The sequence below is a fragment of the Litoribacterium kuwaitense genome (assembly GCF_011058155.1).
Classification (GTDB): domain Bacteria; phylum Bacillota; class Bacilli; order Bacillales; family DSM-28697; genus Litoribacterium; species Litoribacterium kuwaitense.
The window spans coordinates 1-57,671 of the sequence record NZ_JAALFC010000014.1; the positions used below are offsets into that span (position 1 = coordinate 1).

Consider the following 57,671-nt stretch of genomic DNA (forward strand, 5'->3'; position numbering starts at 1 on the left):
AAATGGTGGGTAGATTCCATTTCGTATAATTCATGCATGTCAAAAAGGCTTAGTTGTCGTATAATGGTCATGGAAGTACATCTCCTTCTGTTCTATGGCTGTTTTCGTCGACTACCATTATACAGAATTTGGGGAGGTACTTCCTTTTTTATGTCTCGGAAGCCTTGCGTGGCAAGACCTTAGAATTATGAAATTCATTCATCTGCATGTTTTTATCTCCTACAAGAGAACGAGGAAAGCCTTCTGATCCTCTGATTCCGATCTGGTCATCACTCGTCGTTGACACCAAGTCCTTTAAGCAAAGGTTCACGAAGGCTTGTCTACACATACAAGTTAAAGTACCGGCGGGCATTGCCGTATGAAATGTCTTTTACATACGTGGCGAGCCAGTCGACATCGGCTGGAACCTTTCCTTTTTCAGCCCAATTGCCAAACAGATTACATAATATTCGCCGGAAATATTCGTGTCGTGAAAACGATAAAAACGAACGTGAATCTGTCAACATCCCGATGAAATGCTTAATTAGTCCAACATTGGCAAGAATTTTCATTTGTTCTTCCATGCCATCAATGTGATCGTTAAACCACCAAGCCGTCCCAAATTGGACCTTTCCAGGAATTCCTCCACCTTGGAAATTCCCTGCCATCGTCGCCAAGATGTAGTTATCACGTGGGTTTAAGCAATACAGAATTGTTTTCGGCAAACTGTCTTTGTATTCGATGGCGTCTAACAATCGTGAAAGCGGCTCAGCGAGCAAAGCATCACCAAGTGAGTCATAACCAGCATCTCTACCGATCCGCTCAAACATTTTCGTATTATTATTCCGCAACGCACCGATATGAAGCTGCATCACCCAGCCTTTTTCGTGATAGCAGGCGGCTAAATATCGCATCGTATACGTCTTAAATTGCTCTACTTCCATGGCCGTGAGTGGTTGATGATTCATTCGCTTCGCATAAATGGCCTTCGCTTGTTCTTCCGTTGCATCAGCGAAAAACATTTTCCCGATTCCATGATCCGCAGCTTTACAACCATGGACATCAAAGTGCTCAATTCGATCAGACAATGCTTCAAGAAACTGCATATAACTCGACAGGTCCCGACTTGTCGTCTCACTTAACGTTTGTACCCAATCACTAAACTCTGGCTGGTCAATATTTAACCCTTTGTCCGGTCGAAACGATGGCGCAACCTTTATAGGGACACCTTGGTCACTCATTGCTTTGTGGTGTTCCAACGTATCTGTCGGATCATCGGTCGTCCCGACAAATTCAACCCGGCTATTCAAAAGAAGCTGCTGTGTCGTCATCTGCTCGCTTTGTAGTGCGTCATTCGTCTCGTTCCATATGTTCTCAGCTGTTTCTGGACTTAAGACGTCATCAATCCCAAAGTAGTTTTTCAGCTCCATTTGTGTCCAATGAAACAAAGGGTTTCCTAACGTATGAGGCACTGTCTCTGCCCAAGCCTGGAATTTTTCTCGTTTTGAAGCTTCCCCCGTAATATAATGTTCATCGATGCCGTTTGCTCTCATCAGACGCCACTTATAGTGGTCGCCTTCCAGCCAGATGTCTGTGATGGTTTTAAAGGAGTGATTTTTGGCAATGTCATCTGGGGGTAAGTGATTGTGAAAATCAATAATTGGTAAATCTTTTGCATAATCATGGTACAATTGCCGCGCAATATCGTTTGTTAGTAAGAAATCCTCTGTGAGCAGACGGGACATGAACCTTCACCTTCCTTCATTCGTTTAGTAGCATCTCAAACACCGCTTGGTCACTACGTAGTGTTTCGCCGTTTACAATGATTGTCCGTTTTTCTGTGTCTGGAAAGTAAACGCGGATCTGTTCGTAAGGAAGAATATAATTTCCTCGTACAACTACCGTGACATCAACCTCTTGATCCGTTGTTGTCATCTTCACCTGAAGCCAGCTAGTGTCGCCTTTTTTGTACGCGACCGTTTCTCCATCATCCTCATAAAACACTTTCTCTATGTCATCATTCGTTTGCGATGGGAAAACGAGAAGTCCACGCTTATCGTGCTCCTTATTTGCAAATGTAATGGCGCCATCACGAATCGGGAATATTGCTCCCCCCTGTGCAAAGAGTGGCACCGTGTTCAAAGGGGCTGGCACACAAATCGTCTGACCTCCTTCATGCCACTGATTTGTGTTTACGTCATACCATCCTCTTTCATTTGCCGGTAAATAGACCGTTCGCTCTGTTTGCCCTTTTTCCATGACATTCGCTACGAGCAAATCTTCACCGACGAGGAAATCATCATTCTCTTTAAATGTATGCTCATCGTGTTCAAAATAATAGAAAGTCGGCGTGAGGATCGGTTTATATTCTGCATGGGCTAAATAAAGCAGGTGGTAAAAATACGGCATCCATTTCACCCGCTCCTTCATCCAGAAGCGAATAGCATCAATATATTCCTCATACATCCATGGCACATTGACGGTTTGGTCTTCATTCCACGAATGAATGGTAAAACGAGGGTGAAAAATTCCGTTTTGAATCCAGCGGACAAACAACTCAGGCTCTGGTGCCTTGCCTGCAAATCCGCCCACATCATGCCCGAAATTATAAATACCCGATAGACTTAAGCTGAGACCCATTTTTAAGTTGTAGCGAATGGTTTTCCATTCAGTAAAATTATCTCCTGACCACGTCTGCACGTACCGCTGCATTCCTGGTCCACCAGAGCGTGAGATTAAGTATGGCCGTTTGCAAGATTCATATTCCGTTTGCGCCGCAAAGGAAGCTTTCATCATTAAAAGGGTTTGGATCGGTTTAATCATCGCGACTGGGATCGGCTTGCCAAATCCATGTGCCAACGCTTTTTCGTCCCATATTTCATATTCATTGTTATCATTCCAGGTGGAATCGATCCCATATGCCAAGAGCGTATCTTTCACTTTGTGCTTCCACCAATCAATGGTCGACTCATTCGTGAAATCTAAATAAGACCCTAACGCATCCCAAAACTGTGATATCTCCGGCTTTGTTCCCGTTCGATCTTTGACAAAGAGCTCTTTTCCATAGCCTCTTGATAATGAGGGTGATCATCTAATAAAGCTGGTTTGATATTGGCACAAACGCGTATGCCATGCTCATGAAAATGATCGTTCATTCCTTCAGGATCAGGCACTTTCGACCGATTCCAGTTAAATACGTACCGCTTCTCACCGATCGACGTGTAGCCGGAGGATAGCTGAAACGAGTCACATGGGATATCGTATTTCTCGCACAATTCAACAAACCTTTTGAGTTGCTCTTGCGCATCCGGCGCATCTGTATACGTCATCGTTGAGCCTGAATATCCTAAGCTCCACTTCGGCGGCAGCAATGTCTTTCCTGTCAACCAAGAATACCGCTCCACGACACCTTTTACAGACGGTCCGAGCATAAAGTAGTAATCGAGATCACCATATTTTGCTTGATAATAACGATACAGCCCGTGGTAGTTATCCAGCTCTGCGCCCATATCAAATATGCTGTCAGATGGATTATCATAAAACAGCCCATATGAGGTACCTGTCTTTGGCGAACGCACAATGTAGAACGGGATATGCTTATACAATGGATCGGTGTGCTGTGCATCATAACCCATCGCATCAATGGTTCTCATTTGATAGCGTTTATGGTGCCGATCCATGTCGCCGCCCTTCTCACCAAGGCCATAATATTGCTCTTCCACATCACGCTCCATATAGTGAAAAACACCATCTCCAAGCTGTTCACGGAAGTTATAGCTTTGCGTTTTCCGGTCACCGGCGATCTTTACCCATCCACCTTCACCTTTCCGGTACCAATCGATAAAAAACCATTGAGGTGTACAGTGGCTTTCAGTTTCTTTGTAAATACGTGCACGATCCCCTCTTCCTCTTCAACGTCGTAATCTGGCAGAGAAAAAGGGGTGACATCAAATCGGTCTCGCCCTGCAAAAGGAATGTCCTCCATCCCTGGGGCGACGGCCCACGTTTGACGATGATCATACGTTTGCTCAAAGGAGCTATAGACCCGAAAGATGTCTTCTTCCAAAACATAAAGCATGACCTCTAGATCTCCGGATTGGAACGTTAATGGATGACCATATTTATTTGTTAATGTAAAAGGGATAACAGAAATCATTCGATCGTCTCCTTTCCGGTTACATCAGTCCAAAAAGTCGTGGCAAAGCAAGACTAATCCATGGAATATAAGTAACAAGCATTAAAGCTACAATGAGCGCTAAAAACATTTTCACTAATGGTCGCAGCACGGATTCAATTCGTACATTAGCGACACTACACCCGACAAACAAAGCACTGCCTACAGGCGGCGTCATAATTCCAATACAAAGGTTAAAGACGAGAACAATCCCGAAATGGACAGGGTCCATTCCGATCTCCATGGCAATGGGTAAAAAGATTGGTGTGAAAATTAACACCGCAGGCGTCAAGTCCATAAAAGTACCAACGATTAACAAAATGATATTCATGATTAAGAGAATGATAATTGGATTGTCGGACGCTTGTAAAAGAAGGTCACTAATGGCATTAGGAATACCAGTGTATGCCATTACCCATGACATAATCGACGATGCCCCAACGAGAAATAAAACAATGCCTGTCATCACAACGGTTTCTCGAAGAATGTCAGGAATATCTTTTAGCTTAATCTCCCGGTAGATTGCCGCTAAGATGATTGAATACAAAACAGCGACCGCCGCACCTTCTGTCGCCGTAAAAATACCTGCAACAATACCACCAATCACGATAACAATGAGCAACAAGCTCGGGATTGCATCCAGGACAACCTTCAAGCCTTGCGAGAAAGTCGGGCGCTCAGCCACAGGATAGGATGCTTTTTTTGCTAAGAAGTAAGCGACGACCATGACAGCGATCCCCATCAAAATACCGGGGAGATAACCAGCCATAAATAGTGCTGAAATGGATGTTCCTCCACTCACTAAAGAGAACAAAATCAATACCCCACTCGGAGGGATTAATAGACCAGCTGGAGATGAAGCGATGTTGACGGCTGCTGAGAAAGATTTGTCGTAGCCTTCTTTTTCCTGCAACGGTGTCATCACTCGACCCATGGCGGCCGCTGACGCAACAGCAGACCCCGATATCGAACCAAACAACATATTTCCGACAACATTCGTGTGTGCCAAGGAGCCCGGCAGCCTTCCCCCGATCAATTTAGCTAAATTAATTAATCGAAGGGCGATTCCCCCATTGTTCATAATGCTCCCAGAGAGGATAAAGAAGATTACGGCCAACAAAGCAAAGCTATTGATTCCCTGTACCATTTTTTGTGCAGCTGTAAAAACAGCCACATCGATTGGTACAACTGTCAAAGCAGTAATAAACGAAGCTACACCGATTCCGACAGAAATCGGCACACCAATAGCGAGCAAGACAAAAAACACACCAAATAAAATGATCGACGCTTGCAATGCCATGTCCATATCCTCTACACCTCCTCACGCTGTTGCATCTCTTGCTGGTATTCCTTGAGTAGCAGTAATTTGTAAATGACAATCAAAATACCGCTAATCGGCAAAATCGAATAAACATAGCCCATCGGTATATTTAAAATAGGTGTCGTTTGGGACATCGTAATGCTCACTACTTCGATGCCACCCTTGAACATAATGAGAATCGCAAACGCTAAAATAATCAAATCGTTGATGATTCTTATACTTAGACGACTCTTTCCTTTAAACTTCTCTTTTAAAAAGGTAATCGCCAAATGCTGATTAGTGCCAAATGCATACGTTGCACCCAAAATCGCCGTCCAGACAAGCAAGAAGCGCAGCAATTCACCAGTCACTGTGCTCGGAGCACCTAAAACGTAGCGGCTCGTCACTTGCCAGAGCGCACCCGCGACAAGAACAAAAGTAAATAAGGACGTGACTCCTAAAATGGTGCGATCCAAAATTAATTTAATCTTATCGACCATGCCTATCCCTCTCCTTATGTGAAAGCCACCTTGCCTTCAGCGTGGCCTGCGCCATCTTAGGCTGACGATCACGGGTAAAGATGCCTTTTTTATTGCCGTCCACCCGAACCGTATCTTGCTTCGTCATAAAGTCAGCAAAATTCCATACCTGTTCACCGATCACACTTGGCATTTCATCAAATACTTGATGATACGTTTCTAAAAATTCAACCTGAAACTCTTCTGTAAACATCACAGAAGGCATCTTATGCAACCCAGCGACCGTATCGACACCATATTCAGTAATAACGACCGGCTGTTCATGCGTGTTTTCCCATCGCTCCAAGTAATCGGTAAGGTCTCTCTTCCCAGCTTCTAAATTGCCCGGTGTCGAATACCACCCAAAGTAAACGTTGAGACCAATCACATCGACGAGCTTCGATACGTAGCATCGCTCAGGCTCAATCAACATGAGATTCACATTCATGATTGGACGACGATCCCGCTTCCTGACCTCATCAATCAAACGTTGATAATAGACTTCTGCCTCAGGCTCCATCGTCGAGGCCTCATTGGAAAGAGACCACATAATGACACTCGGATGGTTTCGGTCGCGCTCAATCAAACGAATCACAGTGTCCATATGATAATCAGCTAAACGATCAGAAATTCTCCCATTACTAAATACTGGTGCAAGATCGCCCGTCGCAGGGACGCCTTGGCTTAATAACCCGACCGCAGACGTTTCATCAATGACTAAAAATCCTATTTCATCAGCCATTTGTAACACTTCTTCCGCATAAGGATAATGCGCTGTGCGGAAAGAATTGGCACCTGTTTCCTTCATCAAATACATATCTCTCATCATCATGACCGGATCATGACCTTTACCGCGTACATCCGCATCCTCGTGCTTACCAAACCCTTTTAAGTAGACTGGCTCATGGTTGAGCAATAGCTGTCTATTTTTAACTTCAACTTTACGCACACCAATATTCAAAGGGTAGTGATCGACGATGTTTCCATCTTCACCAGTGACTGTGACGTCAAGCTTGTACAAGTAAGGATGATCTGGTGACCATAACTGAACATGCGGAATGCTCATAGAAGCCGTCGTTCCAGTTCCAGTTGCAACGCTTTGGCCCTCTTTTGTGAGCACCTCATAATGGATTTCTCCACGACCTGAAAAATGTCCCTCAACCGAAACAATTCCTGTTTCCCCATTAAAATCAGTATCAACCTGCACTGATGTAATATGTTCTTTTGGCACAGTATAAAGCGTCACCGGCCGGTGGATGCCTGCATAATTAAAGAAGTCATGCTGCTGATGGAGCGTTTTTTTCACTTCACCTTCTGGCGTTTTTTCTTCGGTCACTTCCCCTGGCGGCAGCATGTCCCAAGTTAATTCGTTGTTGACCTTGACCGTAATTCGGTTTAGACCATTTTTAATTAACAACGGTGTAATCTTGGCTTCAAATGGCAGGAAACCGTTATGATTAGTCACTGCTAACGCCCCATTGACCCACACAGTTGCCGTATGTGAAACAGCACCAAACCGTAGCATGACCGTTTCAGTGAACCATTCGTTCGGTAGATACGTCGTTGTTTCATACCAAACATCACCAACATAATCTCTCATTTCCTGTGACGTCGTTATATCGTTAAAACTTGATGGAACAGGCATATGTATGGACGACGGAAGCCCTTGGGCTGGCCACCCATGCTCTTCTCCAAGGGAATTGGCATCCAATTGAAAGTTCCATATTCCGTCTAAGGTTTTTGTTTGTCTTGTTGTCGTTGTTTTTGGATAAAGCAAAGCTTCCGCCTCCTTCAATAGATAGGGAAAAGGTGCCCTATACAAGCACCTTTAAAATTTATTATTTTAACGCTTTCATATCTTCAATGATTTGTGCAATATCTTCGTCTTTCATAAACTCATCGTGTAGTGGTTGAACAGCATCAATAAATGGCTCTTTCTCCACTTCGTAAAATTCTACACCCATCTCTTCTGCATCTGTAACAGCTTCATCCATCGCCTTGTTCCAAATTTCTGTATGATATTTAGTTGCTTCTTGAGCTGCTTCTTCTAATGCCACTTTGTGTTCGTCAGATAAGCTGTCCCACGTTTTTTGACTAATAATCGCCACATCAGGAATCATCGTATGCTCATTGAATGAGAACGCCTTTGCTACCTCGCCGTGCTTTCCAGTCGTCAGAGCCGTCGGGTTACTCTCAGCACCATCAACGACGCCTTGCTGTAGAGCTGTGTAAATCTCACCGTAAGGCATCGGTGTTGGGGTGCCACCCAACAGCTCAACCATTTGAATCGCTGTCGGACTATCCATGACACGGATTTTTAACCCCGCTAAATCTGCCGGTGTCTGAATTGGGGTGTCTTTTGTGTAAAAGCTACGAGCACCAGAATCAAAATAAGTCAACCCGAGAAACCCTTGATCTGCAGTGGATTGGTAAATCCCCTGAACGACATCTGACTCCATAACCGTTCTATAATGCTCTTTGCTTTCAAAAATATAAGGTAATGAGAACACTGAATACTCGCTTGCGAAGCTTTCCAATGCACCTGCGCTTACTTTTGTCATATCAACAGCACCACTTTGCAGCTGCTCTAAGACCTCTTTCTCACTTCCAAGAACGCCGTTTGCAAAAAGCTTCACGGTGACTTCACCGTTCGTTTTTTCTTCCACACCTTCAGAAAAATTCTCCAATGCTTTATGAACAGGGTGCTCTTCACTCAAATTATGGGCAAGTCTGAGCTGTTTGGCATCACCACTGGCTCCATTGGAACCTCCACACCCAGCAAGTAACAATAGACTACATAAAAAAACCGTCGACAAAAGATAGATTTTTTTCATTTTACAGCTCTCCCCCTTAATCATGATGTCGCTTTCATCACTTTGTTTGTTTACACAACAAACTGTCAGTCATATAATAAAGTGAAATAGAATAGATTTCAAGTGTTTTTTGAAAGGGGTTTCAGATGAGTACCGGGGATGCTACGTATATCAAGACTTTAAACAAAAGAATCTTAGTAGAGAAAATAATAGAACACCGTTCGATTTCCCGAATCGAGCTCTCGCGATTAACCGGATTAAACCGCTCCACTGTCTCGGCACAGATCAATGATTTAATGGAGGATCAGCTCGTTTTAGAACGTCCGTCAGAGATATCTAGCGGTGGCAGAAAGCCTATCCTTCTGCAAATGAATGAAAATGCTGGCTACACGATCGGTATCGATATTGACTTTCCATACACACGCGTTCAAATGACTAATTTATTAGGAAAACCATTAAAAACCGATCATATACACACAAAAATTGAAGAATACGACTTGAATATTCCTAAAATTATCTCTTCCATAAAAGCGACTGTAAGTGAATATGATCTGAAGTATTCTCCAAAAGGGCTCATCGGCATTGGGATTGGGATTCACGGAATTGTTAACAACAATCACCATGTCGTCTTCACACCAAAGCTAAATTGGATCGATATTGACTTAAAAGAAAAGATGAAACAGCATTTTAACGTACCTATTTTCATTGATAACAACGCCAATTTAAGCGTTTATGCGGAGCAAGTGTATCATTGTCCAACGCCAGATTTATTCAGTATTACGATGTCTTCTGGTATCGGTCTTGGCGTACTGAAAGGCAATCAGATTGATCGAGGCTACCAAGGTTTTTCTGGGGAGATCGGTCATATGATTGTTGAACCTAAGGGACTTCCTTGCACGTGCGGAAATCGAGGGTGCTGGGAGCTCTACTCCTCTGAACGAGCATTGTTGAACGAGCTCGTAGCGCGAGGATTGGATGCAGACAATTTCGAGGCCATTGATTTTGCTGACGTACTGGAAAAATATCCAGCTACAATTGAGCGATTTCTCGATTATTTAGCGATTGGCTTGAATAACATCATTAATATTTTCAATCCGCAAACAATCATTATTAACAGTGAGTTTCTTCACAGACAGAAGTTTCTCTTAGACCGTCTTAGAGGGCGCTTACATTCTAAAATGAATCATTATGAGTCCATTGTAACGTCCATATTAGGAAAAGACGCCGTTTCTTTAGGGGGCGCCATGCTGGCTTTAAAACATTATTATAAAATAAATACATTGAATTTGAGTGCTTATGAATATTACAAGTAGGTCACTTCTTCACCTAAACAAAATAAAGAGTCCGGTGGATTGTTTTCCCGGACTCTCACTTTTTCTCCATCTACTATCGAAAAGGGGATCTTTGTAGCTGATACTCTTGCTTGAACCTCACTTAACAAACTCCGCCTGCACGATTTCTGTCAATAACCGCGCGCCAAAGCCTGCTGCGCCATCAACATGATACCCTTGCACTTTCCACGGACGCGCAGTATTTGCCATATCAATGTGCACCCATTTCCGGTCTTCTTCAACAAAATGATGTAAGAAAACCGCCGCCGTAATGGCACCACCGAAAGAAGAAGTACCTAAATTGTTGACATCAGCACAATCGCTTTTCAAATGTGTCTTATAGTCAAGAATCAAAGGCATCGGCCACACAGGGTCACCCGTAAGCTCGCCCATCGCTTTATACTTCCATAAATCCGCTTCACAATTACTAAAGATACCGGCTGTTTTCAACCCGAGCGCATGACCGATCGATCCTGTCAACGTAGCAATATCGATGATCGTCGTTGCGCCTAGCTCTTGGGCATGCAAAATGCCATCGGCTAAGATCAGGCGTCCTTCCGCATCTGTATTTCCAACCTCGACAGTAATTCCATTGCTATATTTGATCACATCTGAAGGGAGAAAGGCGTCCTTTCCAGCCACATTTGTCACCATCGGTATAACAGCAGTGACGTGAACAGGCGCATTCATATCCGCCAACAGCTTCATGGCACCGACCACCGCTGCAGAGCCGCCCATATCCATTTTCATTTCAGCAATGTCACGGCCGGTCTTAACGTTGACACCACCAGAATCAAACGTTACACCCTTCCCGACGAGCGCGACGTGATGACCTTCGCTATTGTTAAAGGTTAAGACAGCACATTTCGGTGGATAACCGCTCCCCTTGCCAACGGTCGCTGTCCCTTTAAAGCCTCTTTGCTCTAACTCATCCGCTTCAATGATATCTACTTGGACTTTCGAATCCCGAAAGATTGTTTTTAAACGATCTGCATATAGGCTCGGTGTTAATTGGTTGGCAGGCTCGTTACATAAATCGCGGGTCAGGTTCACCGCATTTGCGCGCGTTTGGGCAGTTTTCACACATACTCCATATTGCTCTGTATCCATTGCTAAGGCTGGAATGTTGGTCTCCTGCTCTTTTTTATAATGCAAAAATTGATACCCGCCTAAATACCAACCTTCGAGAAAAGCTGTTACGACATCTTCAACAGAAAAACCGTCAAAGCCGGAGGCGAGTTTTTCAAAGTCGACGCTTACGCCTGTAAACGTATAACCCTTCACGGCTTTCACCGTCTCGCCACCTAGAAAACGAATATCTTCGACGGACTTCTCTGCTTTCTTCATTCCAAGCAAAAGATAAAATTGTTGGTCAGCTTGCGCAACACTTGTTTTTCCAAATTCAATCATGGTCGGATCAATGATCAAACCCTCTGTTTCTTCAACCTTTTCGATTGGTCTTACTACGATTTTCACGATGTCAACTCCTCCATCCATACAGCCTAAAATCATATGTTACTCTTTTATCAGTATAAATGACAAGCCGTCACATGTCCCTCGTCTATTTCTTTCATTTCCGGAACTTTCGTTCGACAAACGTCCATAGCAAACGGACACCTCGTATGGAATTTACATCCGCTCGGAGGATTAGAAGCGCTAGGAATCTCTCCACGTAAGACAATTTCTTCACGCTTTCTCTTCGGATCCGGTTGAGGAATAGAAGACAAAAGTGCTTGTGTATATGGATGCTTTGGACTTTCAAATAACTGTTGTTTTGAAGCGACCTCGACAAGATTACCTAAATACATGACACCGACGCGATCACTAATATGCTCAACAACACTGAGGTCGTGAGAAATAAATAAATACGTTAGATCATACTCTTCTTGCAAATCCTTCATAAGGTTCAATATTTGTGATTGAATTGAAACGTCTAGTGCTGAGACGGGCTCATCCGCAATAATGATTTCAGGTCGCAAAATAAGAGAACGTGCAATCCCAATTCTTTGCCGTTGTCCACCACTAAACTCATGCGGGTATTTTTCTAAGTGAAATTCGCTAATCCCACATTTCCCCATCAATTCTGTCACGAGCTGATCCTTCTCAGCAGACGGCATTTTAGGATAATGAATCGTCAATGGCTCCAACAAAATGTCCTTAACCTTCATCCGGGGGCTAAGCGACGCATATGGGTCTTGAAAAACCATTTGCATAGGCTTACGGTATTTTTTCCATTCCTTTTCCGAAAGGTTGGTTAAGCGTTCGCCTTTATAAATAACCTCGCCCGAATCTGTCTTGATTAATCCGTTGATTAAACGTCCTGTTGTTGATTTGCCACAACCAGATTCTCCAACCAATGAAAAAGTCTCACCTTTTTTAATCGAAAACGAAACGCCGTCCACAGCCTTAACGACCTTTTTTTCAGCAAACCACTTCTTCGTCAGCGGAAAGTGTTTTTTTACATCTTTGACTTCAACTAAGATTTCGTCTTTCATTCGGTCATCGCCCCTGCCTTTGGTTTATAAAGCCAACACCGGCATGAATGTCCGCCTTCCTTGACCAACTCTGGCTCTTCAGTCTGACAAACATCCATCACATCTGGACACCTTGGTGCGAATTTGCAGCCCACTGGCATATTTGCTGGACTCGGGACTGTACCTGGTATGGAATGAAGCCGTTTGACACCTGATCCGATTTTCGGCACAGAAGCAATTAACCCTTTTGTATACGGATGTTTCGGATTCTCAAAGAGCTCCTCAACCGTCGTTTCCTCAACAACTCTCCCTGCGTACATGACGATCACCCGGTCACACACTTCAGCAACAACGCCTAAATCGTGTGTGATCATTAAGATGCCCATGTCATTTTCCTGTTGAACTTCTTTCATCAACTTTAAAATTTGCGCCTGAATCGTCACGTCCAAAGCTGTTGTCGGTTCATCGGCAATTAATAGGGAAGGCTTACATGAGATTGCCATGGCAATCATGACACGCTGCCTCATCCCTCCTGACAATTGGTGCGGATATTCATCCATCATTTCTTTCGCCCGAGGGATACCGACAGATTCTAGTATTTTCACAGCATGAGCAGTTGCATCCGCCTTTGACATCTTCATATGGAGCTGGATGGGCTCGCGCAACTGTTTGCCGATTTTCAACACTGGATTTAAGGAGGTCATTGGCTCTTGAAAGATCATCGCTAATTCCTTCCCGCGATAACGTTTCATATTTGCCTCGGACAATTGGACTAAATCTTGATCGTTATAAAGCACTTGCCCTCCGGTAATTTTTCCAGGTGTATCGTGCAGAAGCCTCATAATTGATAAAGAGGTGACACTTTTACCACAGCCGGATTCTCCGACAATGCCGACGATCTCACCTTTATCTACATGAAAACTAATACCATGTACGACGGTTTGCATCCCTTTATCGGTTTTAAAGGCTGTTTGCAGCTCGTTTACTTGGAGTAAGTGATCCATTCTATCCCTCCTCTTAATCTTTTGTTTTAGGGTCTAATACATCTCTCAACCCATCACCTAATAGATTGAAAGCTAAAACGGTCAGGAAGATAATTAAGCCGGGAAAGAAGACGAGGTGAAATGCTGAATCGATGTAATCCCTTGATTTACTAAGCATCGCGCCCCAGTCTGGTGATGATGGCTCTGCACCTAAGCCTAAAAAGCTCAAACTCGCCGCAGCTAAGATGGCTGTTCCTACTTTCATCGTAAAATAGACAATGATGGTGGAAACAGTTTCTGGAAAAATGTGCTTCCAAATGATGCGTTTGTTACTCGCTCCAATAGATCTCGTCGCTTCAACAAACAGCATTTCTTTGGCTTCTAACGTTGCACTGCGCACAATTCTGGCAAACGAAGGAATGCTGAAGAAAGACACGGCGATGACGACATTTCTCATACCAGGCCCTAAAATGGCTACAATACCGATCGCCAAAATCAAGTCTGGAAACGCAAATAAGACATCACAAACCCTCATGATGAGCCGATCAATCCATTTTCCAAAGAAACCACTAATGAGTCCTAAAATCGTGCCCAATATGGCCCCTAGGATAACCGCTGAAATACTGACTGATAATGTTAGTCTAGCACCTACAGCCAGCCGGCTTAAAATATCTCTGCCAAAGGCATCTGTACCAAAAAGGTGTTCTGCGGTTGGTGGCTCAAGAACCCGATTATAATTTGGTTCTGCAGAATCATAGGGAACGACATATGGACCGATGATCATAATGAGAACCAAGAAAAGAATGAAGAAAAGAGAAATGAGTGCCGGCTTTTTCTTACGAAACTCTCTCCAAAACTGAAAGAAACGAGTCTCTTTTCGTTCCGCGACAATAGGTTCCGAATTCACAACGTTAGGTTGTTGAATATCACTCATACGAAGCCTCCTTACAAACATTTTTTAGCGCCCTTATACCTAGTAAGTTTTTGATAAAGTAGGCTTTTAAGCTTTATACATTACTGATAGCGTATTTTTGGATTTAAGAAGCTGTATACGATATCAACGAGTAGATTCACTAAAATAAACTGCAATGAAAATAGCAAAATTTCAGCTTGGACAACCGGATAATCTCGCATTTGAATCGAATCAATTAATAATCTTCCAAGTCCGGGAAAACTAAAAACCGTTTCAACGACGACAGAACCGCCTAAAAGAAAGCCAAACTGGAGTCCTGCTACTGTCACTACTGGAATTAAGGAATTTTTTAACGCATGTCCGAAAACAATGGCACGACTACCAAGCCCTTTTGCCCGTCCCGTTCTGATGTAATCTTGCTTCATCGTATTGACAAGTGAAGAACGTGTAAACCGCGCAATCATCGCCATAATACCTGCTCCTAAAGCAAAAGAAGGTAAAATGTAGCTTTGCCACCCTTCATTACCGCCCGTCGGCAACCATCCCAGTTGGACTGAGAAAATTTGAATCAGTACAAGACCTACCCAGAAGTTCGGGAGAGAGATACCTGAAACTGCCGTCAGCATCCCTAAATGATCTGGCCATCTATTACGAAACACAGCAGATACGATCCCAAGCAAAATACCAATGACAAGCGCCCAGCTGATGCTCATAAACGTCAAGCCCAGTGTTGGCATAATTCGATCACCAATCAGCTCACTCACTGGCGCACCTGATTGAATTGAATAACCTAAGTTACCGGAAAGCAGATCCTTCAGATATAGAAAATATTGTTCAAGTAAAGGTTTATCAAGGCCTAGGTTTTCTCTTATGGCTTGTACTTCCTCTAATGTTGCCTTTTTGCCCGCGATCAACCGAGCTGGATCACCTGGAATTAAATGTATAAACATAAAAATGACGAATGAAACAACGAGCAAGAGAGGTATTAAACCTAGAACACGTTTTAATATGTACTGCCACATTGTTCAGCACCTCCAAAGAAGGGGAGCTAATCGTGATCAGCTCCCACATCATTCTTATTTTAATTGCGCATTCTTAATGCTGATGGAACCATCAGGCAACACGTACACACCCTCTAAATGATCTGGGTGCCCTGACAACAACGTATCTACCCCTAGGAAAATCCATGGTGCGTCTTCATAGACTTCACTTTGGATATTCGCATAAATGTCTGCTTGCTCTTCAGGGTCAGCCGTTTGATTTGCCGCATTAATCCATTCGTCGACTTGACTGTTGTTGTAGTAAGCTGTATTCGCTCCATTTGGCGGGAAATACTCAGTGCTGAAGAGTGAGCGTGTCGCGCCATCCGCATCACCGGATGATGGAGACCAGCTGACATACCACATTTGAACTTTAGCCTCTTCTGGTGTTTGCGGTGTGTAGATCTCGTTAGATAACGTTCCTTCTTCCATCGACTTGATCGTGACATCGATACCGATCTGCGCGAGCTGCTGTTGAATAAATTCCATGCCTTTAATTGTTTCAGAGCTCGTATTACCCCAGATTTCTGCTTCAAATCCGTCCTCATATCCTGCTTCAGCCATCAATTCCTTCGCTTTTTCTACATCAAATGTGTATGGCTCTTGTTGTGAGTAGAATTGTGTTTCCGAAGACATTGTTGAATCTAAAATATTTCCATATCCATTTTTGACAACTTGGATATACGCTTCCTTATTTACTGCTAAGTTCATCGCTTTCCGAACGTTTTCGTTATCAAAAGGTTCCATGAATGTGTTGATGGATACATACCTTGCAATTGTAGAAGGTGTTTGTTCAATAACGATCCCTTCTTCTTTTTCCAACTCGCTTACATTTTGTTGTGGAACTGGATAAACAAAATCGGCTTCGCCTGTTTTCAACATCGCTGCTCTTGCACCATTCTCAGGAACTGGCTTGTATGTGACTTGCTCAACATTTGTTGCTTCTGGGTCCCAATACTCAGCATACTTAGTGACAACGAGGGAGTCCCCTTGATTCCATTCACTAAACTGAAATGGGCCTGTACCTACAGGGTTTAAGGAAAGCTCTTTACTGTCATCGTTAATCGCAGCAGGGCTGGCCATTGGCACCATCGCAAATTTATTGAGCATCGCACTAAACGGCTCGCTTAAGATAAATTTAACTTCATAATCATTAACGACTTCAAGGCTGTCAATGTATTGAAAACTACGTTTTGCACGAAGGTCATTCTCTTCATCCATAATGCGATTAAAGTTCGCCTCTACGGCTGCCGCGTTGAAAGGCTCACCATCGTGGAATGTTACATCTTCTCTTAGCTTAAACGTATATGTTAACGTATCTTCGCTGACGGTATAATCTTCTGCCAATACTGGAACAACGTCCATGTTTTGGTCAAACCCGACAAGTCCTTCATACATCGATCTCGTACCAAAAATGGAAACTGTATCGCCAGCATTGTGAGGATCCAGTGTGACGAAGTTTTGGTCTATCGCAATGTTAATTTCTTTACTTCCGTTGTCGCTTCCACTACTTTCACTAGCACCATTTCCTGAGCTAGAGCTCGGGCTAGGGCTAGATTCTGAACCTGATGAACATGCTGAAATGACAAATATTGCAGAAATGATGAATGCAAGCAATCCAAACGATCTTTTTCTCATGCTAATTTCCCCCTGTTTCAATTCATTTTACTAAATCATACAGCTCGACTGCCTATGCCCCTAGTGCGTTACATAGATGATGATGTATTTTACAACCTTGCTCCAAAATGCCCCATATACGCTATTGAAATAGTTTGACAATAACTTGAGACGAGCACACGCCATCTCCAACACGTAACCGCAGCACAATCAATGTCTTACATCATTTAGCCTTTCTGATTCCCCCTTTGTCTGTCTGTTGTGCAAGGCTGCGAGTGTATTCATTACATCAGCGATGTCTCACCTTGCACGTTGCTATTGATCTATTTAAACATTCGGGACAACGTGTTTTAAAAATCTCTTAATTCCCTTGTAGACAGGGTTGAATGAAATCTACTTACGATCAGACACTGTTCTTTAAGTCATCATGCTTTTGCTCATGTTAAGGTTGTTAATTGAAGCGTTTTCATCACGGATTGAGAAATGAACGATGAATTAACCATGCTTTTGCGAATTGAACTCTTCAACCAGCTTCCAAAGATGAATGAGCTGCATGTTAAAAACCTCTTTTCTGCTCCAATGTCATTTTGTTTCTTTATTAAAATGAATATTTTTAATGAAATCGTGTTGGATCCCCATAGCTGCACCAATTACGACACCATGCACGCCTGTTTTTGTCGTTCTGATTCGAAAGGATTCTGTCACAGGCGCCCAAATTTGATCTTTACATTTTTGAATAATTTGTTCCTTAATCTTCGGGTACTTGTCAATGAGCGTACCTGTTAGTACGACAGTATCTGGATTATACATACATACGACATTATTAATCGTAATGGCTGCATAAATGATCGCTTTATCTAGTATTTTCACTGCCCATTTCTCTCCCAATTGATAATTGGCATACAATTCTTCCATGGTGTGAATCGGCACTGTTTTCGATGCCTCTTGCAATAGGAATTTTTCGGCAATATACGTCTGCAAGCACCCGAAATTACCACAAGGACAATAGATACCAAACGGATCAACAATTGTATGTCCGATCTCGCCTGAGAAGTTGCCCTCACCTCGATAGATCTGTCCATTTGAAATTAATGCTGATCCAACGCCGCTTCCAAAACCAATCATCGCAATCGTCGTTTCCTGTTCAGGCTGCGGATCGATGTTGTATTCGGCGAGAGCGAGCAATTTCATCTCATTATCAACTGACACCGAGAAGCCTAGCTGTTCTTCTAGCATTTTTTTTAACGGAACTTGCTTCCAGCTGAATTGTGCAGATATCTTCACTTCACCTGTTTCGTGTTGTACGAGACCAGGTAAACCGACACAAACACCGACAATCTTATCTGCATTGATATTTTCTTTCTGAATCAACGCTTGAATACGCTGTGTGATGAAGCCTACGATTTCATGTGGATCAGTGGACGCAAACTTTAAATGTTCCAACACAATTAATTTACCGACAAAATTCATAAAGCCGATTCGGAGATCATTTTGGTTCAGTTCTACACCGATAGATAGTACAGAATGTTCATTCGGGACAAAATGCGTTGCCTTCCTCCCGATCCCTTCACTCAGAATGTTGATTTCACGAATGAGATCCTCTTCTAATAGAGTAGCAACAATCCGCGAAGCGGACGTTGGACTCATTCTCGTCCGTTTAGAAATTTCAGCACGGGAGATGGGTCCATGATTTAAAATCATTTCCAGAACTAAACTTTGATTTTCTCGCTTTAAGAAATCTTGATTTTTAATTCTCATTCGATCACCTTAGCAACATCATGTTATATACTGCCTGATAATTTTAAATAAAAGTGATAAAAATATAAGTTTTACAACTTTTAAAAACAAATTTTACCATTAGTTTCTCCTGTGAAGTTATTAAGTAGTATAAATTAGCGAGAAATACCCGTCAATATATTTGTGAAAGTAAAAATATTTTCGAAGGGATATATTCTTGCAAATAAGTTGTTTTCATTTACAAGGCATATGTGTTTATCTGGAGAACATTTTTACGTAATTGCTCATTATTCTATGAAAGAGATATCATGCTCGGAAACTCCCTCATGACATAAAAAAACACTAGCGCATGTTTTTTTGTATGCTAGTGGTTTTTGTATTTATAAATTGGACATTCAAAGTTCTCGTTGGAAGTTACTAGTCATTTAAGTCATTTGTGTACCTTTTCTCTGTTGTCCATATTACCCGAAGGATTCAGAGCCACTTCTGTTATTACAGCCTCAGCAGCATCTTTGGCTACTACAAGTGCTATCCCTAGTCGGCAGTTGTACCGTATTTATCGAACAAATTGGCTTTCGACATAAATAAGTACTTTGGCGAAGGGGCATTTTTCCCAAGCACATAGGGGTTCGTTGTGGAAAGTAAATAAATAGGATACAGAGCTAATTGTTTAAATGATTTATAAATGCGGCTTGTTATTGAATACGACTCAAAACCTAATCGTTCGCAGCCTTTATTCAAGAGGGTAATGCCAATAATACCTTTAATTTCATGGGCATTTTTATGCTGTCGTATATAGCTAGCAAGAAGTGGTAATGAATCCTGGACTTTTTTATAAAGAATCATTGCTCTTCTTAACTCATTATTCATTCCGCTGAGCTCATGCAACACTTGAGCGTTGTGCAGATGTATCTTAATCAACACATCATTTTTTCTAAAAACAGTGCCATCAGTTAAAGTAATATCCTGCCCTTTATAACAAGTCAGCCTGACTCGAAAAATTGACGATTGCATTTTTGTATCTTTCAGAAGCTGCAATCGTGTACATGAATAATATAGTGGGTCCATCAATTTCCATAATGTTATCAAATAAACTTTTATTCTCATGCTAATCCTCCTATAACTTAAACCAATAATGAAGAAGACGTTCTGAAATACAATTTTATTTTGGATTAGTCAATCCAAAAATAATGATGGTAATTATAGGAGGATGTTTTGCCGACACCAAATGTGCCCCTTCTAGCTCTACACTTTGCTTGTTATCCACTGCCAAAGATGACCCGCTGAATAAAATCAACAGGTCGCTCTTTTGCAAGTGTTTGATGATACTGAGAAATGGACCGGTCATAACTGTCAATCCATTGACTTTTGCTTTCATAAAAGTCATTGAAGTATTCATCTATAGAACAACATTGTTTTTTCCATTGGTTAAATTCGTAAATAAGCCCAAGTTTTTTCAGCTGCTGAAGGTTGATAACTTCTTGACCTGGCAAAGCATGATAAATAAAGATAGGCTTCCTTTTATATAAACTTTCACTAATGGTGACGCCTCCAGGCTTTGTAATAATTCCATCGATTTGATCGTAGAGCTGATTCATTTCGTCTTTGCAGGCGATATACTGTAATGGAACAACATTAGCCTGATTTAAAGCTTTTAATTTACGATAGAGCTCTTCATTTTTCCGCATAATACGAAAAAGTTACTTAAAGATTGTGCCCTAATTTTTGCAATGAAGTCTTCAATAGCACCAACCCCTAAACTGCCACCAGTGATTAATAGCGATAGCGCTTGTTTATTCGCAAATTGACGTTTACTTTGCTTTTTGAAGCTTGGGTGGATCGGAATTCCGGTATTAACAATTTGCTGCTCTTGTACCTCCTGTTGCATTAAAAACTCCTTCATTTGCTGCGAAGGCGTAAAATGGAAATCAATGTGTTTGCCTCCCCATAATTCATGAATAAAATAATCTGTATAAATATTAATAACCGGTGTCTGTACTTCATGATTCTCTTTTAGTCGATTCATCAAATAGGAAGGAAGTGCATGGGTACATACGACCAGATCAGGTCTCTGCTCGCGCAACAGTTTTCTCATAAAGGGCAGAAACAATAGCTCATACAGACGGTACCGCTTAGAAAAACCATCTTTCTGATACACACTTTTGCGATAAATCCAGTTATACGATCGCGGGATGGCTTGTATCCATTTCAAATAGGTCAACGAGGTCAATGCTTCCAACTTTCCGTAACTGTAAGAAAGAATATCGATTTTGTTACACCTTACGTCTGGGTGTTTCTCAGCTAGTTCTGCAATGAGAGCATCCGCCACTTGATGATGTCCAGAAGGTATTTGTAAAAAAGGAAGAAATAAGATGCTTTTTTGTTGTGTCATCATAAACCCCTCTAATGGTGTAGAAATAACGTTAGTATTTGGCAATATCTGCGATGTATTCATTCAATTACCATCATTTTTCAAGTTTTTGTCCTGTATAATTGAATCTTGGAAGGGGGTTTTTTATGTTTTATATCCTATTTTCAATCATCACGATTCCGCTTTTATATCTGTTTACCAAATCGTATATAAATACGCATGATGTTGTGATAAATAAGATCAATATAAATGCAGACGGATCAAATCAACCTGGAACGCTTGTAAACATCCTCCAGCTCTCAGATTTACACCTTGAGAATATCTCAATCACACCTGAGCAGCTTTATCATAAGCTGAAAGATCAACCTATCGATTTAATTGCGCTGACCGGCGACTTCCTTGATCGAAAACGGACCATCCCTCAACTGATCCCTTATTTACATGTTCTAAAACGACTCGACGCCAAATATGGCATGTACGCTGTCCTTGGAAATCATGACTACGTTTTAAAAGATGAAAACTTAAAAAAATTAATCCATACGCTTGAGAGCAACAATTGCAACGTTTTGCGTAATCAGCACGAAACTATTTCTGTTCATGGGCAACGGTTAAACATTATCGGCGTGGATGACTTCAGCACAAAGCGAAGCGAATTGGACATCGCTTATAAAGATTTGAAGCCTGCCACAAACCTAGTGCTGACGCACGACCCAAATATTGTGCTTCATATGAAGAATTATCATTTTGACTATCTTTTATCCGGTCATTTTCATGGTGGGCAAATCTGTTATCCAAAGGCTTATCACCTTGCAACTATGGGGAAGCTAGCGAAAATGAATATCATTAAAGGACTTCATAAACACGATGGAAAGCCTTTTTATATCAACGAAGGCCTTGGCCAAACAGGAATGAATATTCGGTTAGGCAGTCGTCCAGAAATCACCATCCATCAATTAGCTATGAAAACAGTGGATCAAACGTTAATGAAGGCAAACGAATATGTTGTATAAAAAGATTCCTTTAAATAGAGGAGTCTCTTTTTTAATGCCGTCGTTAAAGCTCTACTGCGATACTCTTCTGTTAAGGAAATTTAATCAATTAGGAGGGTGCAAGCGAAGGCGCGAATAAAATACTTCGTTCATGAGAGGACGAGCAAGGCAACGAGCGACGGATGAATGTGTTTGGCAACAGGCTGAAGGCTCCACCATGACGTCGTGGAGCCTTCACAATCCTTCTATTCCGTACCTGTGGCTGACCCTTCTGTGACCAACTTCAAAGGCACAGGCATGCTCGTCTCGACTTCTTCCCCTTGCAATACATCTATACCTGCCTGAACAGCGAGCTTACCGATTTCTTCTGGCTGCTGGGCAACGGTTGCAGAAAGGTTTCCTTCCTTGATGCTGTTTAGTGCATCTTCATTTCCATCAAAGCCAACGACGAGGATATCTCGTCCGGAACTCATAATGGCTTCATAAGCTCCTAGCGCCATCTCGTCGTTATGAGCAAAGACGGCTTTGACCTCAGGATTCCCTTGCAGAATGTTCTCCATTGTTGTTAATCCTTCAGAACGGTCAAAGTTGGCAGTTTGTTTGGCGACGACATCGAGCTGCTCATCAGCGATATTGTGAAAGCCGGCACCTCGTTCACGTGTCGCCGATGCACCGGGGACACCTTCCAACTCAGCAACTTTAGCTCCCTCTCCAAGCTGTTCAACAATATAGTTTGCGGCCATTTCTCCACCTTTTTCATTATCAGAGCTTACCAATGTTGCCACCTCACCTTTTTCCGCCGATCGGTCGAGGGTAATCACTGGGATACCGAGACTATTGGCGGACTGAACCGCAGTCGAGATCGCTGAAGAATCGGTCGGGTTGATCAGAAGCGCATCGACACCTTGTTGAATTAAATCTTCCACATCATTAATTTGTTTAGCAGCATCATTTTGCGCATCGACAACGACGACTTCCATTCCTTGTGCAGCTGCTTCCTTTTCCACGCCATCCCTTAATGACACGAAAAATGGGTTATTTAACGTTGAAACCGACAAGCCAAACTTGATGTCTCCTGAATCATGATCCACGCTCGATTTCGCCCACTCTGGTGGCTGTAACGAGCAAGCGCCAAGGAATACGAGAAACAAGCTCATGAATGGTACGAATATTTTTCTCATCATCATCCTCCTATGCTGCTTTCTTTCGATCAATTAGAACGGCGACTAGAATGACAGCGCCCTTGACGACCATTTGGAAAAAGGATGACACGCCAAGTAAGTTCAAGCCATTGTTCAGCGTTCCGATAATTAAAGCACCAATCAGTGTACCGACAATTAAGCCACGTCCACCCGACAAGCTTGTGCCACCAAGCACAACCGCCGCAATTGCATCAAGCTCATAAGATGTTCCTGCTGTAGGCTGGGCAGAATTCAAACGAGAGGTCAAAATGGCCCCTGCTAGAGCTGAAAGTAGACCAGCAAGTGAGTACACCAGCACTTTAATCCGTGACACTTTTATCCCAGAAATGAGGGCTGCCTTTTCATTTCCCCCGATCGCATACGTTTTACGTCCAAATGGGGTTTTGTGCAAAATGACCCAAAGAACAGCAAAAGCAAGGATCATTGTCATTGCTGGGACGGGGATGCCTAGAAAATAACCTCTGCCGAATAGTTGAAAGGCGTAGCTGTCTCCTAACCCGGTAATTGGGTTTCCATCGGTATAATACAGGGTCAATCCTCGGTACATCGTCATCGTTGCAAGTGTAACGATAAAAGGCGCCATCTTTCCTTTTGTAATAAACAGTCCATTGATCGCCCCTAATATGGCCCCAATCAAACACCCGATGAGAATCGCTAAGATCGGGTCAATTCCTGAAGTCATCATCCCTGCCATTAACGCGCTCGATAAGGCAAGTGTGGAGCCAACAGATAGATCAATTCCGCCGGTGAGAATCACAAATGTCATCCCATAAGCAATGAGGGCATTGATGGCGACTTGCCGTAAAAGATTTAATAAGTTCAAGGGCTCAAGGAAACTGGGGTTAATGACAGATACCGTCGTAATGAGAACGAGCAATCCGACGAGTGGTCCTAGCTTCTGTAACAAACTTCCTACATGGTTCGTGCTTTTCGTTGCATTAATCATTCACTTAACCTCCTGTTGCCAATGTCATTATTTTTTCTTGTGTCGCTTCTTCCTTTGACAGTTCTCCTGCAATCGTCCCTTCATGAACAACGATGATTCGGTCACTCATGCCTAAGATTTCCGGAAGCTCTGAAGACACCATAATGATCGCGACCCCACGTTCCGTCAATTCATTCATCAATTGATATATTTCGCGCTTCGCTCCGACATCGACACCTCGGGTCGGTTCGTCAAGAATAAGTACTTTCGGACCGATGCCGATCCATTTAGCAATGACGACCTTTTGCTGATTTCCCCCCGATAGATTTTTTGCTTCTGTGGACGCTGATTCTGTTTTAATCGTCAGTCGTTTTATGAGCAGATCAACGAATTCCTGCTCATCTTTTTCTTTGATGAACGTCTGTTTCGTAAAACTGTGCAAGCTCGGCAGCGCAATATTATCTTTAATTGAAAAATCGAGTACGAGCCCTTCATCTTTTCGATCCTCCGTAATAAAGCCTAGCCCCATTTGCACAGCCTGGCTTGGGTTTTTCATCGTCACTTTTGTGCCGTTGACGAGAATGTCGCCCTCATACTTCCCGTCAAGACCAAAAATCGTGCGCATGATTTCCGTCCGACCAGCGCCCATCAGCCCTGATACACCAACCATTTCTCCTGAACGAACGCTAAAGCTTACATTCTCGAAGACGCCTTTACGAGACAGGTTCTTGACCTCAAGCATCGTGTCGCCCAATGAAGTCTCGCGTGCAGGAAAGCGATCGGTAAGCTCTCTTCCAACCATTTTTTGAACGACGTCATTAAAGCTCGTCTTAGCAATTGGTGTTGTATCTACCGTGCGACCATCTCGCATCACGGTAATCGTGTCGCAAATTGTAAAGATTTCTTCCATACGGTGGGAAATATAGACGATGGATACGCAAGACTTTTTCAAAGAACGGATCACTTCAAATAGCGTAGCGATTTCCCTATCTGTTAACGCCGCTGTCGGCTCGTCCATAATAATGACCTTTGCCTCTGTCATTAACGCTTTGGCGATTTCGATCATTTGCTGCTCTCCGACTGAACATTGTCCAGCCTCTTTATTTAAAGGAATGGAAATGGACAGTTTTTCAAATTGCTCAGCGGCAATCCTTTTCATTTTCTTCGTATGAATGAGACCAAAATGTGTAACCGGTTCCTTATTAATGAATAGGTTCTCCAATACGGTCAATTCCGGCCAAACATTTAATTCTTGATGGATAAAAGCTACACCGAAATCTTCGGCATGCTTCGGGTCGGTAAATGTTGTTTCTTTGCCATCAATCTGAATCGTCCCTTGGTCTTTTTTATGAAGCCCTGTAAGAATATTCATTAACGTCGATTTACCGGCCCCATTCTCACCCATCAAGGCATGGACTTCTCCATCTTTAATGTGAATGTCGACACCTTCCAGCACTTTATTTTTCCCAAAGGCTTTATGAATGTTTTCCATCCGGATTTGCATTTATCTCACCCCTTTTAAAAAGTGACGCCAGCGTGAAGAATACAATTCGCATACGGTGTGACCTCGCCTGTACGTATCACCGCTTTCGCGTGCTTCAGTTGTGCTTTTAATGCTTCATGTGAGACGTACTCTAAGTCACCAAAAAGCTGTCTAAGCCCTTGATGCATCATGATGTTCACCTCAACCTCTGTTGCGGCGGTGACCCTTTCAACGACCAACTCTTCTTTAAGCAGGCTAACGACATCGAGAAACGATGGTACACCCTTGCGTAATGACAAATCGATCTTTTGCACTTGGGCTGGAATGGGCAGTCCAGCATCGGCAACAACAATTGAATCGGTATGCCCTATATCTGCAAGGACTTTTGCAATATGACTATTTAATAGACCATGTCGTTTCATTCTGCTAGCCTCTTTTCCACTTCGGCTCTTGTCGGCATCCCGCCTTGAGCACCAAATCCAGTGACTGATATGGAAGCAGCACGATTAGCAAAACGAAGACTCTCTTTAATGTCTTTTCCTTCAGAAATCGCTGTCCCAAAAGCGGCATTGAATGTATCGCCCGCTCCGGTTGTGTCAACGACATTTGTGGAGTATGTTGGCACAACAATCTCCTCATGCCCATCATTAAATCTAACACCTGATGCTCCTTCTGTAATAAACAGTTTATTCGCGTACTTTTCTAACACCTTTGATTTTGGCAGTCCACCAAACAGTATGCTTGCCTCGTGTTCATTCGGTGTTAAATAAGCTGCCTGCTCAACAACCGTATGTGGAATTTCTCTAGCAGGGGCTGGGTTTAATAGCAACGGCACGCCAATCGTAGTGCAGAGTCGAGACGTTTCTATGATTGTTTCTTCCGGCACTTCTTGCTGCATCATAACGAGGTCGCATTCCTGCAACAGTGGCAGTGATGCTTTCACATAATCAGTAGTAACCTCATCATTAGCCCCTTTAACGACGACAATACTATTGTCACCTTCCGCCAAAATAATATATGCGATGCCACTTTTTTTGTGTGTAACGGGTTCCACATATTCTGTATGGACGCCTTCTGTTTGCAGATTACGAACGATCTCTTCACCGTAAGCATCAGCACCGACGCGTCCAATCATATAAACGTCAGCCCCTAGTCTTGAGGCTGCGACAGCTTGGTTGGCTCCTTTACCGCCTGGCACTGTCTCGAAGGATTCTCCGAGAACAGTCTCTCCAATGTGCGGATGTCTTGCTGCTGTGACAACTAAATCCATTGAAGCACTGCCAATGACAGCTATTTTTGGTTTTTTCATGACCTTCACTTCTTTCGCGTTGTATTTCTTTCGACGAGCTCCACTGGCATTTGTATCTTGCATTCAATGTGTTGCTCTTTTTTAATCAACTTTATTAGTAATTGAGCTGCTTGCCGCCCCATGTCATATGCCGGCTGTCTAATTGTAGACAGCGTCGGGTAAGACAAACCGCTTTGTGGTATATCATCATAACCGATAATTTGCACATCCTCTGGAATCTGCTTACCGATTTTCAAGGCTTCATGTATGATGGCAATGCCAACGATATCATTGCTGGCGATGACGCCATCTGTATCGGGAAATTGTTCAAATAATTCTTTTGCCCACCCTAATGCCTCTTCAAAAGAATAAGACGTCGTCGATAAGACAGAAAAGTCAATGTCAGCATGACTTAATTCCTCTATCGCTCCTTGAAAACGATCCTGTGCAGGCCTCACATGCGCGGGACCTTTCATCAGGGTGATTCTTTTGGCGCCCTTCTCGATCAGCGTTCTCGCCGCTAACCGACCACCTTCCCTCCCATCCGAGTAGACGGCCGGATAATCTTCCGATATACGGTCCAACAAAACGAGCGGAAGCTTTAATTCATTATAGATTTGATCGTCAAGGTGATTTGTTGCTGATATGATGCCCGTGACATTATTTTGGACAAATGTTTGGATATATTCCATTTCCTTTTCAACATTTTCGTCACTGTTTCCGAGTAAAAGCCGAAAACCAGCACGACTAAGCTCATCCTCCACACCTCTGGCAAGTTGCGGAAAAAAAGGGTTCGTAATATCAGGTAAAAGCAATCCGATCAGCCGTGATTTCCTTTTATAAAGCGATCGTGCGACTTCGTTCGGGCTGTAATTTAATTTCTCAATAGCAGCCATCACTTTTTTTCTCGTATCGACGCCAACATATCCGTTGTCATTTAACGCACGTGACACAGTAGCCACAGAAACGCCTGCTTCACGCGCGACATCTTTAATCGTCACCATTACTTTCACTCCTACTGCTGTGTAACCGGTTACAGAAAATGTACCATATGATTGCTATCGTTTGCAAGTATTATTCAATAGATCATTGTTTTCTTTTTTTGGAAGAGAACGTAGTCAAATGGCAAAAGGCGCTTGATCACACGCCTTTCATCATCATTATGATCAAAAAAGCACAACAAAAGATCTTCCGAAAATGCCGTTCGAAAAGACCCTTTGTATGCTTTAAGTTTTCTTATCTACATATTATACCTAGCGCTCAAAAAGTGGCGTACTGTTAACAGATATGATTCCTTCGGTTTATATCATGTAGAGGAAATAACGTCGTCTGTCACCTGCTTAATGACGAGACATAGCGTTTTACAGTCCTCTAGTGTAAATGTGAGCGGCACTCTGAAATCGCACATAAAATTCAGGAGCTCAGCGGTTTTCGGTAAAGGGTCTGTTTCACCGAGGTATTCCCAGCTTTCAAACCTACTCGTAAACCCTTTCGGCTCACGACTGCCAAACCATTTTATTTCCACACCACGCTTGGCACAGCTTTCGATAAAATGTTCAACTTTAGCGGCTGTCGTGTTAGTCAGCGTAAATTGAAACGATGAACCGACATACTTCTCCCTTTCATCCCGTCTTGGGACTCGAATATGCGGTACGTTACTTAGCTCTTGCTCAATCAATTGATAGCGCTCATTCCATCGTTTACATTGATTGTCCAATTGTGGAAGTTGGGAACGGATTAAAGCTGCTACTAAGTTTGACATACGTAGGCTTAAATTTGGTATCGCTTTTTTATACTTTTCAAACACATCTAATGAAGGCCTGGCCAGATGCTGTTCATAAAGCATATAAGAGCCGGAATACAAAATGGCCTTGGCAGCGACATCTTCATCGTCTGTAATGAGCAGCCCGCCTTCACCTGAATTAATATGTTTGTACGTTTGCGTAGAGAAGCAGCCTACTTTTCCAAAAGTACCAGTAAACTGATTTCCCCATTTGGCTCCCATTGTATGCGCACAATCTTCTATCAGTGTCATATTAAAACGATGACAAATATCTAGCACACGGTCCATATTCACAATATGGCCACGCATATGGGATAACAGAAAATACTTTGCACCAGAAGCTTCTGCCTTCCTTTCAAGGTCATCCAAGTCTGTCAAATAGTCTTCGTCAATTTCAACGAAAACAGGTGTTGCTTCTGCATTTTTGATCGCTCCTGGCACTGGGGCAAGTGTAAAAGCATTACAGAGTATTTGATCACCTGGCATAACGCCTACGCTTTTGAGGGCAACATAGATAGAGCTTCCGCAGGATGCAAACCCAGCACAAAACTTTGCACCTACGTAATCCGCAAAGTCTTTTTCCAGAAGGCTAGCTTCAGCCATTTCATTTCCTAACGTATTATAGCGGTGTAGACGTCCGGACTGCAGAATGTCCAGCGCACGCTTGATTCCTGCTTGTGGGATTGGCTCTTGCTGTGTAAATTCTTTATCAAACACGATCTCAGTTTCTCTCTTTTGCGTATTCACGAAATGTCCCTCCTCAAGATGAAGCGGCAAATAGTCTGATAACCGCTAGAAAATTAGAACTTTTTCGCTCTTAGTTCTGCTGTCACAGCGTGTGCAGACATCCCTTCAAAACGACATTGGTTCGCAATTGTCGGCGCCATTTTTTTACTAGCTTCTCTTGTGCATTTCTGATATGTCACTGTTTTTAGAAACTTTCCAACCCATAAGCCACCGGTGTAACGTGCTGCTTTACCTGTTGGCAAAATATGATTCGTCCCAATGCCCTTATCCCCGTAAGTGACCGTCGTTTCTTCTCCGAGAAAAAGGGAGCCGTAATTTTTCATGTGGGCCAAATAATAATCAAGGTCAGCAGCTTGAATTTGTACATGTTCAATTGCATAATCATTTGCCACTTTAACTGCTTCTTCTTTGTCTTTCACTAAAATCACTTCACCGTTTCTCTCCCATGATGCCTGTGCCACTTCTGCTGTGTCTAAAGCTGCTACTTGTTTTTCCATTTCGTCTTGAACCTTTGTAACCAATGCTTCTGAGGTTGTAATAAATATAGTTATCGCCTGGTAATCGTGCTCACACTGCCCCCATATGTCAGCAGCAATGAGCTCAGGATCAGCGGACTCATCGGCAATAATGAGGTTTTCACTCGGACCAGCAATTTGATCAATTCCCACCGTACCGAATACTTGGCGCTTCGCTTCGGCTACAAACACATTGCCCGGGCCAACAATAAAATCGACCGGTTGAATGCCTTCGATGCCATACGTCATGGTCCCGATCGCCTGAATACCCCCCAGAGAATAAATCTCATCAACCTCAGCCAAATACATCGCATATAGCACACCTGGATGAATGCCTTCACCATTTTGGGCCGGGGAACAAGCAATGACTCGCTCTACACCAGCTACTTTTGGAGGAATTGTACTCATTTGTACCGATGAGACAATGGGAAAGCGCCCACCTGGTACGTAAGCACCAACATTTTCAAGCGGAATGAGTTTCTGACCTAAGTGAACACCGGGCTGTATCTCCGTTTCAAACGCTGCCATACTTCCTAATTGGGCTTCGGCAAATGCACGTACTTGGTTTTGACAATACTGAGTATCTTGTTTAAATGTTTCTGGTAATGTCTTAATGGCATCATGAATTTCATCTTGAGAAACGCGAAAAGACTCCGGATTCCAACCATCGAATTTCTCAGACAATAACCTGACTGCTTTCTCACCATTTTCTTTAATATTTTGTAATTCGTCTCTTACAACTTCTCTCACACCTATGGTTGCTTGCTCCACTGCTTTCTTGCTTTCTTTAATATACCTTGCCATAAAAATCACCCTCTTGATTATAATGTCTAGACTTCTTCTGCTTTTTTATTTTGCATACTATTCCATTCAGCATTATTCTCAGGTGCTTCTTGACCAAGAATGTAATAATCCAAATCTTTTTTGCAATACTGTTATACTTACGACCGTTGAAGAGATAAAATAAAGCACCTAATAAAATCCAGATCACTAAAGCGATGAGAGATGGTGTAGCTAGAAAAGCGGGGGAATCAGGAATAAATAACAGCCCTAAAAATATTAAACTGACGAGCGTTCCAGCTAAGGAAAACACTTTTCGAGCAGGGCTTTCTTGCCACTTAAAAAATTTATAGGCAGATGCACAAGTATACGCATATGCTACGGCCACACCCGTTGCAGTCATATCAACAATCCATAACAAAGCTTGGCGTCCAAACCAAGGTGTAATAAAGCAAATCACACCTGCAGTCACGATACCGATATAAGGCGTTTTAAATTTCGGATGAATCTTCGTAAACATACTCGGTAAAATTCGCGCTCTCCCCATAGCAAGCAACATTCGACTGGAAGAAACGAGAAAACCATTAATTCCTGTAAAAATGCCCATACAAAGTGCGGTTGTTAAAATAAATAGTCCGACACTTCCGAACATATCAACGACAACGTCACCAGTACCCCAAACTGGTTGACCACTTGTTAATTGCTGCCAAGGTGCACCCATAGCGGTCGTATAAACCATAATTGCGTAAACTGCCCCACCACTGGCAAGGCCAAAAATCATGAGCTTAAAAGCAATTTTCGCCGAAAAGTCAAATTCTTCTGATGCTTGGGCGATGTTATTAAAGCCGGAATATAAAAAGGGTGCGGTTGCGACAATGACTAAAATTGACGACAATGTTCCTATTTCCATATTAAATCCAGGCTGTAGGTTAGAAAAAGCTGTTTCAGGATGTAATGTCATAGCTATTCCGAGGAATAGTGCACCAAAAAACAATGCTGCACTAAAATAAAACTGCATCCTGCCAGTAATTTTAATCCCACGAACATTTGAATAGGTAAATGCAATCAGTGCAAGACCAGCCACAATAATTTGACTAAAATAGATATCCCACCCTGCAATCGTATACATGTACCCGATCTCTACTAAATCTGGGTAGAGAAATTTAAATAATACGATAATTGCCGACGCATTCAAGGCGACAGAAGTAACATAGGACAGCGTAACAAACCAGCCACAAATGTAAGCATTGATGCGCCCAAAGCCAAGATATGTAAAGACAAACTCCCCACCAGACACAGGAAATTTTTCTACGAGAAAACCATAGCTAACTGCGATGACCATGACTAGTAACGCACCAATCAATACTCCGAGGATGACGCCCATAGGTCCAGCCTCACGCATCCAGTCAGCAGGCAGCACGAATGCCCCCCAACCAATCGCAGAACCAAAAGCAATCGCCACGACCCAATGCGGCTTTAATGTTTTGGATAATTTCGTCCTGTTTTCCACTAAAGTACACCCCTTTTCTACACATGTTCTGCTCTTTTTTTCTATTAGCAGTACTTCTCATATCAATCACTTGCTAGAACAATGACGATATTCTAGCGAAGCTTGCCGGCTATCGAACAAATATAAATCGTAGAAACCGAGAAAAATTGATTGACCGGCCATTCGTGTGGTTAGAAATCAACAGAAAGCGCTTACATGCATTCAAGCTTTTTTGCTCTCTTCGGGTTGTTTCCGCTAAGTATAATCAAAGGTCATTTACTATAATAGCTTCCTCCGTCTACCATGGAGGATGCTATTATAGAGTGAGCCGTCACTTCACAGTCTCTTTGACAATCTTTTCATTGGGTTGTAATACTGGCGCATCTACTTCAATCGTATTAGGATATTTAATGCCAGCTCCTGTATTTAAGACGACGACTCTTTCATCTTGTTTAATCCAACCGTCTTCCCGAAGCTGCCGTGCAGCAGCGAATGTTGCAGCACCTTCTGGACAAACAAAAGCGCCCTCTGCAGAAGCAACAGCTTGTAATTCTTTTAACAACGCTTCATCGCTAACACGAATCGCACAACCGTTCGTTTGTTTAATCGCATCGAGAATTAGGAAATCACCTAAGGCCTTTGCTACATTAATTCCAAATGCTACGGTTTCAGCATCCTGCCACGGTTCGGCAGCTGATTTTCCTTCTTCCCATGCTTTGACGATCGGTGCGCAACCTTCTGCTTGAACAGCAACCAGTCTTGGCAGTTTATCTTGAGCAATCCAACCCAACGCTTGCAACTCTTGCAATGCTTTGTAAATGCCAATCAACCCGACACCGCCACCTGTTGGATAAAGAATCACATCCGGCACTTCCCAGCCAAATTGTTCCGCGATTTCAAGCCCCATTGTTTTCTTTCCTTCAATACGGTAAGGCTCTTTTAAGGTCGAAGCATCAAATAAATGATAATCTTTCACAGCTTGTCCGACGATTTTGCCAGCATCTCCAATCAATCCATCCACGAGATACAAAGTTGCTCCAGCTGCAGTACATTCTTTCCTTGTAATTTCAGGAGCATCAATAGGCATGACGATTGTTGAAGTGACTCCAGCTTGTGCACAATATAGTGACCACGCAGCACCAGCATTTCCGTTTGTCGGCATCGCTAGCTCTTTAACGCCTAATTCTTTCGCTTTAGATACACCAACTGCAGCTCCTCGAGATTTAAACGAGCCAGATGGGATTAATCCTTCATCCTTCATGTACAAATGAGGAATATTCATGTCTTGACCAATCGTCTTCATATGAAGTAACGGTGTCATCCCTTCACCTAACGTCACGACATTCTCTGCAGCTTGTACGGGAAGCAATTCATGATAACGCCATAAGTCTGCTTTTCTCGCCAGTAAATCTTGAGGCGTGAAGCTTTCTTTCAATTCATCCATTTTGTAAGCAACTAAAAGTGGTGCACCGCATTCACATAATTGATTTTGCTCTTGTACACTATACGTCTTTTCACACTTTGAACAATATAAATGAGATACATAACTAAAAGACATCGATAATCCTCTCCCTTTACTTAATAGCGCTTTCATTTACTCGCAAACGGCATTGTTTACCGCATGGCAATTGACTCAATTTCTATCATTGCATTTTTTGGTAGTTCTTTAACTCCCACCATGGCTCGCGCTGGCTGAGTTTCTCCAAAAAATGTGGCATACACATCATTCACTTGAGCAGCTTGTTCCAATGAAGTGACGAAAATTGTGTTTTTCACGACATTTTCTAAGGTCATGTCAGACGCATGCAAAATCGCTTGAATGTTTTTCAGAGATTGCTTTGCTTGCTCAACAATCTGATCGCTCATTTCATTCGTTTCAGGATCAATTGGCAACTGCCCTGAAATAAAAAGTAAATTTCTTTTCTCTACTGCCTGAGAATAAGCTCCAACGGCTGCGGGTGCTTCTTCGGTATGTACTGTTTTTAACATATCATCAACCTCCTAATTGTAGTGAAAATTTTCTTCAGACCTAATTTTTGCAAATAATTGTATATCGTATATTTAGATACACCTAATACACCTGCTAAATATTCTGTAGAACCTTTGATGAGAAAGGCGCCCTTCTGGTCGAGTTCCCTAATGACATCAACCTTTTCATCGGTCTCGAGTAACGTCGCTGTTTTATGATACTTCTTCAGCGCTTCCTGTGTCATATCTTCAATCACTTCATGGATCGTCGTGTAAAAGTTTTCTTTATTGTCTTTTTCATCTTTAAATGTAATAAAGTCTTGAATCTCACCTCCAATTTGAATTAATAAGCTGATATCAATATTGATACATAAAGCCCCTATGACCTTGTTGCTCTCATCTCGTAAAAATACGGTAGATGACTTCATGACCAACCCTTTTTTAGACACCGTTTTATAGTTGGCAAAATCATTGACTTGATCATCATCCGACTGTAATTCCTGCAGGACAAGATCAGTAATCGGCGAGCCAATTTCTCGGTCAGTAAGTATACCCGCTATGTGAATTAGGGAGCGTTCTAGATTGCTAAAATCGTGAATCGCCACTTCACATTTCGACCCTAACATCTCTACTAGAATGTCAGCGGTACGAATTGCCTGATTGAATATTAGTTCATGACTCATCTTCAAAAGCATTTCTCCTCTCTCATTCTAGTTTAATAATTCTATTAATTTTAAATAGAATAATAACAATTTATTATTTGAATTACAACAATTTTTTAATACTTCAAATTTTATTGCAACCACAATTTTATTACACGGACTAAGAAAAGACTTAGGAAAGATGTCTTACGAAGAAAAGCTTGTCCTCGCTGTTTCCTTATTCGCTGCATTGATGTGGATCACACGTTCGTTTATTTGGCAACACTTCATCCCCGGAATCAACGATACTGTCATTGCGATCGTCGCCGCTGCTCTCTTATTTCTACTTCCTTCTAAAAGTAAACAAGGTTCATTTCTATTAGATTGGAAATCGACAAAGGAGCTACCTTGGGGGACATTGTTACTCTTTGGCGGGGGCTTGGCGATTGCCGCAGGTTTCCGTGAAACAGGTCTAGCTACGTGGATGGGCGAGCAGTTAACCGTCTTAAAGAGGACGGTATAAGCTTTACCGTAGGCGTCTAGCATTTGCAGAGAATATAGGTTCCCTCTAAAAAGCCTTCTAAGGTCTGAGCTCGGCTATTTTACCGAGTTTAGACCTTTTCATGTTTCATTAATTCGTTTATGGTATAGAAACAAAAGGAATTTCTATATGAGGAGGCTGAAGCACTTTAGATGGATATTGTCAAAAAGCTGATAGAGCAATTACAAAATGATGACATTACTCATTATGAAAAGCTAACGAAAGGCTTTTCCACTTCGAGTAAATATATACTTTATGTGAAGGAAGGCACCGGCAAATACATCTTGAAAGTATATCCTAGTAAGCAACGAGAGCGGCGAAAAATGCAATTTGCTTTGTTACAACAGCATGTTTCGAATCACGTGTCCTGCCACAAACCAATCAAATTCGGATTTGATGACGAGCTCCAAATGTGTTATATCTTGCTGTCATATGTACGTGGTGAGAGCGGTGATCAATGGCTGCCAACAAAGCATATTGAGGAACAGTATCATTTAGGTGTGTCAGCAGGAAAAGAACTGAGGAAAATCCACCTCGTTGCCCCCACGCCTTCGTTCAATTGGTATCAAAAGCGAACCGCAAAGTACAAACATAAAGTAGCTCAGTGTAACAGCCTAAGACTAACATTTTATAAACAAGATTTTATCGAAAATTACATAGAAGAAAACATCCATTTGTTAAAAGACAGCCCGGTCACGTTTCAACATGACGATTTTCACCCACAAAATATCATCGTCCAAGCCGATGGGACAATCGCGGTGATCGATTTTGATTCCTTTGATTGGGGCGATCCATTTGAAGAATTTTTCAAATTGCCTAAGTATACCGTTTCCGTAAGCCCCCACTTTGCGAAAGGCCAAGTCGATGGCTATTTCGACTACAAAATTCCGCATTCATTTTGGCAAAAATACAATTTATTTGTCGCTTTAAATCAGCATGCAAGTCAACTCGGTGGCGCTCACGCGAATCACCTTACCTTTGTTCAAGAAAGAACCCGGCACATCATCGATACCCATGACTTTATTCATCACGGCATGCCACAGTGGTATAAGGAGCTCATTTGATTTTTTACATTTCTGATCGGTGTTCAGGCTGAAGCTCTCGACAATGTGGTTCAGCCTGAAGCACGACTTTCACTTTATATGTTTCTTAACTGCTTACCACATACCATTGGGACTGGGCATGATACATTTCTGCATATTTTCCGTTCTTTAGCATCAACTCTTCGTGCGTCCCTACCTCAGCGATTTCTCCTTCGTTCATTACAAGAATGCGATCGGCAATTTTAGCCGAGCCTAGGCGATGCGTGATGATGATAGCGGTTTTGTCTTGCGAAAACTGGGCAAATTGATGATACACTCTCGTTTCTTCAATCGGGTCAATGGAGGCGGTCGGCTCATCAAGTACGATGACATCGTGAGCCCGGTAAAAGCCCCGTGCAATCGCCACTCGCTGCCACTGACCGACGGATAAATCGACGCCATCGAATTCGCGTGAGAGCATCGTATCAAAGCCCTCCGGAAAGGTTGCTTCCTCCACTCTCAAGTCTGCTTTTTTTGCAGCGAAGGTAAGCTCGTCTCGATCACTTTGACGCTGCACGTGGCTTACCGTGATGTTCTCTTCCAACGTCATCTTATACTTTTGAAATTTTTGAAATACAGCAGAGATGCCACGATAAATCGACTGCGCGGACATTTCTTTCGTATCTACCCCATCGACTTTTACAGCGCCTCTTGTTGGAAGATATAAACCCGTCATCAGTTTGACGAGCGTCGTCTTTCCTGCCCCATTTCCTCCGACAATGGCAATGGTCTCTCCTTTTCTTAATTCCAAAGAAATGTCGGATAACACATCAGCTTTAGACTCCGGGTATTGAAAAGAAACGTTCTCTAGGACAATGCCATTCCCGGCAGCTAATGTGACATCCTTCCCTTCTCTTTCCGGCGCATCGAGAAAACGAATAAAATTGCGCACGGTACCAAGTTCTTTAGTGATGCTACCAATCTGGTAAGCGATCACCTCTTCCATCGAACTAAACATCACACCAATGGAAGCAAAAACGGCTGCAAATGCGCCAATACTAATGTCTCCATTCATGAGCGCAATAAACAACAAATAAAGAACGCCAAAATAACCCGCTAAAGTGAGCATTTTCATGCCAAGTTCTAACACACTCGCTTTAAATTCAGCGCGCCATCGCTTTTTTCCAAGCATACTTAAAGACGTACGATATAAATCGCTGAAAAAGTGAAACCCACCAAGAATGCGCGTTTCCTTAAAGTATTCCCGATCCGCAATACACCGTTCATAATATTCAAACTCACGCCGAATCGGCGCGGACTGATCTTCCAGCTTTGTGAAAATGGTTACCCTGATGAGCTGGTTCAAAACAACAGGGACAAAAATCAACACTATAGAAAAGGCAAGAATCGGTTGTAAGCTATAGAGATAAACGCCCATAAATAAAAAATACGGCAAATAAAAAGTAAAAATACCTACGACCGTGAACAAGAGACCTAAACTATTCTCCATCCCTTCATGGGCTTTATTGATATCATTTAATAAATCCGGAGATTCGTATGAAATCGGTTCGATCCGGGATGCTTTTTCATGAATTCGATTTGTCAGATGTCCCATCGATTTTAAGATGAAGGTTTTCCCCATAAAATTATGTAAGCCATTCAGAACTTGCGATCCTATCGTCACGCCTCCTAAAGCCACAGCCATCCAGATGACTGTACTTAAACCCGTTTGCTGCGAAACTGCACCAGTGACAGCATCAAAAAAATGCTGGGTTGCCAGTGTCGTTACGCCAAATGAAACACCATGAAGAACGCCTATGATGTTCACGACGATAAATAATACCGGTGCGGATACGAATATCATCGGGAATAATTTCCTTAAAATCGTGACTAATGTGATTTTTCGCTTTGTTCCCTTCAGCTCTTTCTCTCTCATTGATACCAGCTCCTCTGGCTCTCATACATCTCAGCATAAATACCACCTAGCTGCATCAATGCTTTATGATTTCCATGTTCGATCATACGTCCGTCCCCAATCACAAATATTTCATCTGCCAGTTTCGTCGATCCTAATCGATGACTAATAAATATCGTCGTTTTATCTCTACTGATTTCCTCGAACCTTTCATATAAATCACTCTCACTTAAGGGGTCGAGTGCGGCGGTCGGTTCGTCCAATACTCTTAGTGGTGCTGGATTTACAATGGCTCGGGCCATGGCCACCCTCTGCCACTCCCCACCGGAAATATCTTGTCCCCCAGCTTTAATCTTGCCAAGGGGCGTATCCAAACGTTTAGTCAATCTATCCACCACGCGATTTAATCCAAGCTGTTCAACCGCAGCGCCCACGCGCTCGTATGTCTTTACATCGGACATTTTGTGCGTATCTCCTATGAGCATATTCTCTTTCAGCGTCATTTGATATTTGGCAAAGTCTTGATACACGATGGAGAAAAATGATTTCAACTCGCTTTGCTTGTAATCAGTGATATTCTTCTCGTTAAGATAAATGTCGCCTTCATAATCGTCGTAAAGCCCTGTTAATAATTTGGTGATGGTCGTCTTTCCTGCACCATTCACCCCAACAAAAGCATAGTTTTTTCCTGCTTCCAGTCGAAATGACACGCCATCAAGAATCTTTTTATCCGTTCCAGGATACGTAAAGCGGACATCTCTAAATTCCAACGACTGAAAAACAGGCGGCACGCCCTCTTTTGCCGCGATAGCGTCTTCTGTTTCTTCCAGTGCACCAAACGCTGTCAAATCTCTAAAATACTCCCTATGTTTTGCAAGCCGGTCTACATTATAAGTGAGTTCCCAAGACATCGTCTGAACAAGTCCAAACACGGCGTTCACTAAAGAAATAAACATCCCGATCGTAAGTGTGCCAGCCAAAACTGGACCAAGCAGGATCAGTATAACGATGAAAGAAATGAACGCCGTGATTAAACTGCCGGATTTCATCTTAATAAACCATTTTAGCTCCGTTTTGAATTCAATGGTTCGGGCTGTTTCGTAGAGCTCATGCCACTTCCTCCGAATCGTATCTCCATAACCAAATAAAGTTCTTTCATCGACAGTATCCCTTCCAGTCAAAACGTCAGAAAGATCATCAGACTTTCGCTTGTATTTAGATACTTCACGGTTGGCTTCATAATTCGCCTTGCCGCTCTTGATCGCCACCATAAACAAAGGTACGGAAATAGCAAGGATGAGAAGGGCAGCCCACCACACTTGGACGATGAGCAATCCTAATATACCTACGACTTGGAGAATTTTTGCGATGATCGACAACAGATTTGCAAAAGCATTTTTCACTTGCTCTTCAGGGTCTTTTGACACGCGCGAAATAAGGTCCCAAGTATGATGATTTTCAATATGCTTGTAGTCGAGTTTGGCCCTTTTCTCAGTGATCGGTGTCCGAAACTTTACCCGAACGTCATTTTCCAGTTTGACTGTGACAACTTGCTTCAATTGTTCCGAAATCCATTGGTATCCAATCAAAGCTACGACAGTAAATAGTGGGGAATAAATCTGACTGATGTCTGTGTTATTTTGGACAATCGATATGGCTGTATTAATAAATGCAGCCGTAACGACAACTTGGACAGTTGGTATTAAACCGGACAAAAGCGTTTGTAATACCAATACCGTCGTCATCATCGGTGAGCACTTAAACGGAACCTTAATGATATCGAGCATGCCGTATGTTCTGCCTTGGTTTATCATATTTGCGTCTCCTTATGTGAAATGTGATGCAAACCTAACTTTAATTCATTTTATATTCTGAAAATAATCACTATAACCTATCCACATCTTATTTAGCGGTAACTATATCGTTACTTCATAGATAAAATTTGAATATTTAGACACTATTTCCATTTTACCACATCGGAAACCGGAAATGAATCGTTCTACAGCAAGTGCTTTCAAGTTTCCATCGATGTAAATACTGCATCACCATAGAAGGTCGAGAATATCGCTGCGCTACTTTTGTATTTGAACAAGTTTTGCTAATTATGAAATGCTTGATTGCTTTCTTATGGCATCAAGTGTTTACAATCCAAGATGAGGATATTATACTTGACCTAAAGTTGCACAAAGGAAACTAATGTGTACATAGGTTAAAAAATGTCCTTTATACAAATAGGAGGCCGACGATGATCAGAAAATTGAAAGAATCCGTTCATTGGAGCAGCATGATAGGGCTGTTCACCTTCTGCTTGGCTCTGGTTTTTTCGACCCTCTCTACAGTTTTTCGAGAAGGCTCCTCCCTTTTATTAAGCTTAGCGATCGTGGCTGCTTTTATCATCATCGGTATTATTGCGGATACAATCGGCTTGGCCGCTGCCACAGCGAAAGAACCTCATTTCCATGCGTTAGCTGCGAAGAAAATATCAGGAGCGAAAGAAGCGGCCTACATCGCCAAAAATGCCCCTCTCTTTTCCAGTTTTTTTAATGATGTCATGGGTGATATCGCTGGGATTGTCAGTGGTGCTGCATCGACGGCTGTCGTTTTACAAATGGCAAAGATATTGCAGACTTCAGACGGTTCTATTGTATTTATTATCATTAGTGTTTTGTTAACGAGCATCATTGCCGCTCTTACGGTGGGGGGAAAGGCACTCTGCAAAACAATCGCCATTTATCAGTCCACAAATATCGTCCTCTATACTGGAAAAGTGCTGTACCTATTGAAAAAAATGCAGAAAGCCGTTATACTAGCAAGCCTTTTCACACCTAATACTCAGCAATCTTTCTTGCGGCGGAAACAAAATTACAGAAAATAATGTCAATGAATTTTAGAACTGAAGGGAATATAAAGCGGAAATCGGGTGGCGGTTAGCGGTGAAAAAGCTTTTTTCATGAGCACTTATTTTGAGGGCGGTTACAACTCAAACATCGTACGCCTATAAGTAATACTAAAATTCGTATTCTTTTATTGATATAAAGAAACGTCTATGTTATTTTGTATTAAAGCAACTTTTTTTCTTTGAGGAAAATTGCTTACAGGTAGTTCGGTATAAGCCTTGCCTTCCAGGGTGGTAGCTGGAAGGCTTTTTTAATGATACAGGCAGAGAGAGAAAAGCCTTTCAAAAGTTCAGTTAGAACTTATTGAGAGGCTCTTTTGGTTGCATTTCATTTGTAGTCAAACCCTTTCTATCAAGGGCATCAGGGCATGAAGGACATCATCATGCCCTACTTATTTAGCAATTAGTGATGAATAGACATCTCCGATATAATCTGTTTTGCAGTTGCCAGTCATATAAGATATCAAATTCCAATCATCAAAAATAGTTTTAGAGGTAATATTACGAAGAGTTCCTACGTAACGCAAAGCCCTAGTCTTTATCTTTTATTTGTTATCTTGTAGACTTCCAAGGTAATCAGCTAGAAATAATATCCCTCTGACATGGTGTACACTCTGGTCGCCTGACAAAGAATAATCGTTAAGAGGTTCCCAGGACCAAAACCCCCATTTTACATTAGGGTCATCTAAATGATACGGGGAGCGGCTGCCTTCTACTGCTTGCAGATCCAAACCACACTTGACAGCTAAGATCGCTGAATCTAAGTACTTTTGTTCACCGGTATTTTGATGAAGTCTGATTAAGCTTATCGCGATATTCGGCATATCACCTGGTCCTACGTTAGGCGCGCAAACCTCCCCATCATCATCAATCCCTATCGGCCAGCACCGTCTGCCCTCTGATGATCAACCAACCAATCTGCAAAACGTTTTGCGCCTACAAGAAATTTTTCATCTTTTGTTACTTCATAAAGGAACAATAAGCCACGAAGCTCGGGAGCAACAAGGTCAGAATTCCAAAACTGTCCATCAATTAAATAGAAGTTCCCGTCTTCTTCCTGTAGGGTAAGACCGTGCTCTCCCCATGCAATCGTGTGTTCTAAATAATTTTTATCGCCCGTCATTCCATAGAGTTCTAGATATGCAGTTACCGGCAACCCGAATGCACGCCATGTAAACCCTGTATCCGATCATTGATAAGTGTTTGTATCATATTTATAATTAAAGCCAGCTTTTCGTCCTTGCTTGATGAAGTTGTGAAACTGCTTTATATAAAATTGATATTCATTTTTTCCGGTTCTTTTAGATAACGCTAATGCGAGCCAAAAAGCATCTCCTGTATATTTAATATACAATTCGTTTGACTTAAAGCCGTCCCGCACCCCCCTGCCAAGTAAACATCGGAGGGGTTTCGGTCCAGTTTTCATACGCCCGCTTAAAGCAACTTTCCGCTATTTCAACAACGTCTTGTCTTCATTGCGATCATACATTGGTTAGGTAAATCAACGGAGTTTAGAATATTCACCCGGCGGTATCCCTTCCTGCTGTTTAAAAATCCGTATAAATGTATTCACATTTTTATAACCAACTAATGCACTGACTTCATTTACTTTATGGTTTCCATTTTGCAGCAGCTCTTTTGCTTTATTAATTTTTAACTGATTGAGGTGCTTCTTAAAGTTAATATTAGCGTTCTTCTTTAGCAATCTACTAATATAACCTTCCGTTAAATTAAATTTTAGAGAGATATCTGTTAGTGAAAGATCCTGATCATAATTTTGATTAATATAGTCTAAAATACGTATTGTTGTAGGATCGGCTGTTCCTTCAACTGATCTAATTAAGCTTTCAAATAAACTCTCAAAAATTTTCTTTAAGGAAAAATAAATATCATCTCTATGATTACTATTCAATAAATCAAATAAGCCTTTATTCTGGGAAGAGAAATCATTGATTGACCTGTCATATTGATTTAAAATGCGTTTTACTGTATTTAACAGGATATATTTGAATTTAATTGTATTAATTGTATCTAATTCTAAATAAATTAAATTTGTATCTAGAACATTGACGATCGATTTTTTGCTAATTCAATATCATTACTGATGACGGCATTTATCAGAAAGCGTTCATCATCTAATGAATAAGAGTAGCTATCATCATTGATTAATAGCTCTCTGGCCGGGAAAGTTTCTAATGAATTAACATATGTATATTTCTTTAGCGTTAACTCAATCACGTCAATAAAAGCAGTATTAAAATTATAAATGCTTTCTACTGGGTCAGATAGAGAAAAGTTTAGTTCAATTGATAATTCGCTTTGAATAAAAGAAGTCATTTGTTTTAATAGATCATTGATTTTATTCCCTTCTTTCGATGGAAAAATAATACAAATTCCTTTGTAATCAATCGGGATTTGAATAAATGTCAGCTCATCGTTAAATGTGCGAATTAAATCCATCGTTTGATTACGCAATGATACATTGTTAGAAATATTTTCTGCTACTTTGTCTGGGTTTTCAATCGACACAATTGCTATTAGCCCGCCTTGTGTAAAGCTCTCCATACGAAGCTCAGTTAATTTGTGGGCAATTTCATCCTTATTTATCGTGCCATATAAAACAGAAGAAATAAATTCATGCCTTAATACAGACAATGACTGATTAAATCTATCCTCCAGTGCTTTCTTTTGGTGTTGTATTCCATCAATATTTTCAATAATAAAATCTAGTTCACTAAAATGGTTAGCTTTAGGAGTGTTTGTAAAAGCTAAAGGCATGCTTTTATTTAATGCATTTAGTATATCCTGAATAGGGTTGTAACTTTTTTTCGTCGCAAAATACAGGATCATTCCTCCAAGTAAAAAAAGACAAAAAGCAATAAATAAAAAGATTGGTAAAAAAGTTGGTCCAAATTGAATAAATTTAGTGTCCTCAATTAAGTAGGAATATTGCAAATTTACTACTGAAGAAGGAATATGATATAGCGTTTTATTGTCATGTGTATTTTTTATCGTAATATTTTCAAAACTTTCACTTTGTGTTACTTTTTTAATCCCCGAAGTTTCCGCTATTGATGGTGTATAAGTTTCTAAATAAAACGTACCATCAATGTTTGCGAGTTCCTGTGGAAATAATTTCTCATTCGGGATGCTTATAAAAATATATAAGTATTTATCAACCTTGTGATAATAGGTTTTGCTGATAAACATAGTGTAGTTTTGATTATGCGAAAAGTCGTCTTCGAGTAAATAAAAACTATTATGTTTATCTTCCTCAAAAAAACGTGAAACTGGAATGACGTCTTCACTAATACCGATATGATTAAAATAATCCGGTAAAGCAAAATAGCCCTCTTCGGAAACTACGTAGTTATCTGTCACCTTTGTAATGCCTACATTAATGTTTAAATCATCTGTTAAATACAAACTATTTACGAGATCATCATAAATATCTGGGAAATAGAATAATGAGTTATTTATATTACTAATATAATCTTGAACGCTTGACTGTTTTGAAATAGCAGAAGCATAACGGGCTACACTGCTAATTTTTGCATCAGTCGCACGGCTGGCTGCATCTAAAAAAACTTGATTTTTATAATCATTTTGCTGGGAGAAATGATTAAAATTAAAAAGCGTAACAATAACAATAATCATTAAAGTGTACAACAAAATAATGGAGAAAAAAATATAGAAAGTTCGTCTAAGAATTCTTTTTTCATCCTTGATACATCTTCTCCCTAAAATAAATGATGGCGCTTACAAAACAATATAGCATAATGCATATACAAAATGAAGAATTATATACAGAAAAGTACGTGTATATCAAATAATCAATATGATGACAAAAAAGTGATATTTCACACTTGAAATGTAAGCGCTACAATTCAAGGCGTGAAAGTAAACAGCTCTTGTTAACACGGTTGCCAGATATGTGGAAAGGCGGTGAGCTTCATAGTTTTTCTAGAGAAATAACTTTAATCTTCACCTATTTTCTTATTCAAAATAATTTAGGAAGGAATGGTACAGATGCTAAAAAGGAATCTATTAGTCATTCTTTTATTATCTGCAATATTGGTGCTAAGCGCATGTTCAGATGCAGATAATACGAATGGTGATACAGGGTCAAAAAGCGGCAAAACGGAAATTAAAATAACTTGGAGGGGCACCGGTGATCAGGACAATCTAAAAAGATATCTGGAGGGATTTGCAGCTGACTTTGAAGCAGAGAATGATGATATTGATATTGTTCTTTCACCAATTGTTGCTAGTGAGGGCGATTATTTTTCCAAGGTTGCTTTAACGATGCAGTCTGCTGAAACAGCCCCAGACATTGTATCTGAAGACACATTTATACTAAGTGCAGATGCGAATGCTGGTTATTTGAAACCGTTGGATGAGTACGTAGACTCATGGGATGAATGGGATCAATTTATAGAAAATATAAAATCAGGAACCACAGGAAATGACGGCACTATTTACGGTATACCGACGACAACGGATTCTCGTGGTATTTGGTATAACAAAGAAGTTTTTGAAACGGCCGGACTGCCAAAAGATTGGCAGCCTAAGAGCTGGGAAGATATATATGCCGCAGCTGAAGCTATAAAGGAATCGAATGATGATGTCGTGCCTTTTGCAATGAATGTTGCAAAAGCAAATGGAGAAGCCGTTTCGATGCAAACATTTGAAATGCTGCTCTACGGCACAGGGGAAACTTTATATGATGGCGAGAGTGAAAAATGGAATGTCAATGGACAGGGAATTACCGACGCATTAGTTTTTGTTGATGAAATTATGAATAAGCGTGACTTAGGACCATCTCTTTCGATTGCTCTAAATGCAAATTATAGTTCTGTCATGACTCAAGATTTATTGCCAAATGGTGGTGTAGGAATGGTGCTGGACGGAAACTGGAACATTGCAAATTATATGGAGGGTGGAGCGTCTCCACTGGAAAATATTGAAGCAACAATCGGCTTCGTTCCTTTCCCTACAAAGGATGGAGAAGATCCAGGTACTGTTACGATGGCCGGTGGTTGGGGGTGGTCTATCCCTGAGAAGTCAACAAACCATGATGTCGCATGGAAAGTGATAAAGGCATTGAGCACGGAAGAATTACAAACAAAGCGAGCGCTAATTGGGGGTACATTAACGGTTAGATCAGATTCAGCAAAAAGCAGTGATTATTTAGAACGTCCATTAATTGAACCTGCTACAAAAGCATTGGAAAATGCATATTTTAGACCTAAGAATGATTTATATCCAAACGTTTCAATTGAAATTCAAAATGCGGTAGAAGCTGTTGCCAGCAAAACGATGTCACCTGAAAAAGCAGCTGCTAATTATAAAGCAAAAGTAACAGAAATTGTAGGAGAAGAAAACGTTTATTAGATGTTGATGAGGAATAAGAACATTTATTCCTCTTTTTCAATATCAATTACAAACTGGAGGAAATGAAATGGAAGTTACACCTAATTTTTCAGGTAAGAAGAAAATATCGGATAATATCAAATCATCATTTTTTTATCCCCAGCACTGATATTGCTATTAATATTCTTTCTTACTCCAATGCTATTAACGATAGTATTTTCATTTACCAACCTAGCGCTCACTGGGACTCAGGCACAGAACCTTAAATTCGTTGGTTTTGATAATTTCATGCAAATGTTTAATGATGCAGAATTGTATAACAGTATTGCAAAAACACTCATTTTTGTTTTATTTTCTGCTATTATTGGCCAATGTCTTTTAGGTTTTTTAATCGCATTCCTCATGAAAGGGAAAAACGCTGCCTTTCGCAGAACAATAGGTATTACTGTAATTGCAGCATGGGTTACTCCTGAAATTGTCGTTGGATTTAGTTGGGTGGCCTTTTTAGGGGATAATGGAACGCTGAACAGCATTATTACAACTCTATCAGGCATTGATCCAATTGCTTTTCTCTTTGAGTATCCTATGGTCAGTGTTGTAGTGGCAAATATATGGCGCGGGACAGCGTTTTCTATGATGGCATTTCAGGCTGCTTTAGATGATATACCATTAGAAGTCGAAGAGGCAGCTGTAATGGACGGTGCAAGCAGATGGAGAATTGTTAGAAACATAACAATCCCTATTGTTAAAGGGACAATCACTACCAATTTGATGCTAGTGACATTACAAACTTTAGGCGTATTTACTTTAATCTATGCAATGACTGGCGGTGGTCCTGGAAACGGAACGATGACTTTACCGGTATACATGTACAAGCAAGCTTTTGTAAGTTACCAACTAGGCTATGGAACAGCGATTTCATTAGTCATCTTAATTATAGGAGCTCTATTTAGTTTACTTTATATGCGATTTCTTAAGGTGAAAATATAAGGGGAGAATATCATGAGAATTGGGAAAACAGAAAAAATAATACATCATTTCATACTTGTATGTTTGGGGATTATTTTTGTTTTGCCCCTGTTATGGATGCTGGTAGCGTCGATTGATAGTTCAGCAATTCAAGCGCTAAAGGCACCTGAAAGAATTACCTTCGACAATTATTTGAGTATCTTTAGTGATTCATCTATTATTAGATCTTTTTTTATAGGGATATTCTTGTCGGGAGGACAATCTATAATAGTAGTGCTTGTTAGTATTCTAGCCGCTTATCCATTGTCAAGGTACAAACCATCCTACAAAAAGTCATTTTTGTATACAATACTATTTCTTACGTCGTTGCCGATGACTGCGGTTATTGTACCCGTGTTTCAAATGTTTCTGATATTCAATTTCGTGGACAAGTTATGGGCAGTTATGCTTTTTACAGCAGGTACTTCTCTGCCTTACGCTATATGGATGATGAAAAACTTTATGGATTCCGTTCCACTTGAACTCGAAGAATCTGCTTGGGTTGATGGGGCTTCCATATGGGGTGGGATTAGAAGGATTGTAGCACCTTTAATGCTTCCAGGGACATTCACGGTTTTAATTTTTACGTACACGGGAAGCTGGGGAAACTTTTTTGTACCATATATTCTAATTCAATCACCTGAGAAAATGCCTGCATCTGTAACCATTTTTCAATTCTTTGGAAATTATGGATTAGTCAATTACGGTGAGCTTGCAGCATTTTCAGTATTATATTCAGCGCCGGTTGTAATTTTATATTATCTATCACAACGATACATGTCAAAAGGATTTAGTCTTGGCGGAGCTACAAAGGGTTAAATATTGATTTAAAAGTTCACCAAATTTATTTTCTAAATACCTTGTTCATTTATAATTCTCAATACCTTGCTCACTGAAAAAGAAGATGACACCCATAAAGTCGCCGAGACCTTCGGTGCCATCCTCTTTTGTTTTATTGGATTTTAAGCGATACAATGAGGATTACTCTGCTTTTTGCGGCGCAAGCTCAATCGCCTGCATCATCGCCTCAAGCATACTTGCTTCATCAGCGATCCCTTTTCCTGCAATATCGAAGGCTGTTCCGTGATCGACACTTGTTCGGATGATTGGCAGGCCGACTGTTATGTTCACGCCCGCTTCCAGCCCTAGCACTTTGATAGGTCCATGACCTTGATCGTGATACATTGCGACGACGATATCAAAATCGCCACGGACGGCCCGGAAGAACAACGTATCGGCCGGAAGAGGACCGACGACATCTATCCCTTCCTGCTGTGCACGCTCCACACCCGGAATGACTTTTTCCTCTTCTTCCCCATAGCCGAACAGCCCGTTTTCCCCAGCATGCGGATTAATGCCACAAACGGCGATCTTCGGCTGCTTTATACCGGAGAGGCTCAAGGTTTCGTGCGCCATTCTCACGACATCATACACTCGAGTTGGTTCGATCCGATCAATCGCATCGCGCAGACCGATGTGTGTCGTCACATGGATGACCTTGAGTTTAGGAGAAGACAGCATCATGGCGAAATTACTCGTACCCGTCAGTTCAGCGAGAATCTCTGTATGACCTGGATACTTGTGCCCGCCTTTATGCAACGCTTCTTTGTTCAGGGGCGCGGTACAAATTGCATCAATTTTTCGATCGTTCGCCAGTTCAATTGCTGTTCGCAAATATTCAAAAGCGGCATGTCCTGCCTCTGCCGACACTTCACCGAACGGCAGGGATTCAGGTACAAGATTCAAATCAACGCACAACACTTCATTGGATGTCGGCGGGCTAAAGGACTCGTCTGGACCGATCGCTTTAAAGGATACATCTGCTCCTAGGATGTCAGCGGCCTGCTTCAACCGTTTTATGTCGCCGATGACGAGCGGAACCGCCTGCTCCGACACTTCGTCACGACAAAGTGCTTTGACGATAATTTCCGGACCTACGCCGGCCGCATCACCCATAGTAATCCCGATGATTGGTTTGTTACTCATGCTGGCTCTCTCCTTTCAATGTCTGCATCGCTCTGTAGATCGATGATTCTGTGCCAAACGCACCAGCTTTGGTGACAACTTTGATTTTCCGATCGATACCGATTAAATCTCCTAGAGGAATACCTGCTTCCAGCTGGTGGTTCAAGCTAAAGCCTGTCGCTCCTAAGCTTTTGGCCACATCTTTGGCCGTATCTCCACCCGTCAAAACGAGCGCATTTAACTCAGGACAAGTCGCCACAATCTGATTCGTCAAGGCACCGAGAGCAGTACTGATCCGCTTGCCAATGTCCAGTGGCGTCATCCCGAGCTTTTCAGCACGGCGGCTCACTTTTTCACGCATCTCACTGGTAGAAGGGACATAAAGCACAACATCTTTCCCGGCGCGGATGGCCGCGACACTCGCCTCATAATAAGTCTCCGCTTGCTTATCCCAATCTCCCAAAAACATGAGTTCCGTATCGATGTCAATCGTCGCGACACCCTCTTGTTGTGCGGCATACCGAACTTGTTGCTGTGTGGTTTGCGAAAGACTCCCACACACAGTCATCACAGCACTTGAAGCTAGATGCACAGCCCTGTCGCTCCGCTGTTTTTCGACGTTCAGAACACCTGGCAGCACTTCAGCCAACCCCGCCGAGCCGGACCAAATAACATCCGAGCTAAACTGATGGATCATATCCGCCATATGACGCAAGTCTTCAATCGTCGCTGCATCACTAATCAAATACTTGATTTCTTTCTGTTTAAATTCATTTAATGCCAGCATCCAATCATCAGGCGTCCCTTCCAATAGTCCTGAAATTAAAGCCGTATTTTTCCCTGTCTCTGATTCAATCAACGTTGGAAGGTGAGCTTGTTTGACAGGATGCTTCGGGTCATTTGCAAGTTCTGTTTCTGATACAGGCACGCCGTTCAGCAAATGAACACCGTTCTTTGTCGTCCTACCATACGGGGGGTAAGCCGGTGCCACGACGATAAATGTCGGTTCGAACACGTCATCCAACGCCATCAGCTCTGTTCCGATATACCCTCGCAATGTAGAATCCATTTTCTTATATATATGTTGATAGCCATTTTCCTTTAAAAACAATGCAGCTGTTTTTGTTGCATGGTACGCATTTTCTTTATCTCGTGCACGTGAATCTGTATCTAACACAATCGCCTCATCTAACTGTTTACCAGGTTCGGGGATTTCGAAGTAGACCGAAGTTTCCAGCCCTTTCTCTTTAAGCTGGATGCCACTGTCATTCGCCCCGGTCAAATCGTCTGCAATCATTCCAAACCGAAAACTCATCAGTCAAACCCCACTTCTTATGAAAACTTTCTATGCACTTGCTTGATTCCCGTCGTCTTCAGCGTAATCCTCCGGCACCCGGACACCTTTTTTCTCCAGACGCTTGACAAGGAACCCGACAAAAATCGGCAATAGCACAGCGGTCGTCACCGTCGATGCAGCTACTTGGACTGTAGCCAGGTCAACAGTACTTGCAAAACCGGCATTCGCTGCCGCAATCGCTGCAGGTGTTGCTACGGCATTCCCCGCAGTAGAGCCTTCGGCTGCCCCTGCAATAGGATTCCACTTAAAGGCTTTAAATACCAAGTAACCAGCTGTACCTGTAATCAATGTTGTCGCTACACCAAGGACGATTCCTGATAATCCACCTTCGATAATACTTCCAAAGTCGATGCCCATCCCGAGGGCAAACGCGAAGAACGGAATCAACATGGAGCTTCCCTGATCTAAAAACTTCCTCATATCGCCATCCAAGTTTCCGAGCACCATTCCGACAGCAATCGGAAGCAAGACAGCGATAAAAGACGTAATGGAGAATAATCCATCCACAAAACCCATTGCTCCGAAAATAGAGAGTGCGACCATCGTAAAAAATGGTCCATCGTTCAAGGCAAGCAGTGAATACGCCGCACGGTCAGTTTTGCTTCCGTACTGCCCAACAATCGCAATGTAAAGCCCACCGTTACTGTTCGTCATCGCTGCGATGATCGCAATCGGTGCAAGACCCATCCATAGCCCATTTTCTCCTGCGAGCATGTACGCCAAAAGCCCGAATATCGCCCCTACGATCCATTTTACCGTAAGTAACGTCGCGCCTTTCCCTAAACTGACTCCTGCTGTTTTGAAATTGATCTGCGCCCCTGTACACAATAGGAACAAAGCAATCAATGTACTGGCTCCATCCACGAACAGTGCCTCTGTGAAGTTACCGATTCGCAACAAATCTGGAGCAAACGTATTCAAAACCGCCGCTAATAAAAGCGGCACGACCATCATCCCACCAGGAATCCTTTCCAAACCTGCTTTGATTTTCATCTTCCTTCCTCCTCATCCTAACACAATTGTTGCAAAAGCAAACAATCAATTGTGCAATATAAGCGTTTACATGATATATCATAATGTGAATGATTTTAAAATGCAACACAAAAATACAAAGTTTTGTTTAAATCAAGTAGAGCATAGTGATTGATTACCGTATTTCCGCACCATCAAGCGCTTAATTCTCTAGCTTGTGAACAAGTTAGGAACCCTCATAAAATTTCCGTTTAATTTTGCAACAAAAAAACGCAAACTCAAGAGTTGAGCTTGCGCCATAGGGTCGTCCGGTTCATTCCCAATCGTTTCGCTGCCTTCGATTGGTTATGATTTTCTTGTTCCATGACCTTCTCGATGATCGCTCTCTCCATATCCTTTAAGGTACCCTCAAGAGGGAGCGCATTATGCATGGTCATCGTCGTTTCTTTCGTCACGTCACTCATCATCGTTTCCACGTCCGACTTTTCTATATAAGATTGGTTGTTGGCAATCATCAATTTGTCAATCGCCTGCTTCAACTGCGAAATATTTCCTGGCCAATCATAGTCGAGCAACGGTTCCAAAGCTTCGGGCCTTAATCCGATGGCCTCATAGCCATAATTCATATGATTCCGAGCGATGAACGCTTGCGCGAGATCCTGAATATCCTCGATCCGTTCGCGTAGTGGCGGAATCTGGATCGTAACCGCCGGCAAACTGTAGAAGAGCGCCTGATCAAAACGACCTTCCTTCATTCTGGTCCGGACACTACCATCCGAAAGCAAAATGACGGTATACTTCGCAGTCAGCTCCTCTACCAGCGACTTCAGAGCACTCTGTTCGTCGTCCTTTATCAAGTGGACGTGCTGAAAGACAATCGTCGCTTTCTCCGGCAATAGCTGATTTTTGCTTGAAATATAGCCGCTCACATCTTTCATACTGACAACGGAACAGTCAAAAGAGATCAGTGGAGCCTGTTGGCCAAACGTTTCAAAATGGAGATTACAAGCAAACATCATCCGGCCTGTGCCCACCTCACCTTCGATCCAAATCGCCTCTTCCAGATTCGCGTACTGCTTGAGCTGTTTTCTCATGTCCTCCGCGATTCGGCTGCGTCCAGAAATCGGGATATGAGAGACGTGGTTCCGCACCTTTACTCCTTGCGCAGCTCCGAGAGATTGTGGTTGCAGCAGAACCGTCACAAAAGATTTATCTTCACTCGTTGGATAGCCATAAGCATGATAACTCCTTTTCTGCAAAGTAACGGACCGCCAAATCCCCTGTCGTTGTGTGAGAATTTGCTTCAAAAGTGCTTGCAAATCAGGCGCTTCGACGATGGAGGAGGTGAACTGATCGCGAAAAAGCTGATTCTTTTGAATCACTTCACCCGCTTCGTTCACCGTCACCACCGCTTGTGGAAACCTTTCGATCATATCGGCGTAGACCGCCGTCTGAGCCTGCATCTTTTGGTTTGAATGATACAAACGCTTTGCCTCTTCAAACGATTGCAACACCGCTTCTTTTCCCGACGTAATCAAGATGCCTTGCAACCCCATCTGCTCGGCTTGACGAACCGTCACAACATCACCAATGACCACAGAAAATCCTTCTTTTTTCAAATCAGGAAGCAGCTTCGTGACTTCTTCCCTGCTACTGATGGTGACCGACCGTACATTCATATCAAGAATACTGCAGATCGTCGCCGCTCCGCGAGAAATGTTCGGAAACCCAACCAACGCCGCTTGTCCATTTAGCCCTTTGAGAAGCGCAAAAACCCGAAGCATATCATAGCCGGTGATATGGATATCCACAACCGGAATATTGATTTCAGCCTCAACCTGACTAGCCGTCCCTCCACGGCTGATGATGAGATCATAACCTTCCGCCTCGGCCGCTTTCGCAATTTGGATCCCTTCCTCCAAGTTGCCGACCTTAACTTCAATTTGTAAATCTTCATCCTCATGACGAAGGTTTTTTACGACTTCTGCAAGCCCCTGATACGGAGCAATGACTAAAACTTTAATCAACGTACCACCCTCATTTGTTGCATATTTAAACAGTTGATTATATCTTTTCATATTACAAGGCGGGAGGCAAGCTTTTCTTACGCTTTAACGGTGAGCTTTTATGAAAATGATTACAAGGGCACACGCTGGCTTGTTCTCGTTGAAAGGCTTCTTTCTCGTCACACAGACCCAAATCATTCTCTGCATCTGTACGTATTGCGCTTGAAATCTCGATCAAATCAGCTTGACTTGTAAAAGCAGCGTTGTTCAGGTCACGATCGGGACAACCGCGCGCCCGTTAAGCGATTACGATCCTTTCATAATTTAAAGCGATAAATGATGAATCTGTAAACCGATACATAGCATACATTACACCAATGTTTCAAACAAAGGACGTTCTCAAATTCATGTCGTTTCTTCCCCGATTCAGTGCCTTCCTCCTTGATCTAGAGTCTCTGACTCCTTCGTTCGATCTGAGCGTTTCGGAGCTTTTTTATCCAACACGCTTCCCCTAGTAATACATTAATACATACCCTTCCCCTCTATGTTCCCGACTCATTTTCGTCCTTCCTTTTGGCCGTTTAGACTGTAACTTGTTTGGCAGCCTCATCTAAGAAAAAACGACGCATAAGGTTTATGTTCCCAGAGAGTAGAAACCCGCCTCACCCTTCCTTAAAATTCCAAATCACTATGGAAACGATTTTTTCAGAAACAGCCTCAACAACCTTACCATTCAGAAATAGAACCTTTAAAGACATAACAAAATAACACAAATGAACTTTCAATGTTCGTTCGTGTTGACTATTCGTGATTATTCAGTATATTATTAACACAATAAAACATATAGTTAAGGATGAAGCACATGCTCCAGGCAGAACGACGCCATCACATCATGAAACAACTTCAAGCATCAGGAACCATTTATATCGAAAAACTGGCCTCAGAGTACAACGTATCCACAATGACCATCCGTCGTGACCTTGCTTCCTTGGAAGAGGAAGGTAAGCTGGTACGGTCCCACGGGGGAGCTGTTCTTCCAGAAACACTAGCCCCGGAAGTTCCCTACTACACGAAGCTTTCCAGTTACACAACCGAGAAGGAACAAATTGCCAAGAAAGCGGTAGCGTTGATTCCTGAACACGCTCGCATCTTATTGGATTCAGGCACCACAAACCTTGAAATCGCTAAACTTCTAAAACCACGAGATGACCTGCTGATCGTCACCAATGATGCAAAAATCTCTATAGAGCTTCTCCATTCAGACTGTCAAGTCATTTCCACCGGTGGCGAGCTCCAAAAAGATGTGGGCGCGTTTATTGGATCCCACGTTCAGGAATTATTACGACAAATCAAAGTGGACATCGTTTTTATAGGAGCCAATGCGATACATTTATCCGAAGGCATCTCTACACCCACTTTAGAAAAATCTCATATAAAGAGACTCATGCTCAAAAGCGCTCGTTCGAAATGGATTGTTGCTGACCACAGCAAGTTTAATAAGCGCTCCTTTGCTCATGTGTGTGATTTTGATGAAGTGAATGGAATAATTACCGACAGTCAAATCGATGAGCACACAAAGGAACAACTCGAAAAAATAACGAATGTGTATTGATACAAAGGAGGGATGTAAATGGATATCGTTGTGCTCTGTGATGATTTAACAGGTGCAAATGCAACAGGCGTGAAATTGACCAAAAAAGGATTTAAAACCGCAACGGTCATACACGGCCTTCCGTTGCCTGAATCTGGATACGATGCGCTCTGTTTAGATACAGACAGTCGCTATGTCACAGCGAGCCAAGCACGAAATCGTGTGATGGCCGCACTAAAAGAAAGCTCAAAGATCGGTCAGGCAAATATGTACAGTAAACGAATAGATAGTACCTTAAGAGGAAATATCGGCATTGAAATTGAAGCAATGCTTGAATTTTTAGAAGAAGATGCCATCGCCATTGTCGTTTCTTCTTTTCCTGACTCTGGACGAACAACGATAGGCGGATTTCTTCTCGTCGACAATGTACCTCTTCAGCAAACTGATGTCGCCACTGATCCGATACGTCCGTTAACAACTTCCAAAGTAGAAGAAATGATCCATCTTCAAACAGATCTTCCCATTACTACACTAGGTCTTGATGTCGTTCTAGAGGGTCAGGAAAAACTAGAACAAGAAATCAATCGTGTAAAACAACATTTTAAAATCATTTGTATCGATGCAGTTACAGATGAACACATCGATTTGATTGCTGATGTTGTGAATAATATTCAGACGCCTGTTCTCTCCGTCGACCCTGGACCTTTTACAGCGGCTTATGCGAATAGAAAAGTGGATCATGCACAAAAAAGCCAAAAGTATTTAATCACAATCGGAAGTGTTACTTCCCAAACTGGGCTGCAGATTGATTACTTCACGCAAAAAACGAAGGTCAAACCAATCTATGTCAACCCTGCGAACCTTGCAACATTTACAGAAAAGTGGAGTCACGAGGTTAACCGAGTCGTGCAGGAAGCGGAGGATACATTACAGCACACAGATATTCTCCTCATTACAACCTACCATCCCGGTCATAATATTCTAGACCTGTCGTCGATGGCTGTAAAAGAAGACACAACAGAAGGCGGTCTTGCCAAACGAATCACAGACGGTTTAGGTGCCATCAGCCGCCGAGTGTTAGAAAAGAATCGAGATGTCTTTAAAGGCTGCTACCTTAGCGGCGGAGATGTAACCGCTTCCGTAGGGTCCATTACCCGCGCCCATGGCATCGAGTTACATGATGAGATTATGCCATTAGCAGCGTTTGGAAGCTTCATTGACGGCTACTTAGATGGAATGCCTGTCGTCACGAAAGGGGGCATGATTGGTGATAAGAAAGCCTTGTACACCTGTATGAATTACTTAATCTCTTCTACAAAAAACACTTAAAAAAGGATGATGTATATGAGCAATAAAAATAACCCTACGATCGCAATTCCTATCGGAGACCCTGCAGGAATCGGACCTGAAATCGTTATTAAATCACTGGCACAAAAAGAAATTTATGATGTCTGTAATCCACTCGTCATTGGCGATAAAGATGTATTGGAAACGATCATGGAAGCCATTGATACACACTTGAACATCCATATCATCAAAAAAACGAACGAGGCAAACTATGAGCCAGGCACCATTGATTTAATCGACTTAAATAATGTCGAAATCGACAGCTATGAAATGGGAGTGGTATCTGGAATGTGCGGACAAGCTTCCTATGAATATATCAAAAAAGCGCATGACTTGATAGAAAACGAGGAAGCCGATGCAATTTGCACACCTCCGATCAATAAAGAGTCCCTTCAAGCGAGCGACGTCCCTTACATTGATCATACAGCTATGTTATCAGCGTTCACAGATTCTCATGATCCCATGACCATGTTTGAAGTCAACGACTTGCGAATCTTCTTTTTGACGAGACATGTTTCATTAAAAGATTCAATTCCAATGATGACCAAAGAGCGTGTGGAAGATTACCTTATCCGTTGTAAAGAAGCATTGGAGCTTCTAGGAATTGATGAACCAAAG

Annotated in this window: 47 protein-coding genes and 2 pseudogenes (1 of these 49 running past the window's edge); 11 read left to right on the forward strand and 38 right to left on the reverse strand. The window is 42.1% G+C overall.

All coding sequences use genetic code 11. The features are described 5' to 3' along the window. Nucleotides 1-320: 320 nt before the first annotated feature. From uxaC to G4V62_RS09180, 8 genes and pseudogenes are all read right to left on the reverse strand, one after another. On the reverse strand, nt 321-1,724 hold the full coding sequence (uxaC, locus tag G4V62_RS09155; protein WP_165201428.1) for a glucuronate isomerase: 1,404 nt from the start codon (nt 1,722-1,724) through the stop codon (nt 321-323). A 16-nt stretch (nt 1,725-1,740) separates the two neighbouring features. Then, entirely contained in the window at nt 1,741-2,112 is a 372-nt protein-coding gene (locus G4V62_RS20825) for a DUF5110 domain-containing protein (protein ID WP_376768304.1), read from the reverse strand. Between the two features lie 5 nt (nt 2,113-2,117). Then, nucleotides 2,118-3,866: pseudogene (locus G4V62_RS20830) on the reverse strand (TIM-barrel domain-containing protein). Continuing rightward, complete coding sequence (locus tag G4V62_RS19825; RefSeq protein WP_246218356.1) at nt 3,785-4,135, reverse strand: alpha-glucosidase domain-containing protein; 351 nt, start codon at nt 4,133-4,135, stop codon at nt 3,785-3,787. The pseudogene G4V62_RS20830 and the gene G4V62_RS19825 overlap by 82 nt, the downstream one beginning before the upstream one ends. 19 nt (nt 4,136-4,154) lie before the next feature. Then, the gene (locus G4V62_RS09165; protein WP_165201550.1) at nt 4,155-5,453 is read right to left on the reverse strand and encodes a TRAP transporter large permease; all 1,299 of its coding nucleotides are present in this window, start codon (nt 5,451-5,453) and stop codon (nt 4,155-4,157) included. An 11-nt stretch (nt 5,454-5,464) separates the two neighbouring features. After that, nucleotides 5,465-5,953 (reverse strand): TRAP transporter small permease, encoded by a 489-nt coding sequence (locus G4V62_RS09170; protein WP_165201430.1) that lies wholly within the window; start codon nt 5,951-5,953, stop codon nt 5,465-5,467. Continuing rightward, entirely contained in the window at nt 5,943-7,748 is a 1,806-nt protein-coding gene (uidA, locus tag G4V62_RS09175; protein ID WP_165201432.1) for a beta-glucuronidase, read from the reverse strand. Before uidA ends, G4V62_RS09170 begins: the two co-directional genes overlap by 11 nt. Nucleotides 7,749-7,809: 61 nt before the next feature. Beyond that, on the reverse strand, nt 7,810-8,805 hold the full coding sequence (locus G4V62_RS09180) for a TRAP transporter substrate-binding protein (RefSeq protein ID WP_165201434.1): 996 nt from the start codon (nt 8,803-8,805) through the stop codon (nt 7,810-7,812). Nucleotides 8,806-8,930: 125 nt separating this feature from the next. Here G4V62_RS09180 and G4V62_RS09185 point away from each other — a divergent pair, with 125 nt between their 5' ends. Beyond that, the gene (locus G4V62_RS09185; RefSeq protein WP_165201436.1) at nt 8,931-10,097 is read left to right on the forward strand and encodes an ROK family transcriptional regulator; all 1,167 of its coding nucleotides are present in this window, start codon (nt 8,931-8,933) and stop codon (nt 10,095-10,097) included. A gap of 117 nt (nt 10,098-10,214) precedes the next feature. On the opposite strand, the gene G4V62_RS09190 is transcribed toward G4V62_RS09185, so the two are convergent. The 9 genes and pseudogenes from G4V62_RS09190 to G4V62_RS21050 all read right to left on the reverse strand — a co-directional run bounded on the left by G4V62_RS09190 (nt 10,215) and on the right by G4V62_RS21050 (nt 21,274). Continuing rightward, complete coding sequence (locus G4V62_RS09190; RefSeq protein ID WP_165201438.1) at nt 10,215-11,591, reverse strand: M17 family metallopeptidase; 1,377 nt, start codon at nt 11,589-11,591, stop codon at nt 10,215-10,217. A gap of 50 nt (nt 11,592-11,641) precedes the next feature. Further along, nucleotides 11,642-12,610, reverse strand: a complete 969-nt coding sequence (locus G4V62_RS09195) for an ABC transporter ATP-binding protein (protein ID WP_165201440.1) — start codon at nt 12,608-12,610, stop codon at nt 11,642-11,644. Further along, nucleotides 12,607-13,593, reverse strand: coding sequence for an ABC transporter ATP-binding protein (locus G4V62_RS09200; protein WP_165201442.1), 987 nt, complete (start codon nt 13,591-13,593; stop codon nt 12,607-12,609). Before G4V62_RS09200 ends, G4V62_RS09195 begins: the two co-directional genes overlap by 4 nt. Before the next feature lie 13 nt (nt 13,594-13,606). Beyond that, the gene (locus G4V62_RS09205; RefSeq protein ID WP_165201444.1) at nt 13,607-14,506 is read right to left on the reverse strand and encodes an ABC transporter permease; all 900 of its coding nucleotides are present in this window, start codon (nt 14,504-14,506) and stop codon (nt 13,607-13,609) included. Between the two features lie 80 nt (nt 14,507-14,586). Next, nucleotides 14,587-15,507, reverse strand: coding sequence for a nickel ABC transporter permease (nikB, locus tag G4V62_RS09210; RefSeq protein ID WP_165201446.1), 921 nt, complete (start codon nt 15,505-15,507; stop codon nt 14,587-14,589). A gap of 54 nt (nt 15,508-15,561) precedes the next feature. Beyond that, nucleotides 15,562-17,163 carry a glutathione ABC transporter substrate-binding protein gene (locus G4V62_RS09215; RefSeq protein ID WP_165201448.1) on the reverse strand — a complete coding sequence of 534 codons (1,602 nt, stop codon included), beginning with the start codon at nt 17,161-17,163 and terminating at the stop codon, nt 15,562-15,564. A 561-nt stretch (nt 17,164-17,724) separates the two neighbouring features. Then, entirely contained in the window at nt 17,725-18,900 is a 1,176-nt protein-coding gene (locus G4V62_RS09220; RefSeq protein WP_165201450.1) for an ROK family transcriptional regulator, read from the reverse strand. Between the two features lie 513 nt (nt 18,901-19,413). Then, nucleotides 19,414-19,986 (reverse strand): YkoP family protein, encoded by a 573-nt coding sequence (locus G4V62_RS09225; protein WP_212508722.1) that lies wholly within the window; start codon nt 19,984-19,986, stop codon nt 19,414-19,416. Nucleotides 19,987-20,138: 152 nt separating this feature from the next. Continuing rightward, nucleotides 20,139-21,274: pseudogene (locus G4V62_RS21050) on the reverse strand (MGDG synthase family glycosyltransferase). A gap of 122 nt (nt 21,275-21,396) precedes the next feature. On the opposite strand from G4V62_RS21050, the gene G4V62_RS09235 reads away from it, so the two are divergent. Further along, nucleotides 21,397-22,260, forward strand: a complete 864-nt coding sequence (locus tag G4V62_RS09235; protein ID WP_165201452.1) for a metallophosphoesterase — start codon at nt 21,397-21,399, stop codon at nt 22,258-22,260. A 224-nt stretch (nt 22,261-22,484) separates the two neighbouring features. Here G4V62_RS09235 and rbsB read toward each other — a convergent pair whose 3' ends face one another. From rbsB to G4V62_RS09295, 12 genes are all read right to left on the reverse strand, one after another. After that, the gene (gene rbsB / locus G4V62_RS09240; RefSeq protein ID WP_165201454.1) at nt 22,485-23,420 is read right to left on the reverse strand and encodes a ribose ABC transporter substrate-binding protein RbsB; all 936 of its coding nucleotides are present in this window, start codon (nt 23,418-23,420) and stop codon (nt 22,485-22,487) included. A gap of 10 nt (nt 23,421-23,430) precedes the next feature. Continuing rightward, on the reverse strand, nt 23,431-24,387 hold the full coding sequence (gene rbsC / locus G4V62_RS09245; RefSeq protein ID WP_165201456.1) for a ribose ABC transporter permease RbsC: 957 nt from the start codon (nt 24,385-24,387) through the stop codon (nt 23,431-23,433). Nucleotides 24,388-24,391: 4 nt separating this feature from the next. After that, the gene (locus tag G4V62_RS09250; protein ID WP_165201458.1) at nt 24,392-25,870 is read right to left on the reverse strand and encodes a sugar ABC transporter ATP-binding protein; all 1,479 of its coding nucleotides are present in this window, start codon (nt 25,868-25,870) and stop codon (nt 24,392-24,394) included. 14 nt (nt 25,871-25,884) lie between these two features. Continuing rightward, nucleotides 25,885-26,271, reverse strand: coding sequence for a D-ribose pyranase (gene rbsD / locus G4V62_RS09255; protein WP_165201460.1), 387 nt, complete (start codon nt 26,269-26,271; stop codon nt 25,885-25,887). After that, nucleotides 26,268-27,158, reverse strand: coding sequence for a ribokinase (rbsK, locus tag G4V62_RS09260; protein WP_165201462.1), 891 nt, complete (start codon nt 27,156-27,158; stop codon nt 26,268-26,270). The genes rbsD and rbsK overlap by 4 nt, the downstream gene beginning before the upstream one ends. 5 nt (nt 27,159-27,163) lie before the next feature. Beyond that, entirely contained in the window at nt 27,164-28,141 is a 978-nt protein-coding gene (locus G4V62_RS09265; protein WP_165201464.1) for a LacI family DNA-binding transcriptional regulator, read from the reverse strand. 302 nt (nt 28,142-28,443) lie between these two features. Further along, the gene (locus G4V62_RS09270; RefSeq protein ID WP_312855467.1) at nt 28,444-29,667 is read right to left on the reverse strand and encodes a DegT/DnrJ/EryC1/StrS family aminotransferase; all 1,224 of its coding nucleotides are present in this window, start codon (nt 29,665-29,667) and stop codon (nt 28,444-28,446) included. Nucleotides 29,668-29,720: 53 nt separating this feature from the next. Further along, a complete protein-coding gene (gene hisD / locus G4V62_RS09275; protein ID WP_165201466.1) occupies nt 29,721-30,986 on the reverse strand; it encodes a histidinol dehydrogenase in 1,266 nt (421 codons plus the stop codon). Next, entirely contained in the window at nt 30,970-32,472 is a 1,503-nt protein-coding gene (locus tag G4V62_RS09280) for an APC family permease (RefSeq protein WP_165201468.1), read from the reverse strand. Before G4V62_RS09280 ends, hisD begins: the two co-directional genes overlap by 17 nt. Nucleotides 32,473-32,782: 310 nt before the next feature. Next, the gene (locus G4V62_RS09285; RefSeq protein WP_165201470.1) at nt 32,783-34,009 is read right to left on the reverse strand and encodes a threonine synthase; all 1,227 of its coding nucleotides are present in this window, start codon (nt 34,007-34,009) and stop codon (nt 32,783-32,785) included. A gap of 56 nt (nt 34,010-34,065) precedes the next feature. Further along, nucleotides 34,066-34,440 carry a Rid family detoxifying hydrolase gene (locus G4V62_RS09290; protein WP_165201472.1) on the reverse strand — a complete coding sequence of 125 codons (375 nt, stop codon included), beginning with the start codon at nt 34,438-34,440 and terminating at the stop codon, nt 34,066-34,068. Then, nucleotides 34,434-35,102, reverse strand: a complete 669-nt coding sequence (locus tag G4V62_RS09295) for a helix-turn-helix transcriptional regulator (protein WP_246218364.1) — start codon at nt 35,100-35,102, stop codon at nt 34,434-34,436. The genes G4V62_RS09290 and G4V62_RS09295 overlap by 7 nt, the downstream gene beginning before the upstream one ends. Nucleotides 35,103-35,226: 124 nt before the next feature. Between G4V62_RS09295 and G4V62_RS09300 the strand changes: the two genes are divergently transcribed. Then, complete coding sequence (locus G4V62_RS09300; protein ID WP_312855472.1) at nt 35,227-35,583, forward strand: SLC13 family permease; 357 nt, start codon at nt 35,227-35,229, stop codon at nt 35,581-35,583. A gap of 170 nt (nt 35,584-35,753) precedes the next feature. Next, nucleotides 35,754-36,665 carry an aminoglycoside phosphotransferase family protein gene (locus tag G4V62_RS09305; protein WP_165201478.1) on the forward strand — a complete coding sequence of 304 codons (912 nt, stop codon included), beginning with the start codon at nt 35,754-35,756 and terminating at the stop codon, nt 36,663-36,665. A gap of 85 nt (nt 36,666-36,750) precedes the next feature. Here G4V62_RS09305 and G4V62_RS09310 read toward each other — a convergent pair whose 3' ends face one another. Together G4V62_RS09310 and G4V62_RS09315 are read right to left on the reverse strand one after the other, a co-directional pair. After that, a complete protein-coding gene (locus G4V62_RS09310; RefSeq protein WP_165201480.1) occupies nt 36,751-38,559 on the reverse strand; it encodes an ABC transporter ATP-binding protein in 1,809 nt (602 codons plus the stop codon). Then, nucleotides 38,556-40,352: an ABC transporter ATP-binding protein gene (locus tag G4V62_RS09315; RefSeq protein ID WP_165201482.1), complete on the reverse strand. Its 1,797-nt coding sequence runs from the start codon at nt 40,350-40,352 to the stop codon at nt 38,556-38,558. Before G4V62_RS09315 ends, G4V62_RS09310 begins: the two co-directional genes overlap by 4 nt. A gap of 431 nt (nt 40,353-40,783) precedes the next feature. Between G4V62_RS09315 and G4V62_RS09320 the strand changes: the two genes are divergently transcribed. Beyond that, nucleotides 40,784-41,413, forward strand: a complete 630-nt coding sequence (locus G4V62_RS09320) for a hypothetical protein (RefSeq protein WP_165201484.1) — start codon at nt 40,784-40,786, stop codon at nt 41,411-41,413. 895 nt (nt 41,414-42,308) lie between these two features. On the opposite strand, the gene G4V62_RS09325 is transcribed toward G4V62_RS09320, so the two are convergent. The 3 genes from G4V62_RS09325 to G4V62_RS09335 all read right to left on the reverse strand — a co-directional run bounded on the left by G4V62_RS09325 (nt 42,309) and on the right by G4V62_RS09335 (nt 45,091). Next, the gene (locus G4V62_RS09325; protein ID WP_165201486.1) at nt 42,309-42,590 is read right to left on the reverse strand and encodes a glycoside hydrolase family 88 protein; all 282 of its coding nucleotides are present in this window, start codon (nt 42,588-42,590) and stop codon (nt 42,309-42,311) included. Nucleotides 42,591-42,935: 345 nt separating this feature from the next. Further along, the gene (locus G4V62_RS09330) at nt 42,936-43,346 is read right to left on the reverse strand and encodes a helix-turn-helix transcriptional regulator (RefSeq protein WP_165201488.1); all 411 of its coding nucleotides are present in this window, start codon (nt 43,344-43,346) and stop codon (nt 42,936-42,938) included. A gap of 146 nt (nt 43,347-43,492) precedes the next feature. Beyond that, nucleotides 43,493-45,091 (reverse strand): hypothetical protein, encoded by a 1,599-nt coding sequence (locus tag G4V62_RS09335; RefSeq protein ID WP_165201490.1) that lies wholly within the window; start codon nt 45,089-45,091, stop codon nt 43,493-43,495. A gap of 372 nt (nt 45,092-45,463) precedes the next feature. On the opposite strand from G4V62_RS09335, the gene G4V62_RS09340 reads away from it, so the two are divergent. The 3 genes from G4V62_RS09340 to G4V62_RS09350 all read left to right on the forward strand — a co-directional run bounded on the left by G4V62_RS09340 (nt 45,464) and on the right by G4V62_RS09350 (nt 48,634). Next, on the forward strand, nt 45,464-46,828 hold the full coding sequence (locus G4V62_RS09340; RefSeq protein WP_246218359.1) for an extracellular solute-binding protein: 1,365 nt from the start codon (nt 45,464-45,466) through the stop codon (nt 46,826-46,828). A 120-nt stretch (nt 46,829-46,948) separates the two neighbouring features. After that, the gene (locus G4V62_RS09345; protein WP_376768305.1) at nt 46,949-47,797 is read left to right on the forward strand and encodes a carbohydrate ABC transporter permease; all 849 of its coding nucleotides are present in this window, start codon (nt 46,949-46,951) and stop codon (nt 47,795-47,797) included. A gap of 12 nt (nt 47,798-47,809) precedes the next feature. Beyond that, entirely contained in the window at nt 47,810-48,634 is an 825-nt protein-coding gene (locus G4V62_RS09350; protein ID WP_165201494.1) for a carbohydrate ABC transporter permease, read from the forward strand. A 162-nt stretch (nt 48,635-48,796) separates the two neighbouring features. On the opposite strand, the gene pdxA (G4V62_RS09355) is transcribed toward G4V62_RS09350, so the two are convergent. The 4 genes from pdxA (G4V62_RS09355) to G4V62_RS09370 form a co-directional block, all read right to left on the reverse strand. After that, the gene (pdxA, locus tag G4V62_RS09355) at nt 48,797-49,801 is read right to left on the reverse strand and encodes a 4-hydroxythreonine-4-phosphate dehydrogenase PdxA (protein WP_165201496.1); all 1,005 of its coding nucleotides are present in this window, start codon (nt 49,799-49,801) and stop codon (nt 48,797-48,799) included. Next, a complete protein-coding gene (locus G4V62_RS09360) occupies nt 49,794-51,095 on the reverse strand; it encodes a four-carbon acid sugar kinase family protein (RefSeq protein ID WP_165201498.1) in 1,302 nt (433 codons plus the stop codon). The genes pdxA (G4V62_RS09355) and G4V62_RS09360 overlap by 8 nt, the downstream gene beginning before the upstream one ends. A 30-nt stretch (nt 51,096-51,125) precedes the next feature. Continuing rightward, entirely contained in the window at nt 51,126-52,130 is a 1,005-nt protein-coding gene (locus G4V62_RS09365; protein WP_165201500.1) for a 2-keto-3-deoxygluconate permease, read from the reverse strand. A gap of 257 nt (nt 52,131-52,387) precedes the next feature. After that, nucleotides 52,388-54,136, reverse strand: coding sequence for a sigma-54-dependent transcriptional regulator (locus G4V62_RS09370; RefSeq protein WP_165201502.1), 1,749 nt, complete (start codon nt 54,134-54,136; stop codon nt 52,388-52,390). An 841-nt stretch (nt 54,137-54,977) separates the two neighbouring features. Here G4V62_RS09370 and G4V62_RS09375 point away from each other — a divergent pair. The 3 genes in view from G4V62_RS09375 to pdxA (G4V62_RS09385) are tightly spaced (at most 18 nt apart) and all read left to right on the forward strand, a layout consistent with a single transcriptional unit that may run on beyond the window. Next, nucleotides 54,978-55,727 (forward strand): DeoR/GlpR family DNA-binding transcription regulator, encoded by a 750-nt coding sequence (locus G4V62_RS09375; RefSeq protein WP_165201504.1) that lies wholly within the window; start codon nt 54,978-54,980, stop codon nt 55,725-55,727. Between the two features lie 18 nt (nt 55,728-55,745). Next, entirely contained in the window at nt 55,746-57,035 is a 1,290-nt protein-coding gene (locus G4V62_RS09380; protein ID WP_165201506.1) for a four-carbon acid sugar kinase family protein, read from the forward strand. Nucleotides 57,036-57,050: 15 nt separating this feature from the next. Continuing rightward, nucleotides 57,051-57,671 carry the 5' portion of a 4-hydroxythreonine-4-phosphate dehydrogenase PdxA gene (gene pdxA / locus G4V62_RS09385; protein WP_165201508.1) on the forward strand. Its footprint extends 396 nt past the window's final position, so the window shows 621 of its 1,017 coding nt (coding positions 1-621); it begins with the start codon at nt 57,051-57,053; its stop codon lies beyond the right edge, outside the window.

Excerpts from the sequence above, each read along its gene's own strand:
- rbsB (WP_165201454.1), bottom strand. The coding sequence starts at position 23,420 with ATGAGAAAAATATTCGTACCATTCATGAGCTTGTTTCTCGTATTCCTT.
- G4V62_RS09285 (WP_165201470.1), bottom strand. The coding sequence starts at position 34,009 with ATGTCTTTTAGTTATGTATCTCATTTATATTGTTCAAAGTGTGAAAAG.
- G4V62_RS09335 (WP_165201490.1), bottom strand. The coding sequence starts at position 45,091 with ATGATTATTGTTATTGTTACGCTTTTTAATTTTAATCATTTCTCCCAG.
- pdxA (WP_165201496.1), bottom strand. The coding sequence starts at position 49,801 with ATGAGTAACAAACCAATCATCGGGATTACTATGGGTGATGCGGCCGGC.
- G4V62_RS09365 (WP_165201500.1), bottom strand. The coding sequence starts at position 52,130 with ATGAAAATCAAAGCAGGTTTGGAAAGGATTCCTGGTGGGATGATGGTC.
- uxaC (WP_165201428.1), bottom strand. The coding sequence starts at position 1,724 with ATGTCCCGTCTGCTCACAGAGGATTTCTTACTAACAAACGATATTGCG.
- G4V62_RS09180 (WP_165201434.1), bottom strand. The coding sequence starts at position 8,805 with ATGAAAAAAATCTATCTTTTGTCGACGGTTTTTTTATGTAGTCTATTG.
- G4V62_RS09360 (WP_165201498.1), bottom strand. The coding sequence starts at position 51,095 with ATGAGTTTTCGGTTTGGAATGATTGCAGACGATTTGACCGGGGCGAAT.
- G4V62_RS19825 (WP_246218356.1), bottom strand. The coding sequence starts at position 4,135 with ATGATTTCTGTTATCCCTTTTACATTAACAAATAAATATGGTCATCCA.
- rbsC (WP_165201456.1), bottom strand. The coding sequence starts at position 24,387 with ATGATTAATGCAACGAAAAGCACGAACCATGTAGGAAGTTTGTTACAG.
- G4V62_RS09305 (WP_165201478.1), top strand. The coding sequence starts at position 35,754 with ATGGATATTGTCAAAAAGCTGATAGAGCAATTACAAAATGATGACATT.
- G4V62_RS09310 (WP_165201480.1), bottom strand. The coding sequence starts at position 38,559 with ATGAGAGAGAAAGAGCTGAAGGGAACAAAGCGAAAAATCACATTAGTC.
- G4V62_RS09205 (WP_165201444.1), bottom strand. The coding sequence starts at position 14,506 with ATGAGTGATATTCAACAACCTAACGTTGTGAATTCGGAACCTATTGTC.
- G4V62_RS09380 (WP_165201506.1), top strand. The coding sequence starts at position 55,746 with ATGGATATCGTTGTGCTCTGTGATGATTTAACAGGTGCAAATGCAACA.
- G4V62_RS09220 (WP_165201450.1), bottom strand. The coding sequence starts at position 18,900 with ATGAGAATTAAAAATCAAGATTTCTTAAAGCGAGAAAATCAAAGTTTA.
- rbsK (WP_165201462.1), bottom strand. The coding sequence starts at position 27,158 with ATGAAAAAACCAAAAATAGCTGTCATTGGCAGTGCTTCAATGGATTTA.
- G4V62_RS09165 (WP_165201550.1), bottom strand. The coding sequence starts at position 5,453 with ATGGCATTGCAAGCGTCGATCATTTTATTTGGTGTGTTTTTTGTCTTG.
- G4V62_RS09340 (WP_246218359.1), top strand. The coding sequence starts at position 45,464 with ATGCTAAAAAGGAATCTATTAGTCATTCTTTTATTATCTGCAATATTG.
- G4V62_RS09265 (WP_165201464.1), bottom strand. The coding sequence starts at position 28,141 with ATGGTGACGATTAAAGATGTCGCGCGTGAAGCAGGCGTTTCTGTGGCT.
- G4V62_RS09225 (WP_212508722.1), bottom strand. The coding sequence starts at position 19,986 with ATGAGAATAAAAGTTTATTTGATAACATTATGGAAATTGATGGACCCA.
- G4V62_RS09185 (WP_165201436.1), top strand. The coding sequence starts at position 8,931 with ATGAGTACCGGGGATGCTACGTATATCAAGACTTTAAACAAAAGAATC.
- G4V62_RS09295 (WP_246218364.1), bottom strand. The coding sequence starts at position 35,102 with ATGAGTCATGAACTAATATTCAATCAGGCAATTCGTACCGCTGACATT.
- G4V62_RS09290 (WP_165201472.1), bottom strand. The coding sequence starts at position 34,440 with ATGTTAAAAACAGTACATACCGAAGAAGCACCCGCAGCCGTTGGAGCT.
- rbsD (WP_165201460.1), bottom strand. The coding sequence starts at position 26,271 with ATGAAACGACATGGTCTATTAAATAGTCATATTGCAAAAGTCCTTGCA.
- G4V62_RS09315 (WP_165201482.1), bottom strand. The coding sequence starts at position 40,352 with ATGATAAACCAAGGCAGAACATACGGCATGCTCGATATCATTAAGGTT.
- G4V62_RS09170 (WP_165201430.1), bottom strand. The coding sequence starts at position 5,953 with ATGGTCGATAAGATTAAATTAATTTTGGATCGCACCATTTTAGGAGTC.
- nikB (WP_165201446.1), bottom strand. The coding sequence starts at position 15,507 with ATGTGGCAGTACATATTAAAACGTGTTCTAGGTTTAATACCTCTCTTG.
- G4V62_RS09235 (WP_165201452.1), top strand. The coding sequence starts at position 21,397 with ATGTTTTATATCCTATTTTCAATCATCACGATTCCGCTTTTATATCTG.
- G4V62_RS09195 (WP_165201440.1), bottom strand. The coding sequence starts at position 12,610 with ATGAAAGACGAAATCTTAGTTGAAGTCAAAGATGTAAAAAAACACTTT.
- G4V62_RS09215 (WP_165201448.1), bottom strand. The coding sequence starts at position 17,163 with ATGAGAAAAAGATCGTTTGGATTGCTTGCATTCATCATTTCTGCAATA.
- G4V62_RS09320 (WP_165201484.1), top strand. The coding sequence starts at position 40,784 with ATGATCAGAAAATTGAAAGAATCCGTTCATTGGAGCAGCATGATAGGG.
- hisD (WP_165201466.1), bottom strand. The coding sequence starts at position 30,986 with ATGGCAAGGTATATTAAAGAAAGCAAGAAAGCAGTGGAGCAAGCAACC.
- G4V62_RS09200 (WP_165201442.1), bottom strand. The coding sequence starts at position 13,593 with ATGGATCACTTACTCCAAGTAAACGAGCTGCAAACAGCCTTTAAAACC.
- G4V62_RS09375 (WP_165201504.1), top strand. The coding sequence starts at position 54,978 with ATGCTCCAGGCAGAACGACGCCATCACATCATGAAACAACTTCAAGCA.
- G4V62_RS09250 (WP_165201458.1), bottom strand. The coding sequence starts at position 25,870 with ATGCAAATCCGGATGGAAAACATTCATAAAGCCTTTGGGAAAAATAAA.
- G4V62_RS09350 (WP_165201494.1), top strand. The coding sequence starts at position 47,810 with ATGAGAATTGGGAAAACAGAAAAAATAATACATCATTTCATACTTGTA.